The sequence below is a fragment of the Enterobacter sp. DN genome, assembly GCF_046054285.1.
GTDB classification, from domain to species: domain Bacteria; phylum Pseudomonadota; class Gammaproteobacteria; order Enterobacterales; family Enterobacteriaceae; genus Enterobacter; species Enterobacter hormaechei_C.
Map to the genome: position 1 here is coordinate 229,089 of NZ_JBJJTG010000005.1, position 55,968 is coordinate 285,056.

The 55,968-nt window shown below is 56.6% G+C and carries 56 protein-coding genes (2 of these 56 running past the window's edge); 42 read left to right on the forward strand and 14 right to left on the reverse strand.

Annotated elements, in window-relative coordinates:
• The 7 genes from purF to hisP form a co-directional block, all read left to right on the forward strand.
• A protein-coding gene (gene purF / locus ACJTMZ_RS14235; protein ID WP_006811407.1) for an amidophosphoribosyltransferase crosses the window boundary here: on the forward strand, positions 1 to 307 show its 3' end. The gene continues 1,211 nt to the left of window position 1, outside the view; 307 of the gene's 1,518 nt are visible here — the last part of the coding sequence; its start codon lies beyond the left edge, outside the window; it ends in the stop codon at positions 305 to 307.
• Positions 308 to 396: 89 nt separating this feature from the next.
• On the forward strand, positions 397 to 966 hold the full coding sequence (locus tag ACJTMZ_RS14240) for a UbiX family flavin prenyltransferase (protein WP_252010713.1): 570 nt from the start codon (positions 397 to 399) through the stop codon (positions 964 to 966).
• A gap of 290 nt (positions 967 to 1,256) precedes the next feature.
• The gene (gene argT / locus ACJTMZ_RS14245) at positions 1,257 to 2,039 is read left to right on the forward strand and encodes a lysine/arginine/ornithine ABC transporter substrate-binding protein ArgT (protein WP_252010712.1); all 783 of its coding nucleotides are present in this window, start codon (positions 1,257 to 1,259) and stop codon (positions 2,037 to 2,039) included.
• 226 nt (positions 2,040 to 2,265) lie between these two features.
• A complete protein-coding gene (hisJ, locus tag ACJTMZ_RS14250; protein ID WP_023295090.1) occupies positions 2,266 to 3,048 on the forward strand; it encodes a histidine ABC transporter substrate-binding protein HisJ in 783 nt (260 codons plus the stop codon).
• An 88-nt stretch (positions 3,049 to 3,136) separates the two neighbouring features.
• Positions 3,137 to 3,823 carry a histidine ABC transporter permease HisQ gene (locus ACJTMZ_RS14255; RefSeq protein ID WP_015572256.1) on the forward strand — a complete coding sequence of 229 codons (687 nt, stop codon included), beginning with the start codon at positions 3,137 to 3,139 and terminating at the stop codon, positions 3,821 to 3,823.
• Positions 3,820 to 4,533: an ABC transporter permease gene (locus ACJTMZ_RS14260; protein WP_003861424.1), complete on the forward strand. Its 714-nt coding sequence runs from the start codon at positions 3,820 to 3,822 to the stop codon at positions 4,531 to 4,533. The genes ACJTMZ_RS14255 and ACJTMZ_RS14260 overlap by 4 nt, the downstream gene beginning before the upstream one ends.
• Positions 4,534 to 4,542: 9 nt before the next feature.
• Positions 4,543 to 5,316 carry a histidine ABC transporter ATP-binding protein HisP gene (gene hisP, locus ACJTMZ_RS14265; RefSeq protein WP_003861426.1) on the forward strand — a complete coding sequence of 258 codons (774 nt, stop codon included), beginning with the start codon at positions 4,543 to 4,545 and terminating at the stop codon, positions 5,314 to 5,316.
• Positions 5,317 to 5,413: 97 nt separating this feature from the next.
• On the opposite strand, the gene ACJTMZ_RS14270 is transcribed toward hisP, so the two are convergent.
• From ACJTMZ_RS14270 to yfcG, 4 genes are all read right to left on the reverse strand, one after another.
• Complete coding sequence (locus ACJTMZ_RS14270) at positions 5,414 to 5,947, reverse strand: GNAT family N-acetyltransferase (protein WP_252010711.1); 534 nt, start codon at positions 5,945 to 5,947, stop codon at positions 5,414 to 5,416.
• 44 nt (positions 5,948 to 5,991) lie between these two features.
• Positions 5,992 to 6,885: a TIGR01777 family oxidoreductase gene (locus tag ACJTMZ_RS14275; RefSeq protein ID WP_252010710.1), complete on the reverse strand. Its 894-nt coding sequence runs from the start codon at positions 6,883 to 6,885 to the stop codon at positions 5,992 to 5,994.
• Between the two features lie 13 nt (positions 6,886 to 6,898).
• The gene (gene folX / locus ACJTMZ_RS14280) at positions 6,899 to 7,267 is read right to left on the reverse strand and encodes a dihydroneopterin triphosphate 2'-epimerase (RefSeq protein WP_003861432.1); all 369 of its coding nucleotides are present in this window, start codon (positions 7,265 to 7,267) and stop codon (positions 6,899 to 6,901) included.
• A 75-nt stretch (positions 7,268 to 7,342) separates the two neighbouring features.
• On the reverse strand, positions 7,343 to 7,972 hold the full coding sequence (yfcG, locus tag ACJTMZ_RS14285; protein WP_003861434.1) for a GSH-dependent disulfide bond oxidoreductase: 630 nt from the start codon (positions 7,970 to 7,972) through the stop codon (positions 7,343 to 7,345).
• Between the two features lie 140 nt (positions 7,973 to 8,112).
• Between yfcG and yfcF the strand changes: the two genes are divergently transcribed.
• The 3 genes from yfcF to yfcD are packed head-to-tail and all read left to right on the forward strand — an operon-like array spanning position 8,113 to position 9,987.
• Positions 8,113 to 8,757: a glutathione transferase gene (yfcF, locus tag ACJTMZ_RS14290; RefSeq protein ID WP_017692996.1), complete on the forward strand. Its 645-nt coding sequence runs from the start codon at positions 8,113 to 8,115 to the stop codon at positions 8,755 to 8,757.
• Between the two features lie 56 nt (positions 8,758 to 8,813).
• The gene (gene yfcE, locus ACJTMZ_RS14295; RefSeq protein ID WP_017692997.1) at positions 8,814 to 9,365 is read left to right on the forward strand and encodes a phosphodiesterase; all 552 of its coding nucleotides are present in this window, start codon (positions 8,814 to 8,816) and stop codon (positions 9,363 to 9,365) included.
• 55 nt (positions 9,366 to 9,420) lie between these two features.
• On the forward strand, positions 9,421 to 9,987 hold the full coding sequence (yfcD, locus tag ACJTMZ_RS14300; protein ID WP_006811396.1) for an NUDIX hydrolase YfcD: 567 nt from the start codon (positions 9,421 to 9,423) through the stop codon (positions 9,985 to 9,987).
• A gap of 3 nt (positions 9,988 to 9,990) precedes the next feature.
• Here the strand turns inward: yfcD and ACJTMZ_RS14305 are convergent, their stop codons facing one another.
• Positions 9,991 to 11,010 carry a LacI family DNA-binding transcriptional regulator gene (locus ACJTMZ_RS14305; RefSeq protein ID WP_017383439.1) on the reverse strand — a complete coding sequence of 340 codons (1,020 nt, stop codon included), beginning with the start codon at positions 11,008 to 11,010 and terminating at the stop codon, positions 9,991 to 9,993.
• A 236-nt stretch (positions 11,011 to 11,246) separates the two neighbouring features.
• On the opposite strand from ACJTMZ_RS14305, the gene ACJTMZ_RS14310 reads away from it, so the two are divergent.
• From ACJTMZ_RS14310 to ACJTMZ_RS14330, 5 genes are all read left to right on the forward strand, one after another.
• Entirely contained in the window at positions 11,247 to 11,690 is a 444-nt protein-coding gene (locus tag ACJTMZ_RS14310) for a PTS sugar transporter subunit IIA (RefSeq protein WP_017383438.1), read from the forward strand.
• A 79-nt stretch (positions 11,691 to 11,769) separates the two neighbouring features.
• The gene (locus ACJTMZ_RS14315; protein ID WP_003861447.1) at positions 11,770 to 12,042 is read left to right on the forward strand and encodes a PTS sugar transporter subunit IIB; all 273 of its coding nucleotides are present in this window, start codon (positions 11,770 to 11,772) and stop codon (positions 12,040 to 12,042) included.
• Between the two features lie 21 nt (positions 12,043 to 12,063).
• Entirely contained in the window at positions 12,064 to 13,455 is a 1,392-nt protein-coding gene (locus tag ACJTMZ_RS14320; RefSeq protein ID WP_017383437.1) for a PTS ascorbate transporter subunit IIC, read from the forward strand.
• Positions 13,452 to 14,282, forward strand: a complete 831-nt coding sequence (locus tag ACJTMZ_RS14325) for a transketolase (RefSeq protein WP_194301445.1) — start codon at positions 13,452 to 13,454, stop codon at positions 14,280 to 14,282. Before ACJTMZ_RS14320 ends, ACJTMZ_RS14325 begins: the two co-directional genes overlap by 4 nt.
• On the forward strand, positions 14,275 to 15,228 hold the full coding sequence (locus ACJTMZ_RS14330; protein ID WP_015572265.1) for a transketolase family protein: 954 nt from the start codon (positions 14,275 to 14,277) through the stop codon (positions 15,226 to 15,228). Before ACJTMZ_RS14325 ends, ACJTMZ_RS14330 begins: the two co-directional genes overlap by 8 nt.
• A gap of 108 nt (positions 15,229 to 15,336) precedes the next feature.
• Here the strand turns inward: ACJTMZ_RS14330 and pta are convergent, their stop codons facing one another.
• Entirely contained in the window at positions 15,337 to 17,478 is a 2,142-nt protein-coding gene (gene pta / locus ACJTMZ_RS14335) for a phosphate acetyltransferase (RefSeq protein ID WP_017383435.1), read from the reverse strand.
• A gap of 75 nt (positions 17,479 to 17,553) precedes the next feature.
• Complete coding sequence (gene ackA, locus ACJTMZ_RS14340) at positions 17,554 to 18,756, reverse strand: acetate kinase (RefSeq protein ID WP_015572267.1); 1,203 nt, start codon at positions 18,754 to 18,756, stop codon at positions 17,554 to 17,556.
• Between the two features lie 337 nt (positions 18,757 to 19,093).
• On the opposite strand from ackA, the gene yfbV reads away from it, so the two are divergent.
• From yfbV to ACJTMZ_RS14360, 4 genes are all read left to right on the forward strand, one after another.
• On the forward strand, positions 19,094 to 19,549 hold the full coding sequence (gene yfbV / locus ACJTMZ_RS14345; protein ID WP_017383434.1) for a terminus macrodomain insulation protein YfbV: 456 nt from the start codon (positions 19,094 to 19,096) through the stop codon (positions 19,547 to 19,549).
• Positions 19,550 to 19,641: 92 nt separating this feature from the next.
• A complete protein-coding gene (locus tag ACJTMZ_RS14350; protein WP_003861461.1) occupies positions 19,642 to 20,136 on the forward strand; it encodes a YfbU family protein in 495 nt (164 codons plus the stop codon).
• A gap of 11 nt (positions 20,137 to 20,147) precedes the next feature.
• A complete protein-coding gene (locus ACJTMZ_RS14355; protein WP_193042318.1) occupies positions 20,148 to 20,807 on the forward strand; it encodes a sugar phosphatase in 660 nt (219 codons plus the stop codon).
• Between the two features lie 75 nt (positions 20,808 to 20,882).
• Positions 20,883 to 22,715 carry an SLC13 family permease gene (locus ACJTMZ_RS14360; protein ID WP_017693001.1) on the forward strand — a complete coding sequence of 611 codons (1,833 nt, stop codon included), beginning with the start codon at positions 20,883 to 20,885 and terminating at the stop codon, positions 22,713 to 22,715.
• An 80-nt stretch (positions 22,716 to 22,795) separates the two neighbouring features.
• Here the strand turns inward: ACJTMZ_RS14360 and yfbR are convergent, their stop codons facing one another.
• Both yfbR and alaA read right to left on the reverse strand, forming a co-directional pair.
• Positions 22,796 to 23,395 carry a 5'-deoxynucleotidase gene (gene yfbR / locus ACJTMZ_RS14365; RefSeq protein WP_003861468.1) on the reverse strand — a complete coding sequence of 200 codons (600 nt, stop codon included), beginning with the start codon at positions 23,393 to 23,395 and terminating at the stop codon, positions 22,796 to 22,798.
• Positions 23,396 to 23,512: 117 nt separating this feature from the next.
• Complete coding sequence (gene alaA, locus ACJTMZ_RS14370; RefSeq protein WP_003861471.1) at positions 23,513 to 24,727, reverse strand: alanine transaminase AlaA; 1,215 nt, start codon at positions 24,725 to 24,727, stop codon at positions 23,513 to 23,515.
• Between the two features lie 937 nt (positions 24,728 to 25,664).
• Here alaA and lrhA point away from each other — a divergent pair.
• From lrhA to nuoN, 14 genes are all read left to right on the forward strand, one after another.
• On the forward strand, positions 25,665 to 26,603 hold the full coding sequence (gene lrhA, locus ACJTMZ_RS14375; RefSeq protein WP_017693002.1) for a transcriptional regulator LrhA: 939 nt from the start codon (positions 25,665 to 25,667) through the stop codon (positions 26,601 to 26,603).
• A 631-nt stretch (positions 26,604 to 27,234) separates the two neighbouring features.
• Positions 27,235 to 27,675 carry an NADH-quinone oxidoreductase subunit NuoA gene (gene nuoA, locus ACJTMZ_RS14380; protein ID WP_003861475.1) on the forward strand — a complete coding sequence of 147 codons (441 nt, stop codon included), beginning with the start codon at positions 27,235 to 27,237 and terminating at the stop codon, positions 27,673 to 27,675.
• A gap of 15 nt (positions 27,676 to 27,690) precedes the next feature.
• Positions 27,691 to 28,365, forward strand: a complete 675-nt coding sequence (nuoB, locus tag ACJTMZ_RS14385; protein ID WP_003861482.1) for an NADH-quinone oxidoreductase subunit NuoB — start codon at positions 27,691 to 27,693, stop codon at positions 28,363 to 28,365.
• Between the two features lie 89 nt (positions 28,366 to 28,454).
• The gene (gene nuoC / locus ACJTMZ_RS14390) at positions 28,455 to 30,257 is read left to right on the forward strand and encodes an NADH-quinone oxidoreductase subunit C/D (RefSeq protein ID WP_003861484.1); all 1,803 of its coding nucleotides are present in this window, start codon (positions 28,455 to 28,457) and stop codon (positions 30,255 to 30,257) included.
• A gap of 2 nt (positions 30,258 to 30,259) precedes the next feature.
• The gene (gene nuoE / locus ACJTMZ_RS14395) at positions 30,260 to 30,760 is read left to right on the forward strand and encodes an NADH-quinone oxidoreductase subunit NuoE (protein ID WP_006176513.1); all 501 of its coding nucleotides are present in this window, start codon (positions 30,260 to 30,262) and stop codon (positions 30,758 to 30,760) included.
• A complete protein-coding gene (nuoF, locus tag ACJTMZ_RS14400; protein WP_003861487.1) occupies positions 30,757 to 32,094 on the forward strand; it encodes an NADH-quinone oxidoreductase subunit NuoF in 1,338 nt (445 codons plus the stop codon). Before nuoE ends, nuoF begins: the two co-directional genes overlap by 4 nt.
• A 54-nt stretch (positions 32,095 to 32,148) precedes the next feature.
• On the forward strand, positions 32,149 to 34,872 hold the full coding sequence (nuoG, locus tag ACJTMZ_RS14405) for an NADH-quinone oxidoreductase subunit NuoG (RefSeq protein ID WP_252010709.1): 2,724 nt from the start codon (positions 32,149 to 32,151) through the stop codon (positions 34,870 to 34,872).
• A complete protein-coding gene (nuoH, locus tag ACJTMZ_RS14410; protein WP_003861490.1) occupies positions 34,869 to 35,846 on the forward strand; it encodes an NADH-quinone oxidoreductase subunit NuoH in 978 nt (325 codons plus the stop codon). Before nuoG ends, nuoH begins: the two co-directional genes overlap by 4 nt.
• 14 nt (positions 35,847 to 35,860) lie before the next feature.
• A complete protein-coding gene (nuoI, locus tag ACJTMZ_RS14415; RefSeq protein WP_003861491.1) occupies positions 35,861 to 36,403 on the forward strand; it encodes an NADH-quinone oxidoreductase subunit NuoI in 543 nt (180 codons plus the stop codon).
• Positions 36,404 to 36,413: 10 nt separating this feature from the next.
• Positions 36,414 to 36,968, forward strand: a complete 555-nt coding sequence (nuoJ, locus tag ACJTMZ_RS14420) for an NADH-quinone oxidoreductase subunit J (protein WP_003861493.1) — start codon at positions 36,414 to 36,416, stop codon at positions 36,966 to 36,968.
• Positions 36,965 to 37,267, forward strand: a complete 303-nt coding sequence (gene nuoK / locus ACJTMZ_RS14425; RefSeq protein ID WP_003861496.1) for an NADH-quinone oxidoreductase subunit NuoK — start codon at positions 36,965 to 36,967, stop codon at positions 37,265 to 37,267. Before nuoJ ends, nuoK begins: the two co-directional genes overlap by 4 nt.
• Complete coding sequence (gene nuoL / locus ACJTMZ_RS14430; RefSeq protein ID WP_003861497.1) at positions 37,264 to 39,105, forward strand: NADH-quinone oxidoreductase subunit L; 1,842 nt, start codon at positions 37,264 to 37,266, stop codon at positions 39,103 to 39,105. The genes nuoK and nuoL overlap by 4 nt, the downstream gene beginning before the upstream one ends.
• Before the next feature lie 76 nt (positions 39,106 to 39,181).
• Positions 39,182 to 40,711 carry an NADH-quinone oxidoreductase subunit M gene (nuoM, locus tag ACJTMZ_RS14435; RefSeq protein WP_003861498.1) on the forward strand — a complete coding sequence of 510 codons (1,530 nt, stop codon included), beginning with the start codon at positions 39,182 to 39,184 and terminating at the stop codon, positions 40,709 to 40,711.
• A 6-nt stretch (positions 40,712 to 40,717) separates the two neighbouring features.
• Positions 40,718 to 42,175, forward strand: a complete 1,458-nt coding sequence (nuoN, locus tag ACJTMZ_RS14440) for an NADH-quinone oxidoreductase subunit NuoN (protein WP_062939038.1) — start codon at positions 40,718 to 40,720, stop codon at positions 42,173 to 42,175.
• Positions 42,176 to 42,339: 164 nt separating this feature from the next.
• Here nuoN and ACJTMZ_RS14445 read toward each other — a convergent pair whose 3' ends face one another.
• Complete coding sequence (locus tag ACJTMZ_RS14445; RefSeq protein ID WP_252010708.1) at positions 42,340 to 43,344, reverse strand: chemotaxis protein CheW; 1,005 nt, start codon at positions 43,342 to 43,344, stop codon at positions 42,340 to 42,342.
• A 64-nt stretch (positions 43,345 to 43,408) separates the two neighbouring features.
• Positions 43,409 to 44,326 carry a ribonuclease BN gene (gene rbn / locus ACJTMZ_RS14450; RefSeq protein WP_015572275.1) on the reverse strand — a complete coding sequence of 306 codons (918 nt, stop codon included), beginning with the start codon at positions 44,324 to 44,326 and terminating at the stop codon, positions 43,409 to 43,411.
• Between the two features lie 71 nt (positions 44,327 to 44,397).
• On the opposite strand from rbn, the gene ACJTMZ_RS14455 reads away from it, so the two are divergent.
• The 8 genes from ACJTMZ_RS14455 to menE all read left to right on the forward strand — a co-directional run bounded on the left by ACJTMZ_RS14455 (position 44,398) and on the right by menE (position 52,309).
• Positions 44,398 to 44,862 (forward strand): GNAT family N-acetyltransferase, encoded by a 465-nt coding sequence (locus ACJTMZ_RS14455; RefSeq protein WP_017383427.1) that lies wholly within the window; start codon positions 44,398 to 44,400, stop codon positions 44,860 to 44,862.
• Positions 44,863 to 44,912: 50 nt separating this feature from the next.
• Complete coding sequence (gene elaB / locus ACJTMZ_RS14460) at positions 44,913 to 45,218, forward strand: stress response protein ElaB (RefSeq protein ID WP_017693006.1); 306 nt, start codon at positions 44,913 to 44,915, stop codon at positions 45,216 to 45,218.
• An 86-nt stretch (positions 45,219 to 45,304) separates the two neighbouring features.
• Positions 45,305 to 46,600: an isochorismate synthase MenF gene (gene menF, locus ACJTMZ_RS14465; RefSeq protein ID WP_252010707.1), complete on the forward strand. Its 1,296-nt coding sequence runs from the start codon at positions 45,305 to 45,307 to the stop codon at positions 46,598 to 46,600.
• 88 nt (positions 46,601 to 46,688) lie between these two features.
• Entirely contained in the window at positions 46,689 to 48,359 is a 1,671-nt protein-coding gene (gene menD, locus ACJTMZ_RS14470) for a 2-succinyl-5-enolpyruvyl-6-hydroxy-3-cyclohexene-1-carboxylic-acid synthase (RefSeq protein ID WP_252010706.1), read from the forward strand.
• Entirely contained in the window at positions 48,356 to 49,132 is a 777-nt protein-coding gene (gene menH, locus ACJTMZ_RS14475) for a 2-succinyl-6-hydroxy-2,4-cyclohexadiene-1-carboxylate synthase (RefSeq protein ID WP_252010705.1), read from the forward strand. The genes menD and menH overlap by 4 nt, the downstream gene beginning before the upstream one ends.
• Positions 49,129 to 49,986, forward strand: coding sequence for a 1,4-dihydroxy-2-naphthoyl-CoA synthase (gene menB, locus ACJTMZ_RS14480; protein ID WP_003859452.1), 858 nt, complete (start codon positions 49,129 to 49,131; stop codon positions 49,984 to 49,986). The genes menH and menB overlap by 4 nt, the downstream gene beginning before the upstream one ends.
• Positions 49,986 to 50,951 carry an o-succinylbenzoate synthase gene (gene menC, locus ACJTMZ_RS14485; RefSeq protein ID WP_252010704.1) on the forward strand — a complete coding sequence of 322 codons (966 nt, stop codon included), beginning with the start codon at positions 49,986 to 49,988 and terminating at the stop codon, positions 50,949 to 50,951. Before menB ends, menC begins: the two co-directional genes overlap by 1 nt.
• The gene (gene menE / locus ACJTMZ_RS14490) at positions 50,948 to 52,309 is read left to right on the forward strand and encodes an o-succinylbenzoate--CoA ligase (protein WP_252010703.1); all 1,362 of its coding nucleotides are present in this window, start codon (positions 50,948 to 50,950) and stop codon (positions 52,307 to 52,309) included. The genes menC and menE overlap by 4 nt, the downstream gene beginning before the upstream one ends.
• Here the strand turns inward: menE and ACJTMZ_RS14495 are convergent, their stop codons facing one another.
• The 3 genes from ACJTMZ_RS14495 to ACJTMZ_RS14505 are packed head-to-tail and all read right to left on the reverse strand — an operon-like array spanning position 52,310 to position 55,259.
• Positions 52,310 to 53,824: a tripartite tricarboxylate transporter permease gene (locus ACJTMZ_RS14495; protein ID WP_045141709.1), complete on the reverse strand. Its 1,515-nt coding sequence runs from the start codon at positions 53,822 to 53,824 to the stop codon at positions 52,310 to 52,312.
• 11 nt (positions 53,825 to 53,835) lie between these two features.
• Positions 53,836 to 54,267, reverse strand: coding sequence for a tripartite tricarboxylate transporter TctB family protein (locus ACJTMZ_RS14500; RefSeq protein ID WP_003859443.1), 432 nt, complete (start codon positions 54,265 to 54,267; stop codon positions 53,836 to 53,838).
• An 11-nt stretch (positions 54,268 to 54,278) separates the two neighbouring features.
• Positions 54,279 to 55,259: a tripartite tricarboxylate transporter substrate-binding protein gene (locus ACJTMZ_RS14505; protein WP_252010702.1), complete on the reverse strand. Its 981-nt coding sequence runs from the start codon at positions 55,257 to 55,259 to the stop codon at positions 54,279 to 54,281.
• A 152-nt stretch (positions 55,260 to 55,411) separates the two neighbouring features.
• On the opposite strand from ACJTMZ_RS14505, the gene tctD reads away from it, so the two are divergent.
• Positions 55,412 to 55,968, forward strand: partial view of a transcriptional regulator TctD gene (gene tctD / locus ACJTMZ_RS14510; RefSeq protein WP_193042312.1) — the 5' portion only. 118 nt of this gene lie beyond the right edge of the window; only the first 557 of its 675 coding nucleotides appear in the window; it begins with the start codon at positions 55,412 to 55,414; its stop codon lies beyond the right edge, outside the window.

Below are 55,968 nucleotides of genomic sequence, written 5' to 3' on the forward strand. Positions count from 1 at the left end.
CGTGTATGGCATTGATATGCCAACCGCTAACGAGCTGATTGCTCACGGTCGTGAAGTAGACGAAATTCGGCAGATCATCGGTGCCGACGGCCTGATTTTCCAGGATCTGAACGATCTGATCGACGCGGTGCGCGCCGAGAACCCGGATATTCAGCAGTTCGAATGCTCGGTATTCAATGGGATCTACGTAACGAAAGACGTTGACCAGCAGTATCTCGACTATCTGGATTCGCTGCGTAACGACGATGCGAAAGCCGTCCAGCTGCAAAACGATCTCGAAAGCTTAGAGATGCACAACGAAGGTTGATGCGTATGCAGGTGAGGGCGCTCGCCCTCACTTGCAACTCCCCGTAAAATCCTGCACAGTCTGCCCTGAAATCAGCAAGGGCGAAAATCATGAAACGACTCATTGTAGGGATCAGCGGTGCCAGCGGCGCGTTTTATGGCGTCCGGCTGTTACAGGTGCTGCGTGACGTTGCAGGCGTAGAAACCCATCTGGTGATGAGCCAGGCGGCGCGTCAGACCCTCTCTCTTGAAACCGATCTCTCTCTGCGCGACGTTCAGGCCCTGGCTGACGTTGTCCACGATGCCCGCGATATCGCCACCAGCATCTCTTCGGGCTCGTTTAAAACGGCCGGCATGGTTATTTTGCCCTGTTCGATTAAAACCCTTTCCGGCATTGTAAACAGCTATACCGACACGCTGGTGACGCGTGCAGCGGATGTGGTGCTGAAAGAGCGTCGTCCTCTGGTGCTCTGCGTGCGGGAAACGCCGCTGCACCTGGGACATCTGCGTTTAATGACGCAGGCAGCCGAACTGGGGGCCGTGATTATGCCGCCGGTCCCCGCGTTCTATCATCGTCCGCAAACGCTGGACGATGTCATCAACCAGACCGTTAACCGCGTACTGGATCAGTTCGATATCGACCTGCCGGAAGATCTCTTTACCCGCTGGCAGGGGGCGTGAAGCTGTGCACAAACAAGGTGCATGAAAAGACAATTTGCCCTGTTTCAGGGCAAAACTGCAACCGCGATCATATCCTCGACATTTAATTCGCTTTTTCCCTTTTTCTCTTTCCGGTTCGTTCGGCAGACCTGCTATCTTTCACCATTAAGGCAGTATCGCAACGTTTTATTAACATATTTAACGTCGTAGTTTTAACCCGACGACAATGTGGCATAAGACCTGCAAGAACAGCCTGCAACACAACACACAACATAAACCATAATAAAATCACGGTTCTTGAGGGTAAATGTATGAAGAAGACGGTTCTGGCTCTGCCTTTGCTCGTGGGCTTGAGTGCAGCAGCAAGTAGCTATGCAGCGCTTCCACAGACAGTTCGTATCGGTACAGACGCAACCTACGCGCCATTCTCCTCCAAGGATGCGAAAGGCGACTTCGTGGGGTTTGATATCGATCTGGGAAATGAGATGTGCAAACGCATGGAAGTGAAATGCACATGGGTGGGCAGTGACTTTGACGCGCTGATCCCGTCGCTGAAAGCCAAGAAAATTGATGCCATTATCTCTTCTCTCTCCATCACGGAAAAACGTCAGCAGGAGATCGCCTTCTCTGAGAAGCTCTACGCTGCCGACTCACGTCTGATTGCCGCGAAAGGCTCGCCAATCCAGCCGACCATCGACTCGTTGAAAGGCAAACATGTTGGCGTGCTTCAGGGCTCGACCCAGGAAGGTTACGCCAATGCTAACTGGCGCGAGAAGGGCGTCGATGTTGTGGCTTACCAGAACCAGGATCTGATCTACTCTGACCTGGCGGCAGGCCGTCTGGATGCCGCGTTTCAGGATGAAGTCGCCGCGAGCGAAGGCTTCCTGAAACAGCCTGCGGGTAAAGAGTACGCCTTTGCCGGCCCGTCGGTAAAAGACAAAAAATACTTTGGCGACGGTACCGGTATTGGCCTGCGTAAGGATGATACCGAGCTGAAAGCCGCCTTCGACAAAGCGTTTAATGAACTGCGTAAAGACGGTACCTACGACAAACTGGCGAAGAAATACTTCGATTTCAACGTCTACGGTGATTAATGCATGAATGAGATGCACCGAAGTGGTGCATCTTGACGGGGTTATGTTCCAGTATGGTGCAATACATGCACCATACTGGATCGCTGTGTGCATAGTTAAGCATTTAAAATGCAAAAATTCCCGTTCAAAGGCATTAATCTTTGCCTGAATGAGGGGATTAATGGCACATTAACAACACCCCGTCGTCGTAAAAATCTCGTATTAAGACAGTTTGTTGAGGACAGATATGAAAAAACTGGTGTTGTCACTTTCTCTGGTACTGGCTTTTTCCAGCGCCACCGCGGCATTCGCAGCAATTCCGCAGAAAATTCGTATTGGAACTGACCCAACCTATGCACCTTTCGAATCGAAGAATGCGAAGGGAGAACTGGTCGGTTTTGACATCGATCTGGCTAACGAGCTGTGCAAACGCATTAAAGTGCAATGTACCTACGTTGAAAACCCGCTGGATGCGCTGATCCCGTCCCTGAAAGCGAAGAAAATTGACGTGATCATGTCCTCCCTGTCCATCACAGAAAAACGTCAGCAGGAGATTGCCTTCACGGACAAACTCTATGCGGCGGACTCACGTCTGGTGGTGGCGAAATCCTCTGACATTCAGCCAACCCTTGAATCTCTGAAAGGCAAACGCGTGGGCGTGTTGCAGGGTACGACGCAGGAAACCTACGGCAACGAGCACTGGGCGCCAAAGGGGATTGAAATTGTCTCTTACCAGGGCCAGGAAAACATCTACGCAGACCTCACGGCAGGCCGTATTGACGCGGCATTCCAGGATGAAGTGGCGGCAAGCGAAGGCTTCCTGAAACAGCCTGTGGGTAAAGATTACAAGTTCGGCGGTCCGTCCATTAAGGACGAAAAACTCTTTGGCGTTGGCACCGGTATGGGCCTGCGTAAAGAAGACAACGAACTGCGTGAAGCCCTGAACAAAGCGTTCGCCGAGATGCGCGCGGACGGCACCTATGACAAGCTGGCGAAAAAGTACTTCGATTTTAATGTTTACGGCGGCTAATCGCCCCGTCTGATAACGTGCGGCCCCTCCCGTGGCGGGAGGGGAAAAGACACGGTTCCACCACTCACGAGACGACAGGGCACGCGGTATGCTGTACGGATTTTCTGGCGTTATTTTACAGGGCGCGCTTGTCACCCTTGAGCTGGCTATCAGCTCCGTGGTGCTGGCGGTGCTGATAGGCCTGGCGGGCGCGGGGGCAAAATTATCCGCCAACAGACCGCTGGCGCTGATATTTGAAGGCTATACCACGCTGATTCGCGGCGTGCCTGATCTGGTGCTGATGCTGCTGATCTTTTACGGCCTGCAAATCGCACTTAATGGCGTGACGGATGCCATCGGCATGGAGCAGATCGATATCGACCCGATGGTGGCCGGTATTATTACCCTTGGTTTTATCTACGGCGCTTATTTCACTGAGACTTTCCGCGGCGCTTACATGGCCGTGCCGAAAGGGCATATTGAAGCGGCAACCGCCTACGGTTTTACCTCCTCACAAACGTTTCGCCGGATCATGTTCCCGGCCATGATGCGCTACGCGCTGCCGGGCATCGGTAACAACTGGCAGGTTATTCTCAAGGCTACGGCGCTGGTCTCCCTGCTGGGTCTGGAAGATGTGGTGAAGGCCACGCAGCTGGCGGGTAAAAGCACCTGGGAACCGTTCTATTTTGCGGTGGTTTGCGGCGTGATCTATCTGGTCTTTACGACCGTCTCCAATGGTGTGCTGCTTCTGCTCGAACGTCGCTACTCCGTGGGTGTGAAGAGGGCTGACCTGTGATTGAGATTATTCAGGAGTACTGGAAATCCCTGCTGTGGACGGATGGTTACCGCTTTACTGGCGTGGCCATCACGCTGTGGCTGCTGATCTCCTCGGTGGTAATGGGCGGCATTCTGGCGGTGTTTCTTGCCATTGGCCGCGTGTCGAACAATAAATTTATCCAGTTCCCTATCTGGCTGTTCACCTACGTGTTTCGCGGTACGCCGCTGTACGTGCAGCTGCTGGTGTTCTATTCCGGGATGTACACGCTGGAGATCGTGAAAGGCACTGAGATGCTGAACGCGTTCTTCCGCAGCGGTCTGAACTGTACGGTGCTGGCGCTGACCCTCAATACCTGCGCCTATACCACCGAGATCTTCGCCGGGGCCATCCGTTCTGTGCCGCACGGTGAGATCGAGGCGGCGCGCGCGTATGGCTTCTCGTCCGTGAAGCTCTACCGCTGTATTATTCTGCCTTCGGCGCTGCGTATTGCGCTGCCGGCCTACAGCAACGAAGTGATTTTAATGCTGCATTCGACGGCACTGGCGTTTACCGCCACGGTACCGGATCTGTTAAAGATTGCCCGCGATATTAACTCTGCCACCTACCAGCCGTTTACGGCGTTTGGCATTGCGGCAGTGCTCTATTTGATCATTTCTTACGTCCTGATCAGTCTGTTCCGTAAGGCTGAAAAACGCTGGTTGCAGCATATAAAACCGTCGACGCACTGAGAATTTATGATGGCTGAGAACAAATTAAACGTAATTGATTTGCACAAGCGCTACGGCGAACATGAAGTGCTGAAAGGGGTGTCGCTGGAGGCTAACGCGGGCGACGTGATCAGTATTATCGGCTCATCAGGTTCGGGTAAAAGTACCTTCCTGCGCTGCATCAACTTCCTCGAAAAGCCGAGCGAAGGATCGATTGTGGTGAGCGGACAGAACATCAACATGGTCCGTGATAAAGACGGCCAGCTTAAAGTGGCGGATAAAAACCAGCTGCGCCTGCTGCGTACACGCCTGACGATGGTGTTCCAGCACTTCAACCTCTGGAGCCACATGACGGTGCTGGAGAACGTGATGGAAGCGCCGGTTCAGGTGCTCGGCTTAAGCAAGCAGGAAGCCCGCGAGCGTGCGGTCAAATACCTGGCGAAAGTGGGTATCGACGAGCGGCAGCAGATCAAATATCCGGTGCACCTGTCAGGGGGGCAGCAGCAGCGTGTTTCTATCGCCCGTGCGCTGGCGATGGAGCCGGAAGTGTTGCTGTTTGACGAACCGACTTCCGCGCTGGATCCTGAACTCGTTGGCGAAGTGCTGCGCATCATGCAAAAGCTGGCGGAAGAGGGCAAAACGATGGTGGTGGTGACGCACGAGATGGGCTTCGCCCGTAACGTTTCTAACCACGTTATCTTCCTGCATCAGGGCAAGATTGAAGAGCAGGGTCATCCGGATGAGGTGCTGGCGAACCCGCAAAGCCCGCGGTTGCAGCAGTTCCTGAAAGGCTCGTTGAAGTAGGTTTGGTCTTTCTCCCTCTCCCTGTGGGAGAGGGCCGGGGTGAGGGCATCAGGCCGCAGAGCCGCCCAATTGCCCGGTGGCGCTTCGCTTACCGGGCCTACAAAACCCGTAAACGCAGTGCCGCCCGCGCACCACACTCCAGCCGATACACCCAGTCGTCATACCGTACGCCGTTAATCTCGTACGCCTTCTCCAGCACCTGCGTGCGCACAAAACCCGCTTTCTCAAGGACCCGCACCGACCCAACGTTATCCGCCAGCACGTACGCGTTTATCGCCTTCACGCCCGTCTGGTTAAATGCATACTCACACACCGCGCGCAGCGCTTCGCTGGCAATGCCTTTTCCCTGCGCGGCAGGCACAACCGTGTAGCCAATATCCGCCTCTTCACGGTTCGCCGCACTGATTTGCAGGCCGATATCCCCGAGCGGCGTAACGTCGTTATGCAGACGGATCACAAAGACATGCTCCGCCATCAGGCGCGCGGCAAATACGCGGCGCGTCTCTTTTTCCGGCGTGATAGCGGCCATATAGCGCATGATGGCGGGGTCTTCACGCAGAGAGCGGAAGAACGCCCAGTCAGAAGGTTCGAAAGGGGTGAGGTGAAGCCGGGTTGTGGTAATGGTTGCCATAGTTACGCCATCTCATCCAGACATGGCGTATAACTCTAACATATTCACTGCACCACATCCCCCAGCGCCTCTTCCAGGTCATACCAGCGGAACGTGAACCCGGCCGCTTCCAGCCGTTTTGGCAGCGCGCGTTGCCCGCCCAGCACCAGCACCGAAGACTCACCCATCAACAGACGAATCGCCGTTGCAGGCACGCGCAGCACCGCCGGGCGATGCAGGGCATGCCCCAGGGCGTGAGCAAATTGTTCATTACGTACGGGGTAAGGGGATACCATGTTAAATGGCCCGCGCAGATCGTTATCCAGCAGCCAGAGAATGCCGTTGACCATATCGTCGATATGGATCCACGCCAGATACTGACGACCATTGCCGATGGGCCCGCCAAGCCCCATTTTAAACGGCGGCAGCATTTTACCGAGAATACCGCCCTTCGGCGCAAGTACCACGCCGGTGCGCAGCAGGCAGACGCGGGTACGATCGCTTTGCGCCGCGCAGGCGATGCGCTCCCACTGGGCGCAGAGTTTATGAGTAAACTCGTTGTGCGGCGGCTCCTCTTCGGTCACCACCACTTCACCGAGATCGCCATAGTAGCCTGTAGCAGAGCCGGAAATCAGCACCGAAGGCGGCGTCTCGCTGCTGCGAATCAGCTCAACCAGCCTTTCGGTCATGTTCCAGCGGCTGCTGCATAAACGCTGTTTTTGCTCTTCGGTCCAGCGTTTATCGGCGATAGGTTCGCCAGCAAGGTTGATGACGGCGTCAAAGCCGTTCAGATCCTGCCTTTCCGCCAGGCCTTTCCAGATCTCAACGCCGACGCCCAGCACCTGGCGCGCTTTCTCCGGGCTGCGCGTGACCACGGTAATGTCGTGATGCAACGCCTGCAAACGTGGAATGAGATGGCGACCAATCAGGCCCGTACCGCCGGTGAGCAGGATCTTCATACAACCTCCAGGTTTACGCCTGGCGCTGCCAGCTTAACGTCATGGAGACGGAGTCGGCGTAGCGCAGGGCGTGAAGTTTATCGATCTCCACTTCAGCATAAGTGACCCAGTGGTGTTCGCGTGCGATGTCGAGCACATCCTGAGTTAATTTTTCCAGTAGCGCAAAACGGTTGTTCTCAACGTACTGGATGATGCTTTTGGTGATCGTGCGATAGTTCAGCGCGTCATTGATGTCCTCGCTGGCACGCGCCTTGTCTGCCGGGTAGTGGATCACTACATTCACCACGATATCCTGGCGATTCGCGATCTCCTCCTCTTTGATACCAATGAACGTGCGTAAGCGTAAGTTTTTTATACGAATAATAGCGTCATGCTGGGACATTGCAGGTCTTCTCCGTGTCAGTATTTTCACCTCATCATACATGAGGAAAACACCTGCACCCAACGGGGCGCAGGCTCAAATCTGATGGATTTTTTGCATGGCGCGTTCGGTGGCCGGGCGCGTCCGGATGCGCTCAAACCAGTTGTTCACTGCCGGATAAGTGGCCAGATCGATCCGGTGGCGTTCATGGGTGTTAATCCACGGCCAGCAGGCGATATCTGCAATGCTGTAATGCTCACCTCCCAGCCACGGTGATTTTTCCAGCCGACGGTTCAGGACCCCGTACAGGCGCTGGGTTTCGACCTGATATCGCTCAATGGCGTAAGGGATCGTCTGCGGCGCATAGGCGGTAAAGTGGTGATTCTGCCCCAGCATTGGCCCCAGGCCGCTCGACTGCCAGAATAACCATTGCAGCGTGTGATGACGCTCGCGCAATTCACCGCTCAGGAGCTTGCCGGTTTTCTCTGCCAGATAGAGCAAAATCTCTCCAGACTCAAACAGGCTTAACGGTTTGCCCCCGTCAGAAGGCAGGTTATCAATGATGGCCGGAATTTTATTGTTGGGCGATATGGCCAGAAAAACGGGGCGGAACTGGTCGCCTTTACTGATATCCACGCGAATGATCCGGTAGTCCACTTCGGCTTCTTCGAGAAAGAGGGTGATCTTATGGCCATTAGGGGTGGGGGCATAATAGAGATCTATCATTCTCAACTCCTGTCAGTGCGAATAGTGTTGCCATAAAAAATCAGTATAGGTGCTTGTTGTAAATCGTGAGTTTTCATCAAGTGACAGCGAGGCAAAGAGATTATATGTTGAGTGAAAACCGATCAGCCGATGAGGATGTTATGAGCCAGCCTGTAATAACGTTGTGGTCCGATGCGAACTTTTTTTCTCCTTATGTCATGAGCGTTTATGTGGCGCTGGCAGAAAAGGGGCTTACTTTTAGTCTGAAAACCGTCGACCTGGACAGCGGCGAACATCTGAAGCCCCAGTGGCAGGGCTACGCGCTCACTCGCCGAGTCCCTGTGCTGGAGATCGACGGTTTTGAGTTGAGTGAATCCTCGGCGATTGACGAGTATCTTGAGGACCGCTTTGCCCCGCCAGAGTGGGAACGCATCTATCCTCACGATCTGCAAAAGCGCGCCCGCGCCCGCCAGATCCAGGCATGGCTGCGTAGCGACCTGGTGCCGATTCGCACAGAACGCTCTACGGATGTGGTGTTCGCTGGCGTCAAAAAGCCCGCCCTCAGCGAGGAAGGCTTATCCAGCGCCCGGAAGCTGATCGAAACTGCCTCATCGCTGCTGGCGCAGGGTAACCCCAACCTGTTTGGCGAGTGGTGTATTGCCGACACCGATCTGGCGCTGATGCTCAATCGCTTGATCCTCAATGGCGATGACGTCCCACAGCTGCTGGTGGATTACGCCACATTCCAGTGGCAACGCGCGTCGGTACAGCGCTATCTGGCACTCTCTGCTAAGCGCGCGGGCTGATAAGACGGGGCGCTTGAGGTATGATAAGGGCAGTCTGAATTCCTGAGGAGTAACTGATGAAACTGATGTTTGCGTCGGATATTCATGGATCGCTGCCCGCGACCGAACGCGTGCTTTCTCTGTTCGCCCAAAGCGGGGCGCAATGGCTGGTGATCCTGGGCGACGTGTTAAACCACGGCCCACGCAATGCGTTGCCGGAAGGCTACGCTCCCGCGCAGGTGGCGGAAAAACTTAATCATTTTGCCTCGCGCATTATCGCCGTTCGCGGCAACTGTGACAGCGAAGTTGACCAGATGCTGCTGCATTTTCCCATCACCGCTCCCTGGCAACAGGTGTTGATGGAAAACAGCCGTTTGTTCCTGACCCACGGGCACCTGTTCGGCCCGGATAACCTGCCGTCACTCGCCGCTGGCGATGTCCTGGTTTATGGTCATACTCATATTCCGGTGGCGGAAAAACGCGGGGCGTTTTATCACTTTAATCCCGGGTCTGTCAGCATTCCTAAAGGCGGCAACCCGGCAAGCTACGGCATGTATGAAGACGGGACATTAAGCGTTATCGCACTTAATGATCAGCAAGTTATTGCGCAGATAGCGATTAATCCGTAAGTTACACCACAACTGCAAACGCGCCGAAAGAGCGCTTAGACGAGAAGGTTTCCCGATGGTGGAGCAGAATCATTTGGCAAGTACTGAGTGGGTTGACATTGTCAGCGAAGAGAATGAAGTGATCGCGCAGGCCAGCCGCGAACAAATGCGTGCGGAGCGTCTGCGTCACCGCGCGACTTACATCGTTGTTCATGACGGCATGGGCAAGATTCTGGTCCAGCGTCGCACCGACACCAAAGATTTTCTTCCTGGTATGCTGGATGCCACAGCGGGTGGCGTCGTGCAGGCCGATGAAGTATTGCTGGATTCCGCGCGTCGTGAAGCGGAAGAAGAGTTAGGTATCGCTGGCGTGCCGTTTGCCGAGCACGGACAGTTTTATTTCGAAGATGAGCATTGTCGCGTCTGGGGCGGGCTGTTTAGCTGCGTTTCCCACGGACCTTTCGCCTTGCAGGAAGAGGAAGTGAGCGAAGTGTGCTGGATGACGCCGGAAGAGATCACCGCGCGTTGCGACGAGTTCACGCCGGATTCTCTTAAAGCACTGGCGCTGTGGATGACCCGCAACGCCAAAAACGAATCCGCTAAACCGGAAAATAAGGCAGAAAAAGAGGAAGAGGCTGAGTAAGCCTTAACAGCTTTCCCGCAGACACAGGCTGGACGCGATGGGTTTATGATCGCGCCAGTCTCCGTCATTCAGACGTTCCAGTAACGCTTTCCCGGCTTCAATCCCAATCTTGCGATGCGGTACTGCCATCGTTGTCAGCGGCGGCTGACAGACGCGGCTGACGTCGCTGTCGCCAAAGCCCACGACCGCTAAATCGTCCGGCACTTTGATGCGCCGACGCTGGCACTCATACAGCGCGCCGCAGGCCAGTTCATCTGATACGCACACCAGCGCATCCAGTTCCGGCCACGCCAGCAGGAACTCTGGCAGTTGTGCCGCGCCGGTGGAGAAGTTCGGCGGCATGGCGGCATTAATCACTCTGTTCGGCGACAGGTGGTGGCGCAGCATCGCCTTGTACCAGCCCTGCAAATGCTGCTGAAAAATCCACTGCTCCTGGTTAGCGCACAGCAGGCCGATATTCTGGTAACCGCGCTGAATCACCATTTCGGTAAGCTCATACATGGCGGCGACGTTATCAATCCCGATATTCATATCAATCGGATCGGCACGCATTGCACCCATTTCCATCACCGGGATAGAGGCGTTTTTTAGCCAGTGGCGTACGGTATCGGAGTGCTCAACGCTGAGCAGTATCGCCGCGGCGATATTCGAGGCCAGCAGCGTTTCGAGCAGTTTCTCTTCCTGTTCAAGACGATGCTGAGATTCCGCCAGCATGATCTGATATCCGGCTGGCTGGAGCACCTGCTGTAGCCCAGCGAACATCTCGGAACAGCCAGCTTCGGAAAGATTGGGAACTACCATCGCAATCGTCCATGACGACGCCGATGCCAGTGCGCTGGCGGCAAGATTGGGCATATAACCCAGCTCCTGCACCGCGGCTTCAATTTTTTCACGCAGTTTATCGGAAACCTGTTCGGGCGTGCGGAGGGCACGGGAAACAGTCATCGTGCCTACGCCGGCAAGCTGTGCGACATCCGCGAGCGTTACTTTTCCGGTACTGCGCCGTTTTCGGGTTAAAGACATACATCTTCCTGCTGACAGGACGCGATTCAGTTTCATCCTTCATTTTACGTGACAGGCAGTATACGCCTTAAATCCCTTTTTTTGCTGTGATTTCGCACCATGATAGCAATTTGATAGCGCTATCACAGTTCTGCATGTTAGTCGTTGGTAGCGCTATCTTTGTGATCGCGATCGCAGTCATTGATTGATGGGTTGAATAGAGTTTGCCCATGTCTGGTCTTTAGCGGGAGTGAAAAATGCTCAAAAAGTGGATATATGATACAACCATCATCCTACAGGATAGCGTTGAAAGCTGGCCCCAGGCGCTGGAACTGTGCGCGAAACCGCTGCTGGATTTGCAGGTCATTGCGCCGGAATATGTCACGGCTATCATCGAGCAGCACCAGACGTTAGGTCCCTACTATGTGCTGGCTCCAGGGCTGGCAATGCCACATGCGCGACCGGAAGAAGGGGCGAAAGGACTTGGCCTGTCATTATTAAAACTAAAACAGGGCGTCTCTTTTGGTGCCGGTGAGTTTGACCCCGTCGATGTGATTGTGATGCTGGCGGCACCGGACAAGCATAGCCATATCGAAATGATCTCAGCCTTAGCGGAATTATTTTCCAGCGACGAAGATATGGCTGAATTACATCGGGCGAATACGCTGGAGGAGATAAAAACCGTTATCGATCGCTTCTGATTTAATTATTTAATCCGATTCATCTCAACATTACGCGTCAGCGTGATGGGGCGTACTCTACTCAAAAAAGGGGATAACAATGAAAATCATGGCTATTTGCGGCTCCGGCCTGGGCAGCAGTTTTATGGTCGAAATGAATATTAAAAAGGTGCTCAAAAAACTGGAAATTGAGGCCGAGGTTGAACACTCCGATCTCTCCTCGGCCACGCCGGGCGCGGCGGATCTGTTTGTAATGGCGAAAGACATTGCCGCCAGCGCCAGCGTGCCGGAAAGCCAGCTGGTGGTAATCAACAATATCATCGATATCAACGAACTCGAAGCGCAGCTGCGCGCCTGGTTCGAAAGACAATAATCCTGATAAGGCGAGGTGGATATGTTTATCCTTGAAACGCTGAATTTCGTTGTTGATATTTTAAAAGTCCCTTCAGTGCTGGTCGGGTTAATTGCTCTGATTGGTCTTGTGGCGCAGAAAAAAGCCTTTTCGGATGTGGTAAAAGGCACAATTAAAACCATTCTCGGCTTTATTGTACTGGGCGGCGGCGCAACTGTGCTGGTGGGCTCTTTAAATCCGCTCGGCGGTATGTTTGAGCACGCCTTTAATATTCAGGGCATTATTCCCAACAATGAAGCTATTGTGTCGATTGCCCTGGAAAAATATGGCGCTTCCACCGCGCTCATTATGGCCTTCGGGATGGTGGCGAATATTATTGTTGCGCGCTTTACCCGCCTGAAGTACATCTTCCTCACCGGGCATCACACCTTCTACATGGCATGCATGATCGGCGTGATCCTGACGGTTGCAGGCTTCGAGGGGGTCGGGCTGGTCTTTACCGGTTCGTTGATCCTCGGCCTGATTATGGCCTTCTTCCCGGCGATTGCGCAGCGCTATATGAAGCGTATTACCGGCAACGATGAGATCGCCTTCGGTCATTTCGGCACGCTGGGCTACGTGCTGTCCGGCTGGATTGGCAGCAAGGTCGGGAAAGGCTCGCGCTCCACCGAAGAGATGAACCTGCCGAAGAACCTTAGCTTCCTGCGTGACAGTTCAATCTCCATCTCCCTGACCATGATGATTATCTACCTGATCATGGCGGTGAGCGCCGGACGTGAGTACGTGGAGGCCACCTTCAGCGGCGGCCAAAACTACCTGGTATACGCCATCATTATGGCCATCACCTTCGCGGCAGGCGTGTTCATCATCTTGCAGGGCGTGCGCCTGATTCTGGCGGAAATCGTCCCGGCCTTTACCGGCTTCTCGGAAAAACTGGTGCCCAATGCGCGGCCTGCGCTGGACTGCCCGGTGGTCTACCCGTATGCGCCAAACGCGGTGCTGATTGGCTTCCTGTTTAGCTTCCTCGGCGGGATTGTGGGCTTGTTCATCTGCGGTCAGTTTAGCTGGGTGCTGATCCTCCCGGGCGTCGTTCCGCACTTCTTCACCGGCGCAACGGCGGGCGTGTTCGGTAACGCCACCGGTGGACGCCGCGGGGCAATGATTGGCGCCTTTGCTAACGGCCTGCTGATCACCTTCCTGCCGGTCCTGCTGCTGCCTGTTCTGGGCGCAATTGGCTTTGCGAATACGACCTTCTCGGACGCTGATTTTGGTGCGGTCGGGATTGTGCTGGGCAACCTGGCGCGCTTCCTGTCGCCGCTTGCCATCACCGGACTGGTTGTTGTGTTGTTCGCGCTGCTGGTGGCCTACAACGTCTTCGCTAAAAACAAACCTGCCAGCGGTAACGCGCAGGAAAACCCCGGAGCCAAATCATGAATGAGAATGAAATAACCGACCTGGCGCGTCAGATCCGCCTTGAGACGCTGAAATCCCTTACGCAGCTGGGTTTTGGTCACTACGGCGGCAGCATGTCAGTCGTTGAAACGCTGGCCGTTCTGTACGGCGCGGTAATGAAAATTGACCCGGCCGATCCGGACTGGCCAGAGCGCGATTACTTTGTGCTGTCGAAAGGCCATGCGGGGCCGGCGCTGTACAGCACGCTGGCGATTAAGGGCTACTTCCCGATTGAAGAACTGAGCACGCTGAACCAGAACGGGACGCGTCTGCCAAGTCATCCGGATCGCCTGAAAACACGCGGCGTGGATGCCACCACCGGTTCACTGGGGCAGGGGATCTCCATCGCTGGCGGCATGGCGCTGTCGCACAAGCTGGCAGGAAGGCCAAACCGGGTGTTTTGCATCGTTGGCGACGGAGAACTGAATGAAGGGCAGTGCTGGGAAGCCTTCCAGTTTATCGCTCACCATCGACTGAATAACCTGACGGTATTCGTGGACTGGAACAAACAGCAGCTCGACGGCGAGCTGGACGAAATCATCAGCGCCTTCGACCTGGAAGGCAAATTCCGCGCCTTTGGTTTTGACGTGGTGACGGTGAAAGGGGATGACATTCCGGCGCTGCTGGAGGTGACCGCGCCGATCCCTGCGGCCGATGCGCGTCCGCGGGTGGTGATCCTCGACAGTATCAAAGGGCAAGGGGTGCCATACCTGGAACAGCTCAGCAACTCGCATCACCTGCGATTAACCGAGGAGAGCAAAGCGGCGCTTAACGAGACGATTCGCCAACTGGAGGCTTCACATGATTAAGGTTGCACCGACAGGACAGAAAGATGCCGTTGAGATGCGTAAGGTCTACGCGGGTTTTGTGGCAAAACAGATTGAGGCTGGCAGTGAGATTATCGCCCTGGAAGCCGACCTGATGAGCTCGATGGCGATGGACGGCGTGGCGCGCGATTATCCTCAGCACGTGATTAACTGCGGCATTATGGAAGCCAACGTCATCGGCACGGCGGCGGGGCTGTCGCTTACCGGACGTAAGCCGTTCGTCCATACCTTTACCGCCTTTGCCAGCCGTCGCTGCTTCGACCAGCTGTTTATGTCCCTGGACTACCAGCGCAATAACGTGAAGGTGATTGCCTCGGATGCGGGCGTGACGGCCTGCCACAACGGCGGGACGCATATGTCTTTTGAGGATATGGGCATCGTGCGCGGTCTGGCGCATTCAGTGGTGCTGGAGGTGACCGATGCGGTGATGTTCGAAGATGTGCTGCGTCAGCTTATCGACCTGGAAGGCTTTTACTGGGTAAGGACCATCCGTAAACAGGCGCCGAGCGTGTATGCCCCGGGGTCAACCTTCACCATCGGCAAGGGCAACGTGCTGCGCGAGGGAACCGATATTACCCTGATTGCTAACGGCATTATGGTGGCGGAAGCGCTGGAGGCGGCGCGCCAGCTGGAGCAGGAGGGGGTAAGCGCAGCGGTCATCGACATGTTTACCCTGAAGCCCATAGATCGGATGCTGGTGAAAAACTATGCCGAGAAAACCGGGCGTATTGTGACCTGCGAAAATCACAGCATTCACAACGGGCTGGGGTCGGCGGTGGCGGAAGTGCTGGTGGAAACCTGTCCGGTGCCTATGCGGCGGGTGGGGGTGAAGGAACGATATGGTCAGGTGGGAACGCAGGACTTCTTGCAAAAGGAGTATGGCCTGACGGCACATGACATTGTGTCGGCGGCGCGGGAGCTGCTGTAATAAAAAAGGCGACCATTTGTGGTCGCCTCTCTTGCCGGATGGCGCTTCGCTTATCCGGCCTACAAAACCGTAGGCCCGGTAAGCGCTAGCGCCACCGGGCTTTTTAGCTTACTGCTGCTGCGAAGACTGAATCGCGGTCAGCGCGATGGTGTAGACGATATCGTCAACCAGCGCACCACGTGACAGGTCGTTCACAGGTTTGCGCATGCCTTGCAGCATTGGCCCGATGGAGATCAGGTCTGCTGAACGCTGTACCGCTTTATAGGTGGTGTTACCGGTGTTCAGATCCGGGAAGATGAACACGGTAGCGCGACCTGCAACCGGCGAGTTCGGCGCTTTGGATTTCGCCACGTCAGCCATTACCGCGGCATCGTACTGGAGCGGGCCGTCGATCATCAGATCCGGACGTTTTTCCTGTGCAATGCGGGTCGCTTCACGGACTTTCTCTACGTCACTACCTGCACCAGAGGTGCCGGTGGAGTAGGAGAGCATCGCGACGCGTGGTTCGATACCGAAGGCAATCGCGGAGTCCGCAGACTGGATAGCGATTTCTGCCAGCTGCTCTGCGGTTGGGTCCGGGTTGATCGCGCAGTCGCCGTAAACGTAAACCTGTTCAGGCAGCAGCATGAAGAACACGGAGGAGACCAGAGAGCTGCCCGGTGCAGTTTTGATCAGCTGCAACGGTGGACGGATGGTATTTGCGGTGGTGTGAACCGCACCGGAAACCAGACCGTCAACTTCGTCCTGCTCCAGCATCAGCGTACCCAGCACCACGTTGTCTTCCAGCTGCTCGCGCGCAACGGCTTCGGTCATGCCTTTGTTCTTACGCAGCTCAACCAGACGGGCAACGTAGCTTTCGCGGACCACGTCAGGATCAACGATTTCGATGCCCGCGCCGAGCTCAACGCCCTGAGACGCCGCAACGCGGTTGATCTCATCCGGGTTACCCAGCAGCACACAGGTCGCGATACCGCGCTCTGCACAGATGGCTGCCGCTTTAACGGTACGTGGTTCGTCGCCTTCTGGCAGAACCACGCGTTTGCCCGCTTTACGCGCCAGCTCGGTCAGCTGGTAACGGAAGGCTGGAGGAGACAGACGACGGCTGCGCTCGGAGGTCGCCGTCAGGGATTCGATCCAGTCTGCGTTGATGTAGCCCGCAACGTATTCCTGAACTTTCTCGATACGCTCGTGGTCATCAACCGGCACTTCAAGGTTGAAGCTTTGCAGGCTCAGGGAGGTCTGCCAGGTGTTGGTGTTCACCATGAAGACTGGCAGGCCAGTGGCGAACGCACGTTCGCACAGCTTGCTTACGCGTGGGTCCATCTCGTAGGCGCCGGTCAGCAGGATCGCGCCGATCTCCACGCCGTTCATCGCGGCCAGACAGGCTGCAACCAGCACGTCCGGACGGTCTGCGGAGGTTACCAGCAGGGAACCTGCACGGAAGTGCTCCAGCATGTGTGGAATGCTACGTGCGCAGAAAGTTACGGACTTCACGCGGCGGGTGTTGATATCGCCTTCGTTGATCACGGTGGCGTTCAGGTGACGCGCCATATCGATTGCACGGGTGGCAATCAGATCGAAGCTCCATGGCACCGCGCCCAGAACAGGCAGCGGGCTGGAATCCTGCAACTTAGCCGGGTCAACTTTGATGACTTTCGCTTTGGAAGAGTCGTCAAAAATTTCGGACAGGTCAGGACGCGTACGGCCCTGCTCATCTACTGGCGCGTTCAGCTTGTTAACAATCACGCCGGTGATGCTGGTGTTTTTCGCACCGCCGAAGCTGCTGCGCGTCAGTTCGATACGCTCTTTCAGCTGCTCTGGGGTATCCGTGCCCTGAGACATCACGAAAACGATCTCTGCGTTCAGGGTTTTCGCGATTTCAAAGTTCAGAGACTGGGCAAACTGGTGTTTACGGGTCGGGACCAGGCCTTCAACCAGCACCACTTCCGCGTCCTGCGCGTTTGCATGGTAGTTGGCAATGATCTCTTCCATCAGCACGTCTTTCTGGTTGCTGGAGAGCAGAGATTCAACGTGGCTCATCTTCAGCGGTTCAGCCGCTGGCAGATTGGAGTTCTTGCGAACGATGGTGGTGGTCTGGTCTGGCGCATCGCCACCGGCACGTGGCTGGGCGATAGGCTTAAAGACGCTCAGACGAACGCCTTTGCGTTCCATAGCGCGGATCACGCCGAGGCTGACGCTGGTCAGGCCGACGCTGGTTCCGGTAGGGATCAGCATAATAGTACGGGACACGGTTTATCCTCTTTCGTTACCGCCGCGTTGGGCGGGTTACAAAACAGCACCGCCAGCATTGCTGGCGGTGTGGAATCAGGCAGTCAGGCGGTGCGCGTCTTGCGCGATGACCAGCTCTTCGTTAGTTGGGATAACGATAGCAGGGCGGGTGCCTTCTTTGTTGATGAAGCCAGACTTGCCGAAGCGGGCAGCCAGGTTACGCTCATGATCAACTTCGAAGCCCAGAACGCCCAGTTTGCCCAGGGACAGTTCACGTACCATTGCCGCGTTCTCACCGATACCGCCGGTGAAGATAACAGCATCCAGACGGCCTTCCATCAGCGCGGTGTAAGAACCGATGTACTTCGCCAGACGGTGGCAATAAACGTCCATTGCACGTTTAGCGTCAGCTTTTTCTGCGTAGTTGTCTTCAACGTAACGGCAGTCGCTGGTGACCTCGGTCAGGCCCAGCAGGCCAGACTCTTTGGTCAGCATTTTGTTGATGTCGTCAACGCTCATGCCCAGGGTGTCGTGCAGGTGGAAGATGATCGCCGGGTCGATATCACCGGAACGGGTACCCATCACCAGACCTTCCAGCGGGGTCAGACCCATAGAGGTGTCAACACACTTACCGTTGCGGATAGCGGAAACAGAACCACCGTTGCCCAGGTGGCAGGTGATAATGTTGACTTCTTCAACCGGCTTGTTCAGCACTTTTGCGGCTTCCTGAGTCACATAGAAGTGGCTGGTGCCGTGTGCGCCGTAACGACGGACGCCGTGCTCTTTGTACAGGCTGTATGGCAGGGCATAGAGGTAAGACTCTTCCGGCATGGTCTGATGGAACGCGGTATCAAACACGGCCACGTTTTTGTCTTTCAGACTCGGGAAGGATTTCAGTGCTTCAGCGATACCGATCAGGTGAGCCGGGTTATGCAGCGGTGCGAAAGACGCAGAGTCTTTGATACCCTGGATCACGGAGTCGTCGATTACCACGGAACTGGTGTATTTTTCGCCGCCGTGGACGATACGGTGACCAATTGCGGTCAGCTGAGCAGACAGTTCTGGTTTTTGTGCCAGAATAGTGTTAACGATAAAGTTCAGCGCTTCACTGTGAGCGGCGCCTGCACCTAAAGCCGCTTCTTGTTTGCTGCCGTCCATCTTCCACTTGATACGTGCTTCAGGCAGATGGAAACATTCGGCCAAACCAGAGAGGTACTCGTCACCGTTGAGCGCATCGATGATGGCGAATTTCAGTGAGGAGCTACCGCAGTTCAGAACCAGTACTAACTTACTCGACATGGAAGTACCTATTATTGATACGTGGCTAAAAAAACGTCAGTGAGTCTAAAAGCGTAACGCATGCTGACCCAGACATTTATGATTAACATCATGCCAAACAAACATTCTGGCAGGATGGAAGAAATACCTATGATTTTAAGCCATTTTGAACATTTTTCAGACAATGGCATAATATGCGATAATTTGACGAGTTAACGCTTATCGTCTACGGCCCTATCAGGCTGGCACAGGATACCCGATACGGGGTAGCGATGACAAAATATTTTGAACGTTGTCATAGCCTGTTGTGGTTTTGCACGAAAATTTTAATTTTTATATGTGAAGTTGAGGTACAGCCATGTCGACACCCGAAATCCCGTCCGTGAACTTTTTTAGTCTGTTTCGTCGGGGACAGCATTACGCAAAGACATGGCCGATGGAAAAGCGCCTCGCGCCCATGTTTATTGAAAATCGCACTATTCGCGCCACGCGCTATGCGATTCGCTTTATGCCCCCGATTGCCGTTTTTACCCTGTGCTGGCAGATAGCGTTAGGTGGACAGCTTGGCCCTGCCGTCGCGACGGCGCTTTTTGCGTTAAGCCTGCCGATGCAGGGGCTATGGTGGTTAGGCAAACGTTCCGTCACGCCACTTCCGCCTTCTGTTTTACACTGGTTTTATGAAGTGCGTGGAAAACTGGAGGAGGCGGGCCAGGCGCTGGCACCGGTTGAAGGCAAGCCAGACTATCAGGCGCTGGCGGATACCCTCAAGCGTGCGTTTAAACAGCTTGATAAAACATTCCTCGATGACTTGTGATTGATCATCGAAACGACGACCAAAAGAAGGCACAGTAACAATCAGTTACCGTGTCTTTTTTTTACAGTGCAATGCGCTACAGGAGTCGAAAGATGGAAATGACCCATGCTCAACGTCTGATTTTGTCTAACCAGTACAAGATGATGACTATGCTTGATCCCGATAACGCTGCGCGCTACAGCCGCCTGCAAACCATTGTTGAACGTGGTTTTGGCTTGCAGATGCGCGAACTGGATCGCGAATTTGGCGAACTGAAAGAGGAAACCTGCCGTATCGTTATCGACATCATGGAGATGTACCATGCGCTGCATGTGTCCTGGACCAATCTGAAGGACCAGCAGACCATTGACGAGCGCCGCGTGACGTTCCTGGGCTTTGATGCTGCGACGGAAGCGCGCTATCTGAGCTATGTACGCTTTATGGTGAATACCGAAGGGCGCTACACCCATTTTGATGCGGGTACGCACGGCTTCAACGCCCAGACCCCGATGTGGGATAAGTATCAACGTATGCTGAGCGCGTGGCACGCCTGTCCGCGTCAGTACCATTTAAGCAGCAACGAAATTCAACAAATCATTAATGCCTGACGGAGGTGTGTGTGCAGTGTAAAGGTTTTCTGTTTGATCTGGACGGTACGCTGGTGGATTCGCTACCGGTGGTGGAGCGCTCGTGGTGCCACTGGGCCGACCGGCACGGCATCGACCATCAGGACGTACTGAATTTCATCCATGGCAAACAGGCCATTACCTCATTGCGGCACTTCCTGGCGGGACGTTCTGAGGAAGAGATTCAGGCGGAGTTCCGCTATCTTGAGGAGATTGAAGCTACCGATACCGAGGGCATCACCGCGCTGCCCGGTGCGCGTGAACTGCTTGAGCACCTGAATGAAGCGCAGATCCCATGGGCTATCGTCACCTCCGGCTCGGTTCCCGTCGCGCATGCCCGTCATAAGGCGGCAGGTTTACCGACGCCGGAGGTCTTCATTACCGCTGAGCGCGTGAAACGCGGCAAGCCTGAACCGGATGCGTTTCTGCTCGGCGCAGAACTGCTTGGCCTTGCGCCAGCGGAGTGCGTGGTGGTGGAAGACGCGGCGGCAGGCGTGCTGGCCGGGCTGAACGCCGGAAGCCACGTCATTGCCGTTAACGTCCCGGCGGGTTCCCCCCGGCTGGAAGAGGCGGATTTCGTGCTTAACACCCTGACCGCCATCGACGTCTCGAAGGCGTCAGACGGAGTTGTAACCGTCTCGCTAAAAATGTAATCCCATGATATAGCCCCGCATTACCGGGGCTTTTTTATGGCAGAATTGCTTCTCCTCCACTGACAAGGACATGTTGTGAACGGTGAACTGATTTGGGTCCTGAGCCTGCTGTTAATCGCCATCATTCTTTTTGCCACGGGCAAGGTGCGCATGGATGCCGTCGCCCTGTTTGTGATTGTCGCATTCGTTCTGAGCGGTACCCTTTCCCTGCCGGAAGCCTTTTCCGGGTTTAGCGATCCCAACGTTATTTTGATTGCCGCCCTGTTTATTATTGGCGACGGGCTGGTACGCACCGGCGTGGCGACGATGATGGGGTCGTGGTTGGTTAAGGTGGCGGGCAGCAGCGAAACCAAAATGCTGATTTACCTGATGCTGACGGTCGCCGGGCTGGGCGCGTTTATGAGCTCTACGGGCGTCGTGGCCATCTTTATTCCGGTCGTGCTGAGCGTCTGCATGAGGATGCAGATCTCCCCGTCGCGGCTGATGATGCCGTTGAGCTTCGCCGGGCTCATCAGCGGCATGATGACGCTGGTCGCAACGCCGCCGAACCTCGTCGTGAACAGCGAACTGATCCGTGAGGGGCTTGAGGGGTTTAGCTTTTTCAGCGTTACGCCGATCGGGCTGGTGGTACTGGTGATGGGCATTATCTATATGCTATTGACCCGTTTCGCGCTGAAAGGGGAGAAGCAGGATAAAGCCAAAGAGGGCTGGAAGCGGCGCTCTTTCCGCGATCTGATTAAAGAGTATCGTCTGACCGGGCGTGCCCGACGTCTGGCTATCCGCCCGGGATCGCCTATGGTGGGGCAGCGGCTGGATGACCTTAAGCTACGCGAACGCTATGGCGCGAACGTCATCGGGGTTGAGCGCTGGCGTCGTTTTCGTCGGGTGATCGTTAACGTGAACGGGGTGTCAGAGTTTCGCGCGCGTGACGTCCTGCTGATTGATATGTCCACCGCGGACGTGGATCTGCGGGAGTTTTGTAGCGAGCAACTGCTGGAGCCGATGGTCCTGCGCGGCGAGTATTTCTCTGACCAGGCGCTGGATGTGGGAATGGCCGAGGTGTCGCTGATCCCGGAATCGGAGTTATTGGGCAAAACCGTGCGTGAAATCGGCTTTCGTACCCGCTATGGCCTCAACGTGGTGGGCCTGAAGCGCGATGGCGTAGCCCTTGAAGGGGCGGTGGTGGATGAGCCGATCCTGCTGGGGGATATCTTCCTCGTGGTCGGCAACTGGAAACTGATTAGCCAGCTCGGGCAGAAAGGCCGCGATTTTGTGGTGCTGAATATGCCGATTGAAGAGAACGATGCATCACCGGCGCACAGCCAGGCGCCCCATGCGATTTTTTGCCTGGTATTGATGGTCGCGCTGATGCTGACGGACGAGATCCCTAACCCGGTGGCGGCGATAATCGCCTGTCTGTTAATGGGCAAATTCCGCTGTATTGACGCCGAAAGCGCTTACAAAGCGATTCACTGGCCGAGCATCATTCTCATCGTCGGGATGATGCCCTTCGCCCTGGCGCTACAGAAAACCGGCGGGGTGGATTTGATCGTGAAAGGCTTAATGGACGCGGGAGGGGGATATGGTCCGTACCTGATGATGGTTTGCCTGTTCGTCATGTGCGCCACCATTGGTTTGTTCATCTCCAATACTGCAACGGCGGTGCTGATGGCGCCCATTGCGCTGGCGATGGCAAAATCGATGGGCGTTTCGCCGTATCCGTTTGCGATGATGGTTGCGATGGCGGCGTCCGCGGCATTTATGACGCCGGTCTCTTCCCCGGTCAATACGCTGGTGCTGGGGCCCGGGAATTATAGGTTCAGTGATTTCGTGAAGCTGGGTGTGCCGTTCACCGTGCTGGTGATGGTGGTGTGCGTGGTATTGATACCGGTCCTGTTTCCGTTCTGAGCATTTTGCCGGGTGGCGGCTACGCCTTACCCGGCCTACAACCCCGTAGGCCCTGCAAGCGCAGCGCCGCTGGGCGAAAATCAGAGTGGCGAATCCTGGCTAATCTCATCCAGCGACAAATGGAAGCTCGGCACAAACACGCGCATAAAGTAGTCCATCTCTTCGCTGCGACGAGATTCCAGCGTTTTTTCCAGACGCGTTTTTGCCAGTAAAAATTCGTTATTCCCGGCGGACAGCTCTTCCAGACACTTCAGGTAGGCGCACAGCGCGTCAGCCTGCTTAACCAGGGATTTCTCCTCTTCCGTATACTGATGCTCGTCGATCAGCGGCCCGAAGATATCGCGCAGCTCTTCAGGCACCATGTCGATCAGCTTCTGCTGGGCAATCTTCTCAATAGCCTTATATTCCTGGGCAATCTGCGAGTTGAAATATTTCACCGGCGTAGGCAGATCCCCGGTCAGCACTTCAGATGCATCGTGATACATCGCCAGCAGGGCGATACGTTCGGCATTCACCTGCCCGTTGAATTTGCGGTTTTTAATCGCGGCCAGCGCGTGCGCGACCATGGCAACCTGCAAACTGTGCTCAGACACATTTTCAGTACGCACGTTGCGCATCAGCGGCCAGCGGTTGATGAGTTTCAGGCGGGAGAGGTGGGCAAAGAAATGACTCTGACTCATAGGTTACCTTATGTCTTCACTGCGACAGACTTCATTGTGCGGGGAGGGGAGGGAAGATGCAAATTTGCGGATGTTGCAGGCCGGGTAAGCACAGCGCTACCCGGCGGAAAGTCAGCGTTACTGATGGTACCCGGAGAGGAAGCGCCCGAAGCGGCTGATGGCCATCTCGAGATCGTCTTCGCGCGGCAGGGTGACGATACGCACGTGATCCGGCCACGGCCAGTTAAACGCCGTCCCCTGAACCAGCAGCACTTTTTCCTGCAACAGGAAGTCGAGCACCATTTTCTGGTCGTCGTGAATATTGAAGCGCTTCGCGTCGATTTTCGGGAACATGTACAGCGCGCCGTTAGGCTTCACGCAGGAGACGCCCGGAATATCATTAATCAATTCCCATGCGCGGTTGCGCTGTTCATACAGGCGGCCGCCTGGAACGATAAACTCGCTGATGCTTTGATAGCCGCCGAGAGCTGTCTGGATCGCATGTTGCGCCGGTACGTTGGCGCACAGACGCATGGATGCCAGCATCTCCAGCCCTTCAATGTAGCCTTTCGCATGTTTTTTCGGACCGTTCAGTACCATCCAGCCCTGACGGAAACCGGCAACGCGGTAAGTTTTAGACAGTCCGTTAAAGGTGACCGTCAGCAGATCGGGCGCCAGCGCGGCGATAGAGTGGTGCTGCGCCGCGTCGTACAGGATCTTGTCGTAAATCTCGTCGGCAAAGATGATCAGGTTGTGCTGGCGGGCGATCTCGACGATCTCCATCAGCAGCTCTTTTGAATAGACCGCACCCGTCGGGTTATTCGGGTTAATGATCACGATACCCCGGGTGCGCGGGGTAATTTTGGCGCGAATATCATCCAGATCCGGGAACCAGTCAGAGGATTCGTCGCACAGGTAGTGCACCGCTTTACCGCTGGACAGGGACACCGCAGCCGTCCACAGCGGATAATCCGGGGCAGGAACCAGCATTTCATCGCCGCTGTTCAGGAGCGCCTGCATCGCCTGAACGATCAGCTCCGAGACACCGTTGCCAATGTAGATATCTTCAACGGTGACGTCGCGCATACCGCGAGCCTGATAGTGCTGCATGATGGCTTTACGGGCGGAATAAAGCCCTTTTGAATCGCAGTAGCCTTGTGCAGTGGGCAGGTTACGGATCACATCCACCAGGATCTCATCCGGCGCTTCAAAACCAAATGGCGCGGGGTTGCCGATGTTGAGTTTCAGAACCTTATTGCCTTCCTCTTCAAGGCGTTTTGCCTCTTTGAGTACCGGGCCACGGATGTCGTAACAGACGTTGTCGAGCTTGCTGGATTTTTCGATAGGGGACATGAACCTTTAACCTTTTCGCTATTATTGCAACTTCCTGCCGTGGAAGTGAGCACGGAACAATGTACTCCCACCGCGCTTCGTTTTGAAGGGCGCACAGAAGAAGATTTCGTCCAACCGGGCAATGCTGCGGTGATCGCTTACTCTAACGACGGAGTGATTTTGTGCCTGAATTTATCGTGACAAAGAGGGAGGTTGGGTTGTTTGTGCTAAAAATTTCATATAAAGATGCATATTATTCTGGAATAAATAAAAAGACGATTCTGGCTGATGCATTAGTCCCCCTGAGTGACCATTCGTAAAACCTGAATGCTGAGATACCGATTGCCATATTAGCAAAGCCAGGTTAAAAGTTACTCATGTGAAATTAATGTTAAGGGTTATTAATGAATGGCCTGAATCTAAATTAAACTTTATTTATTATTAACGACGAAAATGCAACTTTCGTTAATTTTAATAAAAAGAGTGTAGTTGCTTATCATTGGCGGTAAATCCTTAATATTGCAATAAGACTTATAAATATAGTGGATTTGGGTTAAGATGTGTTTCGGGAATGCAGCATAGCGATAGGCCTGTTACGTATATCGGATACTGCTTTCCTGTATTAATCGATTGTTATTGTTAAAATTATCTCTGGCTGATTGGGTAAGTCACATCTTGCTACGTTGCCAACGCTGCGATATAGATGGCAGAAAACATGTCTTACTCTTTATGGTATTAACATCGACCTGCAAACAACGAAATATCCTGGACGCAAGAGAATAAAAATAACGTCATGAAACGTGATTTCTGACTGGTGATATACCGCAGTACAATAACTATCTGTCAGGCAGTCTGCCGGGCCGGGATGCGAGGGAAACTCTTCAGAAGGAATTGCTTAACTGTTACACACAGCTTCAACCCGGGCAGCTCCGCACGAGCAACCTGAAAGTGAAAAGATATGATAAATGCAAATCGTCCGATAATGAATCTCGACCTCGATCTGCTGAGAACGTTTGTTGCGGTCGCCGATCTCAACACTTTTGCAGCAGCTGCTGCCGCCGTTTGCCGTACCCAGTCCGCCGTGAGTCAGCAAATGCAGCGGCTGGAACAACTGGTTGGTAAAGAGCTTTTTGCGCGTCATGGACGTAATAAGCTTTTAACAGAACATGGTATTCAGCTTCTGGGTTATGCCAGAAAGATACTGCGCTTTAATGATGAAGCCTGTATGTCATTAATGTTTAGCAACCTTCAGGGAGTGTTAACATTAGGGGCGTCAGATGAATCAGCAGATACCATTTTACCCTTCCTTCTCAACCGAATTAGCTCGGTTTATCCGAAGCTTGCCCTGGACGTTAGCGTTAAACGCAATGCTTTCATGGTTGAGATGCTGAAAGAAAACGAGGTTGACCTGGTGGTCACCACGCATCGACCTGGCCAGTTTGACAGCCTGACGCTGCGTACTTCTCCAACGCACTGGTACTGTGCCGCGGAGTATGTATTGCAGAAAGGTGAGCCGATACCCCTGGTCCTGCTGGACGATCCGAGTCCGTTCCGCGATATGGTGCTGGCTGCGCTCAACGAAGCCGGTATTCCATGGCGCCTGGCGTACGTGGCGTCAACCTTGCCCGCAGTGCGAGCGGCGGTGAAGGCCGGGCTTGGCGTAACGGCCCGTCCGGTGGAGATGATGAGCCCCGATCTGCGTGTGCTGGGTCAATCCGAGGGACTTCCGTCGTTGCCGGATACGGAGTACCTGCTGTGCCATAACGCCGCCAGCAACAACGAGCTGGCAAAAGTGGTATTCGAGGCAATGGAAAACTACCACAATCCATGGCAGTACGCGCCTGTTACTCCCGAAGGAGGGGATGACTCCCTGATCGTGGAAGGGGATTTTGAGTGATCATTCCCTCAAAATTCTCGTAACAAAATGTAAGTGCAAAAAAGAGCCACTCGCATGATTTTTTCCTGCGAGTGGTTTTTTTTGCTATTCATAACCGTGAACGGAGCAGGGATAAAGCAAATACCGCTTATTTATCAATGCAGAAAATGTTTTTGGTTAAGATGTAAACAATACCTGTTCTAACTTACCTCATACCCCGCCGATGTTAAAAAAACAGGAAATATGTTGCTGTTTTTTTGATTGAATTAACAAAAGCGTGTCTCAGATCAAGAAAATACTCCCATTTGGGGGGAGGAATCGTTGGCAAATCCTGTCAAAATAGGAGGGTTATTTTTTTTACTTCCAAAACGGACACGATTCAACAAGATGCATTTGACGGAAAGTCATGTACCCACCAGGGTTAAAGGGCACCAAATGTTAATGAGAATCGCACGTTGTAATTTAATGTGAAGAAACCTTTGTTAAAGTTGACAAAAGGTTATAGAAAGGAGTAAAAAACCCCATCATTTTGCTGTCTATGTCTCATTTCAGACAGTTAGTGTAAGGTTATTTTGTTCCTCCCCATGAATCGATGTGATGCCCATCTGCCAGCAAGAGCAGTGTCGTCGGTATCACTTTTGATGAGTAAGCAATGAGTATGTCAACATCCACAGAAGTCATCGCTCATCACTGGGCATTCGCAATCTTTCTTATTGTAGCCATTGGCCTGTGCTGCCTGATGTTAGTCGGCGGCTGGTTCCTGGGCGGTCGCGCCCGCGCAAGGCACAAAAACACACCTTTCGAATCAGGTATTGATTCAGTAGGTACCGCTCGCTTACGCCTGTCTGCCAAGTTCTACCTGGTAGCCATGTTCTTCGTCATTTTTGACGTGGAAGCGCTTTACCTCTTCGCGTGGTCTACCTCCATTCGCGAAAGTGGTTGGGTGGGCTTTGTCGAGGCCGCAATTTTCATTTTAGTGTTACTGGCCGGTCTGGTTTATCTGGTGCGTATTGGCGCGCTGGACTGGACACCTGTGCGTTCACGCCGTGAACACATCAACCCGGAAAACAGTATCTCTAATCGTCAGCAGTAACAGCGAGGCAATAAGATGGATTATACGCTCACCCGCATAGATCCTAACGGTGAGAATGACCGTTACCCCCTGCAAAAACAGGAGATCGTAACCGACCCCCTGGAGCAAGAAGTCAACAAAAGCGTGTACATGGGCAAGCTCGAACATGCCATGCACGACATGGTCAACTGGGGTCGTAAGAACTCCATCTGGCCATACAACTTTGGCCTTTCTTGCTGCTACGTTGAAATGGTGACGTCATTCACTGCGGTGCATGACGTTGCGCGTTTTGGGGCCGAGGTACTGCGTGCTTCTCCACGTCAGGCTGACCTGATGGTGGTGGCCGGGACCTGCTTTACCAAGATGGCACCGGTTATTCAGCGTCTTTATGACCAGATGCTGGAGCCAAAATGGGTTATCTCCATGGGCGCATGTGCAAACTCCGGCGGTATGTACGACATTTATTCCGTTGTGCAGGGCGTTGATAAGTTCATTCCGGTGGATGTGTACATCCCGGGCTGCCCGCCGCGTCCAGAGGCCTATATGCAGGCGCTGATGCTGCTCCAGGAGTCAATTGGTAAAGAACGCCGCCCGCTTTCATGGGTTGTTGGCGATCAGGGTGTCTATCGCGCGAACATGCAGTCTGAGCGCGAGCGTAAACGTGGTGAACGTATTGCCGTCACCAACCTGCGTACGCCTGACGAAATTTAATTTGCGCCTGTGGGCCTGGAGAACACCTTCGCATATCACTACTCAAATAGCGCGAAGCCAGGCTTAACAGTCACCACGGACCATTTGCAATGGTGAACAATATGACCGACTTAACCGCGCAAGAAGCCGCCTGGCAGACCCGGGATCATCTCGATGACCCCGTCATTGGCGAACTGCGCAACCGTTTTGGGCCGGATGCCTTTACTGTTCAGGCCACCCGCACCGGGGTACCCGTTGTTTGGGTGAAGCGTGAGCAATTACTGGAAGTTGTCGATTTCCTCAAGAAATTGCCAAAACCTTACGTCATGCTGTTTGACTTACACGGCATGGACGAACGTCTGAGAACGCACCGCCAGGGTCTCCCTGCTGCGGATTTTTCCGTTTTCTACCACCTGATCTCAATAGACCGCAACACGGATATCATGCTCAAGGTGGCATTGTCTGAAAACGACATGCATCTGCCGACGATCACCAAACTTTTCCCGAACGCCAACTGGTACGAGCGCGAAACCTGGGAAATGTTCGGCATGACCTTCGACGGTCACCCGCATCTGACGCGCATCATGATGCCGCAGACCTGGACCGGTCACCCGCTGCGTAAAGACTACCCGGCACGTGCGACCGAATTCGATCCGTTTGAGCTGACCAAAGCCAAGCAGGATCTGGAGATGGAAGCGCTGACCTTCAAACCGGAAGACTGGGGCATGAAGCGCGGTACCGAAAACGAGGACTTCATGTTCCTCAACCTCGGACCAAACCACCCCTCTGCGCACGGTGCATTCCGTATTATCCTTCAGCTTGACGGTGAAGAAATTGTCGACTGCGTCCCTGACATCGGCTACCACCACCGTGGTGCCGAGAAGATGGGTGAGCGTCAGTCCTGGCACAGCTACATTCCGTACACCGACCGTATCGAATACCTCGGCGGCTGCGTGAACGAAATGCCATACGTGCTGGCCGTTGAGAAGCTGGCAGGCATCACCGTCCCGGATCGCGTTAACGTGATTCGCGTAATGCTGTCTGAACTGTTCCGTATTAACAGCCACCTGCTGTACATCTCCACGTTCATTCAGGACGTTGGCGCGATGACGCCGGTCTTCTTCGCCTTTACCGACCGTCAGAAAATCTACGATCTGGTGGAAGCGATTACCGGTTTCCGTATGCACCCGGCCTGGTTCCGCATCGGCGGTGTGGCGCACGATCTGCCGCGCGGCTGGGACCGCCTGCTGCGTGAATTCCTCGACTGGATGCCGAAACGTCTGGCGTCTTACGAGAAAGCCGCGCTGCGTAACTCCATCCTGAAAGGCCGTTCCCAGGGCGTTGCTGCCTACGGCGCGAAAGAAGCGCTGGAGTGGGGAACCACAGGTGCTGGCCTGCGTGCGACCGGGATTGATTTCGACGTGCGTAAAGCCCGTCCTTACTCTGGTTACGAGAACTTCGACTTTGAAGTCCCGGTTGGCGGCGGCGTTTCCGACTGCTACACCCGCGTGATGCTGAAAGTGGAAGAGCTGCGCCAGAGCCTGCGCATCCTTGAGCAGTGCCTCAACAACATGCCGGAAGGCCCGTTCAAGGCGGATCACCCGCTGACAACGCCGCCACCGAAAGAGCGCACGCTGCAACATATCGAAACCCTGATCACCCACTTCCTGCAAGTTTCCTGGGGTCCGGTCATGCCGGCACAGGAATCCTTCCAGATGATTGAAGCGACCAAGGGTATCAACAGTTACTACCTGACCAGCGACGGCAGCACCATGAGCTACCGCACCCGCGTGCGTACGCCAAGCTTCGCGCACTTGCAGCAGATCCCGGCCGCCATTCGCGGCAGTCTGGTCTCCGACCTGATTGTGTATCTGGGTAGTATCGATTTTGTTATGTCAGATGTGGACCGCTAATTATGCACGAGAATCAACAACCACAAACCGAGGCTTTTGAGCTGAGTGAAGCAGAGCGTGCCGCCATTGAGCACGAGATGCACCACTACGAAGACCCGCGTGCGGCGTCCATTGAAGCGCTGAAAATCGTACAGAAACAGCGTGGTTGGGTGCCGGATGGGGCGATCTACGAGATCGCAAAAGTGCTGGGCATTCCGGCAAGTGACGTAGAAGGCGTAGCCACGTTCTACAGCCAGATCTTCCGTCAGCCGGTAGGCCGCCATGTGATCCGCTACTGTGACAGCGTGGTCTGCCACATCACCGGTTATCAGGGCATTCAGGCTGCGATTGAGAAGAAACTCAATATCAAGCCGGGCCAGACCACCTTCGACGGACGCTTTACTCTGCTGCCAACCTGCTGCCTGGGTAACTGCGACAAGGGGCCGACCATGATGATTGATGAGGACACTCACAGCCATCTGACGCCGGAAGCGATTCCTGACCTGCTGGAGCAGTACAAATGAAAACTGTAATTCGTACTGCTGAGACGCATCCGCTGACCTGGCGTCTGCGTGATGACAAACAGCCGGTCTGGCTCGACGAATATCAGAGCAAAAACGGCTATGCCGGCGCGCGTAAAGCCCTTGGCGGCATGGCGCCGGACGACATCGTTAACGCGGTGAAAGAGTCTGGCCTGAAAGGCCGCGGGGGCGCGGGCTTCTCCACCGGTCTGAAGTGGAGCCTGATGCCGAAAGATGAATCCATGAACATCCGTTACCTGCTGTGTAACGCCGATGAAATGGAGCCGGGTACCTATAAAGACCGCCTGCTGATGGAACAGCTGCCGCACCTGCTGGTGGAAGGCATGCTGATCTCCGCATTCGCACTGAAAGCGTACCGTGGCTACATCTTCCTGCGCGGTGAATACATCGAAGCGGCTGAAAACCTGCGTCGCGCGATTGCCGAAGCTACTGAAGCCGGTCTGCTGGGTAAAAACATCCTGGGCACCGGGTTTGACTTCGAGCTGTTCGTGCACACCGGTGCCGGGCGTTATATCTGCGGTGAAGAAACCGCACTGATTAACTCCCTGGAAGGCCGCCGCGCGAACCCGCGCTCCAAGCCACCGTTCCCGGCAAGCTCCGGCGTGTGGGGTAAACCGACCTGCGTAAATAACGTCGAAACCCTGTGTAACGTCCCGGCGATCCTCGCGAACGGCGTGGAGTGGTATCAGGGCATCTCCTCAAGCAAAGATGCCGGTACCAAGCTGATGGGCTTCTCCGGTCGCGTGAAGAACCCTGGCGTCTGGGAGCTGCCGTTCGGCACCACCGCACGTGAAATTCTTGAAGACTACGCCGGCGGCATGCGCGATGGCCTGAAATTCAAAGCCTGGCAGCCGGGTGGGGCAGGGACGGACTTCCTGACCGAAGCCCACCTCGACCTGCCAATGGAGTTCGAAAGCATTGGTAAAGCAGGCAGCCGTCTGGGTACCGCGCTGGCGATGGCCGTCGACCACGAGATCGGCATGGTATCCCTGGTGCGTAACCTGGAAGAGTTCTTCGCCCGCGAGTCCTGCGGCTGGTGCACACCGTGCCGTGATGGTCTGCCGTGGAGCGTGAAGATCCTGCGTGCTATCGAACGTGGCGAAGGCCAGCCTGGCGATATCGAGACACTTGAGCAACTGTGTCGATTCTTAGGGCCGGGTAAAACCTTCTGTGCCCACGCACCGGGCGCCGTCGAGCCGCTGCAAAGCGCGATTAAATATTTCCGCGACGAATTCGAAGCAGGCATCAAGCAGCCGTTCAGCAATACCCATTCAATTAATGGTATTCAGCCGAACCTGCTGAAAGCGCGCTGGTAAAAACAGAATTTTGATTAACGCTCGGTTTCGGCCGAGCCAACTGGAAGCATGCTAATGGCTACGATTCATGTAGACGGCAAAGAATACGAAGTCAACGGGGCGGACAACCTGCTGGAAGCTTGTCTGTCTCTTGGCCTCGATATTCCGTACTTTTGCTGGCATCCGGCGCTGGGCAGCGTCGGTGCTTGCCGCCAGTGTGCGGTGAAGCAATATCAAAACGCGGAAGACACGCGTGGTCGCCTGGTGATGTCCTGTATGACGCCAGCCGCCGAAGGCACCTTTATTTCGATTGATGACGAAGAAGCCAAACAGTTCCGTGAAAGCGTGGTGGAGTGGTTGATGACCAACCACCCGCACGACTGTCCGGTGTGTGAGGAGGGCGGTAACTGCCACCTTCAGGATATGACCGTCATGACCGGTCACAGCTTCCGTCGCTATCGCTTTACCAAGCGTACCCACCGTAACCAGGATCTGGGGCCGTTCATCTCTCACGAAATGAACCGCTGCATCGCCTGCTACCGCTGCGTGCGTTACTACAAAGATTATGCAGACGGACAGGATCTGGGCGTATATGGCGCGCATGACAACGTCTACTTCGGTCGTCCGGAAGACGGTACGCTGGAAAGCGAATTCTCCGGTAACCTGGTAGAAATCTGTCCGACCGGCGTATTCACGGATAAAACCCACTCTGAACGTTACAACCGTAAATGGGACATGCAGTTTGCGCCAAGCATCTGCCAGCAGTGCTCCCTTGGCTGTAACACCAGCCCGGGTGAACGTTACGGCGAACTGCGTCGTATCGAAAACCGTTACAACGGTACCGTTAACCACTACTTCCTCTGCGACCGCGGTCGTTTCGGCTATGGCTATGTGAACCTGAAAGACCGTCCGCGTCAGCCGGTACAGCGCCGTGGCGATGACGTCATTACCCTCAACGCCGAGCAGGCGATGCAGGGCGCGGCGGATATTCTGCGTCAGTCGAAGAAAGTGATCGGCATCGGTTCCCCGCGCGCCAGCATCGAAAGCAACTTCGCGCTGCGCGAGCTGGTTGGGGCGGAAAACTTCTATACCGGTATCGCCCAGGGCGAGCAGGAACGTCTCCAGCTGGTGCTGAAAGTGCTGCGTGAAGGCGGCATTCATACGCCTGCGCTGCGCGAAATCGAATCCTATGATGCGGTTCTGGTGCTCGGTGAAGACCTGACGCAGACTGGCGCACGTGCGGCTCTGGCGGTTCGTCAGGCGGTGAAAGGCAAAGCACGTGAAATGGCAGCGGCGCAGAAAGTGGCTGACTGGCAGATTGCGGCCATCCTTAACATCGGCCAGCGCGCGAAGCATCCTCTGTTTGTGACTAACGTTGACAACACCCGTCTGGACGATATCGCCGCGTGGACCTACTGCGCGCCGGTTGAAGATCAGGCGCGCCTCGGCTTTGCCATTGCCCACGCGCTGGACAGCAACTCGCCGGCCGTTGAACTGGATCGCGACCTGCAAAACAAGGTCGACGTGATTGTTCAGGCGCTGGCGGGGGCGAAAAAACCTCTGATCATTTCCGGTACCAACGCCGGTAGCGCTGAAATCATTCAGGCCGCAGCGAACGTTGCCAAAGCCCTGAAGGGCCGCGGCGCTGACGTCGGTGTCACCATGATTGCCCGTGCGGTGAACAGCATCGGTCTGGGTATGATTGGCGGCGGCTCGCTGGAAGACGCGTTAAGCGAACTGGAATCCGGTGCCGCTGACGCCGTTGTGGTGCTGGAAAACGACCTGCATCGCCATGCTTCTGCCGCTCGCGTTGACGCCGCGCTCTCCAGAGCGCCGCTGGTGATGGTTATCGACCATCAGCGCACCGCGATCATGGACAAAGCGCACCTCGTGCTCTCTGCGGCAAGCTTCGCAGAAAGCGACGGGACGGTGATCAACAACGAAGGCCGCGCCCAGCGTTTCTTCCAGGTTTATGACCCGGCCTACTACGACAGCAACACTCTGATGCTGGAAAGCTGGCGCTGGCTGCACTCTCTGCACAGCACCGTGCAGAGCCGTGAAGTGGACTGGACGCAGCTCGACCACGTTATCGACGCGGTTGTTGAGAAACTGCCTCAGCTGGCGGGCATTAAAGACGCCGCGCCTGACGCAAGCTTCCGCATTCGCGGCCAGAAACTGGCGCGTGAGCCGCACCGCTACAGCGGTCGTACCGCGATGCGCGCCAACATCAGCGTGCACGAACCGCGTCAGCCGCAGGACAAAGACACCATGTTTGCCTTCTCGATGGAAGGGAACAACCAGCCGTCTGCGCCGCGTTCGCAAATCCCGTTTGCATGGGCACCGGGCTGGAACTCCCCGCAGGCATGGAACAAGTTCCAGGCTGAAGTGGGCGGTCACCTGCGCCACGGCGATCCGGGCGTGCGTCTGATTGAAGCCTCCGAAACCGGTCTGGACTTCTTCACCACCGTTCCGGCGAGCTTCCAGGCGCAGGAAGGTCACTGGCGTATTGCACCGTACTACCATCTGTTCGGTAGCGACGAAATGTCCCAGCGTTCTCCGGTATTCCAGCAGCGTATGCCGCAGCCGTACATCAAGCTCAACCCGGCGGATGCCGCGAAGCTTGGCGTTAACGCGGGTGCGAACATTGCCTTTAGCTACGACGGCCAGACAATCAGCCTGCCGCTGATTATTTCTGAACGCCTGTCAGCAGGGCAGGTGGGTCTGCCGATGGGTATGCCTGGCATCGCGCCGGTCCTGGCGGGTGCGCATCTTGATAACCTTCAGGAGGCAAAAGCATGAGTTGGTTAACGCCGGATCTTATCGACATCCTGCTGAGCATTCTGAAAGCGGTTGTGATTCTGCTGGTGGTCGTCACCTGCGGCGCGTTCATGAGCTTTGGTGAACGTCGTCTGCTCGGTCTGTTCCAGAACCGTTACGGACCGAACCGCGTGGGCTGGGGTGGTTCACTCCAGCTGGTCGCGGACATGATCAAGATGTTCTTTAAAGAGGACTGGGTTCCGCGCTTCTCGGACCGCGTGATCTTTACGCTGGCGCCGATGATCGCCTTCACCTCGCTGCTGCTGGCGTTTGCTATCGTTCCGGTCAGCCCGACCTGGGTGGTGGCTGACCTGAACATCGGCATTCTGTTCTTCCTGATGATGGCAGGCCTCGCGGTTTACGCGGTGCTGTTCGCAGGCTGGTCCAGTAACAACAAATACTCGCTGCTGGGTGCGATGCGTGCTTCCGCGCAGACGCTGAGCTACGAAGTGTTCCTGGGTCTTTCCCTGATGGGTGTGGTGGCGCAGGCCGGTTCATTTAACATGACCGACATCGTCAACAACCAGGCCGACATCTGGAACGTTATCCCGCAGTTCTTTGGGTTTATTACCTTTGCCATCGCGGGCGTGGCGGTGTGTCACCGTCACCCGTTTGACCAGCCAGAAGCCGAACAGGAACTGGCCGACGGTTACCACATTGAATATTCCGGTATGAAGTTCGGTCTGTTCTTCGTGGGCGAGTACATCGGTATCGTCACCATTTCCGCGTTGATGGTAACGCTGTTCTTTGGTGGCTGGCATGGCCCGTTCTTACCGCCGTTCATCTGGTTCGCGCTGAAAACCGCGTTCTTCATGATGATGTTCATTTTGATTCGCGCAGCGTTACCGCGTCCGCGTTATGACCAGGTAATGTCCTTCGGCTGGAAAGTGTGCCTGCCGCTGACGCTCGTCAACTTGTTGGTAACGGCGGCTGTCATTCTCTGGCAGCAGCCATAAGGGGCTTTGAGATCATGACCTTAAAAGAATTATTGGTAGGTTTCGGCACCCAGGTACGCAGTATCTGGATGATCGGCCTGCATGCGTTTGCCAAACGCGAAACCCGGATGTACCCGGAAGAGCCGGTATATCTGCCGCCGCGCTACCGTGGACGTATCGTGCTGACGCGCGACCCGGACGGTTCCGAGCGTTGCGTTGCCTGTAACCTGTGTGCGGTAGCGTGTCCGGTGGGCTGTATCTCTCTGCAAAAAGCAGAGACGGTAGACGGCCGCTGGTACCCTGAGTTCTTCCGCATCAACTTCTCACGCTGCATTTTCTGCGGTCTGTGTGAAGAAGCGTGCCCAACCACGGCGATTCAGCTGACTCCAGACTTCGAGCTGGGTGAGTACAAGCGTCAGGATCTGGTGTACGAGAAAGAGGATCTGCTGATTTCCGGTCCGGGCAAATACCCGGAATATAACTTCTACCGGATGGCGGGTATGGCAATCGACGGCAAAGATAAAGGCGAAGCAGAGAACGAAGCTAAGCCTATCGACGTCAAGAGCCTGTTACCGTAAGGAGAGGGCAATGGAATTCGCTTTTTATATCTGTGGCCTTATCGCCATCCTGGCTACGCTGCGAGTGATCACGCACACCAATCCGGTGCATGCGCTGCTGTATTTAATCATTTCGCTGCTGGCTATTTCCGGGGTGTTCTTTGCGCTGGGCGCGCACTTCGCTGGTGCGCTGGAAATCATCGTCTACGCCGGGGCCATCATGGTGCTGTTTGTGTTCGTGGTGATGATGCTGAACCTGGGCGGCTCTGAAATTGAGCAGGAACGTCAGTGGTTAAAACCGCAGGTGTGGATTGGCCCGGCGATTCTGTCGGCCATAATGCTGGCGGTGATTGTTTACGCCATTCTGGGCGTCAACGACCAGGGTATCGACGGGACGCCAATCAGCGCGAAAGCCGTGGGTATCACCCTGTTTGGTCCGTACGTTCTGGCGGTTGAGCTGGCCTCAATGCTGCTGCTGGCGGGTCTGGTTGTGGCCTTCCACGTTGGCCGCGAAGAGCGTGTCGGCGAGGTGCTGAGCAACCGCACTGACGACCGCGCGAAAAGAAAAACGGAGGAACGCGCATGATCCCCTTAACACATGGACTGATCCTCGCTGCAATTTTATTCGTTCTGGGCTTAACCGGTCTGGTTATCCGCCGCAATCTGCTGTTTATGCTGATCGGTCTGGAAATCATGATCAACGCTTCCGCGCTGGCCTTTGTGGTCGCCGGCAGCTACTGGGGCCAGACCGATGGTCAGGTGATGTACATTCTCGCCATCAGCCTCGCGGCTGCTGAAGCGAGTATTGGCCTGGCGCTGTTGCTACAGCTCCATCGTCGCCGCCAGAACCTGAACATCGATTCAGTAAGTGAGTTGCGTGGATGAACATGCTTGCCTTAACCATTATTTTTCCGCTGATTGGCTTCGTGCTGCTGGCGTTTTCTCGCGGCCGCTGGTCTGAGAATCTGTCTGCTACCGTGGGCATTGGCTCTATCGGCCTGGCTGCGCTGGTCACAGCGTATGCGGGTATCGACTTCTTTAACAATGGACGTCAGGCCTACAGCGTACCGCTGTGGAACTGGATGTCGGTCGGTAACTTCAACATCGGTTTCAACCTGGTGCTGGATGGTCTGTCTCTGACCATGCTCTCCGTGGTCACCGGCGTCGGCTTCCTGATCCACATGTTCGCCTCCTGGTACATGCGCGGTGAAGAGGGATACTCCCGCTTCTTCGCCTACACCAACCTGTTTATCGCCAGCATGGTGGTTCTGGTGCTGGCCGATAACCTGCTGCTGATGTATCTGGGCTGGGAAGGCGTGGGTCTGTGTTCTTACCTGCTGATCGGTTTCTACTACACCGATCCGAAGAATGGCGCAGCGGCCATGAAAGCGTTCGTCGTGACCCGTGTGGGTGACGTGTTCCTCGCTTTCGCGCTGTTCATTCTCTACAACGAACTGGGCACGCTGAACTTCCGCGAAATGGTGGAACTGGCGCCGGCGCACTTCGAAGCAGGCAACAACATGCTGTGGTGGGCAACGCTGATGCTGCTGGGTGGCGCTGTGGGTAAATCCGCGCAGCTGCCGTTGCAGACATGGCTGGCCGACGCGATGGCGGGTCCAACCCCTGTCTCCGCGTTGATCCACGCCGCGACCATGGTCACCGCCGGTGTCTACCTGATTGCGCGTACCCATGGCCTGTTCCTGATGACCCCGGAAATTCTGCATCTGGTGGGTATTGTCGGTGCGGTTACGCTGGTGCTGGCAGGCTTTGCCGCGCTGGTGCAGACCGACATCAAGCGCGTGCTCGCGTACTCCACCATGAGCCAGATTGGTTACATGTTCCTGGCGCTGGGCGTTCAGGCGTGGGACGCGGCCATTTTCCACCTGATGACGCACGCGTTCTTTAAAGCGCTGCTGTTCCTCTCATCCGGTTCGGTGATTCTGGCCTGCCACCACGAGCAGAACATCTTCAAAATGGGCGGACTGCGTAAGTCCATCCCGCTGGTTTATGTCTGCTTCCTGGTAGGCGGCGCGGCGCTGGCGGCACTGCCGCTGATTACCGCAGGCTTCTTCAGTAAGGACGAAATCCTGGCGGGCGCCATGGCGAATGGTCATATCAATCTGATGGTTGCGGGTCTGGTCGGTGCGTTTATGACCTCCCTGTACACCTTCCGTATGATTTTCATCGTCTTCCACGGTAAAGAACAAATTCATGCTCACGCAGGGAAGGGGATTACCCACCACCTGCCGCTGATTGTGCTGCTGGTCCTGTCCACCTTCGTTGGCGCGATGATTGTGCCACCGTTGCAGGGCGTACTGCCGGCGACAACCGAGCTTGAGCACGGTCGCGTTCTGACGCTTGAAATCACCTCCGGCGTAGTGGCTATCGCGGGCATCCTGATTGCCGCATGGCTGTGGCTGGGCAAACGCACGCTGGTGACTGCCGTTGCCAACAGCGCGCCGGGCCGTCTGCTGGGCACCTGGTGGTACAACGCGTGGGGCTTCGACTGGCTGTACGACATGATCTTCGTGAAGCCGTTCCTGGGCATTGCGTGGCTGCTGAAGCGCGATCCACTGAACAGCCTGATGAATATCCCGGCGATCCTCTCTCGCTTTGCAGGTAAAGGCCTGCTGTTCAGCGAGAACGGTTATCTGCGCTGGTATGTGGCGTCCATGAGCATCGGTGCGGTTGTCGTACTGGCGCTGCTGATGGTGTTGCGTTGATCGTTAAGTGAATTTTATTCGAATTCGTTGAAAATCAGGCCCCTGCTGGGGGCCTTAAAAAGGAATGTAAATCGCCATGTTACTACCCTGGCTAATATTAATTCCCTTCATCGGCGGCTTCCTGTGCTGGCAGACTGAACGCTTTGGCGTGAAGATGCCGCGCTGGATCGCGCTGATCACCATGGGATTGACGCTCGCGCTTGGTCTGCAACTCTGGTTGCAGGGTGGCTACTCTCTGACCCAGTCCGCGGGCCTTCCGCAGTGGCAGTCTGAGTTTATCCTGCCGTGGATCCCTCGTTTCGGTATTACGATCCACCTCGCGATTGACGGCCTGTCGCTGCTGATGGTGGTGCTGACCGGTCTGCTCGGCGTTCTGGCGGTACTCTGCTCCTGGCGAGAAATCGAAAAATACCAGGGCTTCTTCCACCTGAACCTGATGTGGATCCTGGGCGGCGTTATCGGCGTGTTCCTTGCCATCGACATGTTCCTGTTCTTCTTCTTCTGGGAGATGATGCTGGTGCCGATGTACTTCCTGATCGCGCTGTGGGGCCACAAGGCATCCGATGGTAAAACGCGTATCACGGCGGCCACCAAGTTCTTCATCTACACCCAGGCGAGTGGTCTGGTGATGTTGATTGCTATCCTGGCGCTGGTATTCGTGCATTACAATGCTACCGGCGTCTGGACCTTCAACTATGAAGATCTGCTGAAGACCCCGATGTCCCACGGCGTGGAATACCTGCTGATGCTCGGCTTCTTCATCGCCTTCGCGGTGAAAATGCCGGTCGTACCGCTGCACGGCTGGCTGCCGGACGCGCACTCTCAGGCGCCAACGGCGGGTTCCGTTGACCTTGCGGGTATCTTGCTGAAAACGGCGGCCTACGGTCTGCTGCGTTTCTCCCTGCCGCTGTTCCCGAACGCCTCCGCAGAGTTCGCGCCGATTGCCATGTGGCTTGGCGTGATCGGTATCTTCTACGGTGCCTGGATGGCCTTTACGCAGTACGACATCAAACGTCTGATTGCCTACACCTCCGTTTCCCACATGGGTTTCGTGCTGATTGCCATCTACACCGGCAGCCAGCTGGCGTACCAGGGCGCGGTGATCCAGATGATTGCGCACGGTCTCTCCGCAGCCGGTCTGTTCATCCTGTGTGGTCAGCTGTACGAACGTCTGCACACCCGCGACATGCGCATGATGGGCGGCCTGTGGGGCAAAATGAAATGGCTGCCAGCGCTCTCCATGTTCTTTGCGGTTGCGACGCTGGGTATGCCGGGCACCGGTAACTTCGTCGGCGAGTTTATGATCCTGTTCGGCAGCTTCAACGTGGTACCGACGATCACCGTCATCTCCACCTTTGGTCTGGTGTTCGCTTCCGTCTACTCACTGGCGATGCTGCACCGCGCTTACTTCGGTAAAGCGAAGAGTGAAATTGCTGCACAAGAACTGCCGGGGATGTCGCTGCGTGAGCTGTTCATCATCCTGCTGCTGGTCGTACTGCTGGTGCTGCTGGGCTTCTATCCGCAGCCGATTCTGGATACCTCGCACTCCGCGATGGGTAATATCCAGCAGTGGTTTGTTAATTCTGCTTCTACTACAAGGCCGTAATTCGCCATGACAATAACTCCACAACAACTGATCGCGCTGCTACCGCTGCTGATCGTCGGATTGACGGTGGTGGTTGTGATGCTCTCCATTGCGTGGCGACGCAATCACTTCCTGAATGCGACCCTGTCCGTTCTGGGTCTGAACGCTGCGTTAGTTTCCCTCTGGTTTGTTGGCCAGGCGGGAGCGATGGACGTCACGCCGCTGATGCGCGTTGACGGTTACGCCATGCTCTACACCGGTCTGGTGCTGCTGGCGAGCCTGGCAACCTGTACCTTTGCGTACCCGTGGCTTGAAGGGTACAACGACAACAAAGAAGAGTTTTACCTGCTGGTACTGATTGCCGCACTGGGCGGCATTCTGCTGGCGAACGCGAACCACCTGGCCGCGCTGTTCCTCGGTATTGAGCTGATCTCACTCCCGCTGTTCGGCCTGATTGGTTACGCTTTCCGCCAGAAGCGCTCTCTGGAAGCGAGTATCAAGTACACGATCCTGTCTGCTGCCGCGTCGTCGTTCCTGCTGTTCGGTATCGCGCTGCTGTACGCACAGACGGGGAACCTCTCCTTCATGGCGCTCGGTAAGAGCCTTGGCGACGGCATGATGCATGAGCCGCTGCTGCTGGCGGGTCTGGGCATGATGATTGTTGGCCTTGGCTTTAAACTTTCACTGGTTCCGTTCCACCTGTGGACGCCAGACGTATACCAGGGTGCCCCTGCACCGGTCTCGACCTTCCTGGCGACGGCGAGCAAAATCGCTATCTTCGGTGTGGTCATGCGTCTGTTCCTGTACGCCCCGGTGGGTGACAGCGAAGCGGTTCGCGTGGTGCTGGGCATCATCGCGTTCGTCTCCATCATCTTCGGTAACCTGATGGCGCTGAGCCAGACCAACATCAAGCGTCTGCTGGGCTACTCCTCTATCTCCCATCTGGGTTACCTGCTGGTGGCGCTGATTGCGCTGCAAAGCGGTGAGATGTCGATGGAAACCGTGGGCGTCTATCTGGCCGGTTACCTGTTCAGCAGCCTCGGCGCGTTCGGCGTGGTGAGCCTGATGTCCAGCCCGTACCGTGGCCCGGATGCCGATTCACTGTTCTCCTACCGTGGTCTGTTCTGGCACCGTCCGATTCTGTCTGCGGTAATGACCGTGATGATGCTCTCTCTGGCGGGTATCCCGATGACGCTGGGCTTTATCGGTAAGTTCTACGTGCTGGCCGTCGGTGTGCAGGCGGGTCTGTGGTGGCTGACGGCGGGTGTCGTTATCGGCTCCGCGATTGGTCTCTACTACTACCTGCGCGTAGCGGTGAGCCTGTACCTGAGCGCGCCTCAGCAGCTCAACCGCGATGCGCCGTCTAACTGGCAGTACAGCGCGGGGGGCATTGTGGTGCTCATCTCCGCGCTGCTGGTGCTGATCTTCGGTATCTATCCGCAGCCGCTGATTGATATCGTGCAGCGCGCGATGCCGCTGATGTAAAAACAAAAAACCCGCCTCGGCGGGTTTTTTATTGTTTTCTCCCTCTCCCCGTGGGAGAGGGCCGGGGTGAGGGCACCAGCCCGCACAGAGTAAAACATGCCCAGCGGCGCTACGCTTGCAGGGCCTACGGGTTTTGTAGGTCGGGTAAGCGTAGCGCCACCCGACTAAGCCAGCTGCTTGCGGCTAATCAACGGCCCGTCAATCTTCTTCATAGACCGATCCAGCACCTCTTCAATCACCGACGACAGCTCGTTCAGCTCAAACTTCGCCACATAGCCGTCCGCCTTCACTTTGCGAATATGATCTTCGTTCGCGTTGCCGGAAAGAGACGAGTGGATCACCACCGGAATATCTTTCAGTACCGGGTCGGATTTGATTTTGCGCGTCAGCGTAAAGCCGTCCATCTCCGGCATTTCGAGGTCGGTTAATACCAGGGCAATCTTATCGGTAACGGGAACGCCCTCGGCCTGAGCCTGCGCGGCCAGCTGAGTGATTTTCTCCCACGCGTCTTTGCCGGTGATATGCAGCTGGGCCGGGATCTCCATCGCCTGCAATCCCTTCTCCAGCATTGAGCGCGCTACTTTTGAATCTTCTGCAACAATCGCGACAGAGCCTGGCTTGGTGTTGAATTTGGTGGTTTCCAGATGGGTGGCGTGCAGATCGTGGTTCGCCGGGGTGATGTCGTACAGGATCTGCTCCACGTCCAGCACCATCGCCAGATCGTTGGTATCGGTCTGCTCGTCCAGACAGGCAATGCAGGTGATGTAGCGACCGCTGACGGCGGTTTCCGCGGCGTGCACCTGCTTCCAGTCCAGACGCATGATGTTTTCCACCGATTCTACGGCAAACGCCTGCACGCTGCGGGCATATTCGGTGATCAGCAGGATGTTCAGCCCGGTGGCTGGTTTGCAGCCGGCGACGGCGGCCAGATCGATCACCGGGATCACCTGGTCACGAATGTTCACCATCCCCATCAGCGGAGACTTCATTCCCGCCGGTTTGGTGAAGGTCGGCATCGGCACAATTTCGCGCAATTTGAATACGTTGATGCCGAACAGCTCGGATTTATTTTCGTTCAGAGAGGTGCCAAGACGGAACAGCAACAGTTCAAAACGGTTGGACAGGGTCAGGTTCGCCCTGTCATCAATATCTTTCTGGAAATTATCCATTCTACCCTCAAGAGAAATGCTGGCCTTTTAATCGTTATCGGCACGCTGAGGGAAAAATGAAGGACTAAACGCTGACCTGAGCAAAATCTTCCGCCAGCTCGCATGCCGGAAATACTTCCCGGCACTCTGCCAGCAGGCTTTCAGCGCCGCGGACGTCATAGCGTGAGCTGACGTGAGTAACAATCAGTTTCCGGACGCCAGCCTCACGTGCCAGCTGCGCCGCCTGACGCGTAGAGCTGTGCCCCCGGCTGTTGGCTTTTTCTTCCATGGCCGCTTCCAGCGTCGCCTCATGCACCATCACATCTACACCTCTGGCAAGCCTGAGCGCCGAAGGGCAGGGGGCGGTATCCCCAAAAATAGCCAGTTTTTTGCCCGGCTGCGGTGGGGCGAGGTAATCCTGACCGTTGATGACGCGCCCGTCTTCCAGCGTGACGGTCTCGCCGTGCTTCAGACGCTGGAACAGCGGGCCTGGTTTCACCCCATCGGCCTGCAACGCGGCGGCGTTCAGCGCCCCGGGCTTGTCATGCTCCTCAACGCGATAGCCGTAGCATTCCACCGGATGGTTAAGCGGGTAAGCGCGCACCAGGTAATCTCCGTCATCGAACACCAGACCCTCGCCGATCTCTAACACCTCCAGCGGATAATCGGTCCACGAGCCGCTCAGGCGCAGCGTGGTTTCAACGAATTCCTGAATACCCGCGGGGCCATAAATGGTCAGCGGGTTAGCGTTACCGGCCATCGAACGGCTGCACAGCAGGCCCGGCAGGCCAAACAGATGGTCGCCGTGCAGATGGGTGATAAATATTTTATCCACTTTCCCCGGGTGGTATGAGGTATGCAGCAGCTGATGCTGCGTACCCTCACCACAGTCAAACAGCCACAGCCCACCCCGGGTAGGATGCTTAAGATCCAGCAGAATCGCCGTCACGTTTCGTGAGCGGGTTGGCACCCCGGCGGACGTACCCAGAAAAATCAGTTCCATAACGCAATCAGCCCTTTGCCGAATGGGAAGGGGTTTAGTATAACGTGATGAACCCCAGGAAGGAGAAACACATGATCCAGTGGCAAGATCTACACCACAGCGAACTGACCGTGCATTCACTCTACGCCCTGCTCAAGCTGCGCTGCGAAGTCTTTGTGGTTGAACAAACCTGCCCGTATCAGGATATCGACGGCGATGACCTGGTCGGCGAGAACCGGCACATCCTCGGCTGGCGCGATAACGAGCTGGTGGCGTATGCGAGGATTCTGAAAAGCGAAGAGGATTTTGACCCTGTCGTCATTGGCCGCGTCATTATCAGCGGCCGCGCGCGCGGTGAAAAGCTGGGCTATCAGCTGATGGAAAAAACGCTGGACGCATGCCAGAAACAGTGGCCGGACAAGGCGTTATACCTGGGCGCGCAGGCGCATTTGCAATCATTCTATGGCCATTTTGGTTTTACCCCGGTCACGGACATTTACGACGAAGACGGCATCCCACACATCGGCATGGCACGCGAAGCGAAACAGGCGCAATAGCAATACGTTGTCTATAGTTACCGGACTGGTGTACTAACATGGAGAAAAATATGTCATTTCAATCCTGGGATACCCGAGTCGACGACGACCTGACGCTGCTAAGCGAAACGCTGGAAGAAGTGCTGCGCTCTTCAGGCGATCCTGCCGATCAGAAGTACATTGAGCTCAAAGCCCGCGCCGAGCAGGCGCTGCATGACGTGAAAAACCGCGTCAGTAACGCATCCGACAATTACTACTACCGCGCCAAGCAGGCGGTTTATCGTGCCGACGATTATGTGCATGAAAAACCGTGGCAGGGCATTGGGGTCGGTGCGGCCGTAGGGCTGGTGCTGGGTCTGCTGTTAGCCCGTCGTTAAGTCGGTAAACCACTCCCTACACGTGGGTACTGCTATTTATCGTCAGTACCCCGTATAATATAAGGCTTTAACAGGGAGAGGTTCGCGTGCACTCGATTTTCCTCGCGCTGCAAAGCCTGCGTACTCAGCTTGCGCAAGCGTTGCCAGCTACACCCGGTTTACGCCATTTCGATGTCTCTTTCCCGTTAAACGACGCCTTCGATCCGCTGGCCTGGCTCGGTGTGCAGCGATGCTATCCTCAGTTTTACTGGCAACAGCGCAGCGGCGATGAAGAACTTGCCGCGCTCGGAAGCCTCGCCCATTTTGATTCTCTGGCCTCGGCCTCGCGGTTTTTGCACACCCACGACGTAGCCAATGACACCCGTATCTGCGGCCTGAACGCCTTCAACCCGGCGCAGGGCAAGCTGTTTTTACCGCGCCTTCTCTGGCGACGGTCTGGCGGGGTCGCCACGCTGCGTCTGCAACTGTGGAGCGAAACGTCGCTGCGGGAAGATGCCCGTGAGGCGCTGAATTTTGTCGATAACCTGCGCGACGCCGCGCCGATCCGCCCGTTGTCCGTGCAGATTGTGCAGGAAACCCATCATCCGGAAAAACCGGAATGGCTGGCGTTGATTCGTCAGGCGACGGATACCCTTGCTCGCGGCGATTTTGAGAAAGTGGTCCTCGCACGTGCTACAGACGTGCATTGCCAGCAGCCCGTGAACGCCATCGCGCTGATGGCTGCCAGCCGCGCGCTAAACCTCAACTGCTATCATTTTTGTATGGTCTTTGACGCCAGCAACGCGTTCCTCGGCTCGACGCCTGAACGCCTGTGGCGGCGACGCGGCACGCTGCTGCGCACTGAAGCGCTGGCAGGCACCGTCGCCAGCCATTCTGACGATAAGCAGGCCCAGTGTCTGGGCGACTGGCTGATGAATGACGACAAAAATCAGCGGGAAAATATGCTGGTGGTGGAAGATATCTGCCAGCGTCTTCAGCACCATACCCGGACGCTGGAGATCCTGCCTGCGCAGGTGCTGCGTCTGCGCAAGGTGCAGCATTTACGTCGCTGTATCTGGACCGAACTTAAACAGCCTGACGACGAACAGTGTCTGCATATTTTGCAACCAACGGCGGCGGTGGCCGGGCTGCCGCGACAGGCGGCGCGAGAATTTATTGCGAAAGTAGAGCCGTTTGACCGGGAGTGGTACGCCGGTTCGGCGGGTTATTTATCGCGCGATCAAAGCGAATTCTGCGTGGCATTACGTTCCGCCCGCGTTCACGACGCTGCGCTGCGTCTTTATGCGGGGGCGGGCATCGTCAGCGGCTCCGATCCGGAGCAGGAGTGGCAGGAGATCGAAAACAAGGCCGCCGGGCTACGTTCCCTTCTCCTAAGGGATTAATACTGATTCGTGCAATCCCGATTCATATCAAAATTCTGACTTTTTCTATTATTTATACTGTGTCGCATTCTTGATACTGGACAATCTCATGTCAGTAAGTTCTTTTAACCGACGCTGGGCGGCGGTGATCCTTGAAGCCCTGACCCGTCATGGTGTCAGGCATGTGTGTATTGCCCCGGGCTCTCGCTCCACGCCGCTCACCCTTGCTGCCGCGGAAAACCGGGCTTTTATTCACCACACCCATTTTGATGAGCGGGGTCTGGGCCATCTGGCGCTCGGGCTGGCGAAAGTCAGCAAAGCGCCCGTGGCGGTGATAGTCACCTCCGGCACGGCGGTGGCGAACCTGTATCCGGCGCTGATAGAAGCGGGATTAACCGGCGAAAAGCTGATTTTACTCACTGCCGACCGTCCCCCGGAACTTATTGACTGCGGTGCTAATCAGGCGATTCGTCAGCCTGGCATTTTTGCCTCGCATCCTTCACAGACGGTCTCGTTGCCGCGCCCCACCCAGGATATTCCCGCCAGCTGGCTGGTCTCAACCCTCGACCACGCCATGAACGCACTGCGCAGCGGCGGGCTGCACATTAACTGCCCGTTTGCCGAGCCGCTGTACGGTGAAATGAACGATACTGGCCTCGTCTGGCAACAGCAGCTGGGAGACTGGTGGGAGAGCGAAAAACCCTGGCTGCGCGAGCAGACGCATCTGGAAAGCGCAAAACAGCGCGACTGGTTCTTCTGGCGCCAGAAGCGCGGCGTGGTGATTGCCGGGCGGATGAGTGCGGCGGAAGGCAAGCTGGCGGCGGAGTGGGCACAAACGCTTGGCTGGCCGCTGATTGGTGACGTGCTTTCCCAGACGGGCCAGCCGCTGCCCTGCGCCGACCTCTGGCTGGGTAACGCGAAAGCGGTTACCGAGCTGGCGCAGGCGCAGATTGTCGTCCAGCTGGGATCGAGCCTGACGGGGAAGCGTCTGCTCCAGTGGCAGGCCACCTGTACCCCAGAAGAGTACTGGCTGGTGGATCCGCTCGAAGGACGCCTTGACCCGGCGCACCATCGCGGCCGCCGCCTGGTGAGCAACATTGACAGCTGGCTGGAATTGCATCCGGCGGAAAAACGCAAACCCTGGGCGGCGGAGATCCCGGCGCTGTCACGTCAGGCGTGGGAACTCACAAAAGCGCAGTGCGAGGCGTTCAGTGAAGCCGGGCTGGCGCACCGTATCCGCAAATATCTTCCCGAACAGGGACAACTTTTTGTCGGTAACAGCCTGGTGGTGCGCCTGATTGACGCCTTTTCGCAGCTGCCGGCGGGATATCCGGTGTACAGCAACCGGGGCGCGAGCGGCATTGACGGCCTGATCTCCACCTCCGCTGGCGTACAGCGGGCCAGCGCGAAATCCACGCTGGCGATTGTGGGGGATCTCTCAGCCCTCTACGATCTCAACGCGCTGGCGCTCCTGCGTCAGGCGTCGGCCCCGTTCGTGCTGATTGTTGTGAACAATAACGGCGGGCAGATTTTCTCGTTGCTGCCGACGCCGCAAAGCGAGCGTGAGCGCTTCTATCTGATGCCGCAAAACGTGCAGTTCGAACATGCCGCCGCCATGTTCAGCCTGAAGTACCATCGCCCGGAAAACTGGGACGCGCTGGAGACGGCGCTGAACACCGCCTGGCGGCAGCCTGGCGCGACGCTGATTGAGCTGGTGGTAAACGATGCTGACGGCGCGCAGAAGCTGCAACATCTGCTTGCGCAGGTGAGTCACCTGTGATCCTCGCAGGCCTCTCCCAGCCAGGAAAACCAGGCTACCCCTGGCTGGTTTTCCTGCACGGTTTTTCCGGCGACTGTCGCGAGTGGCAGGCTGTCGGGGCGTCGCTGCATGACTACCCCCGGCTCTACCTTGACCTGCCCGGGCACGGTGGTTCAGCGGATACGGGCGTGACGGGGTTTGCAGAGGTAAGTGAATTGCTCTCGCATACCCTTATTAGTTACAACATACTAAGATACTGGCTCGTGGGGTACTCCCTCGGCGGCCGCATTGCGATGTTCCATGCCTGTCAGCATCCTGCGGGGTTAGACGGGCTGATGGTGGAAGGTGGACACCCGGGCCTGCAAGACGCCGATGCGCGCCAGGCCCGGCTGATCTCTGACCGCCGATGGGCGTCACGGTTTCGCAGTGAGCCGCTGGAGGCCGTCTTTGCCGACTGGTATCAACAGCCGGTCTTTGCCTCACTTACGGATGATCAGCGCAGGGCGCTGATCGCGCTGCGCAGCCGGAACAACGGCCCGAGGCTGGCAGAGATGCTGGAGGCCACCTCGCTTGCCGTTCAGCCTGATTTACGTCCCGCGCTCATCGCGCGTGATTTTTCTTTTGACTATCTCTATGGCGAACGTGACGGGAAGTTTGCAGCTATCGCCGCTGAACTTAACGTCACGCGTCATGCTATCCCTCACGCCGGACACAACGCCCACCGGGACAACCCGGAAGCGGTTGCCGCGAGTCTGGCTCAGATACTGCGTTATCGAACAAAGGACACGCTATGATCTATCCTGATGAACACATGCTTTACGCGCCGGTTGAATGGCAGGACTGCTCCGAAGGCTACACCGACATTCGTTACCACAAATCCGCCGATGGTATCGCCAAAATCACCATCAACCGTCCACAGGTGCGCAACGCGTTTCGTCCGCTGACCGTAAAAGAGATGATCCAGGCGCTGGCGGATGCCCGCTACGATGACACTATCGGCGTCATCATCCTCACCGGGGAAGGGGAGAAAGCCTTCTGCTCCGGCGGCGATCAGAAAGTCCGCGGTGACTACGGCGGATACCAGGATGATGCGGGCACGCACCACCTGAACGTGCTGGATTTCCAGCGCCAGATCCGCACCTGTCCAAAACCGGTGGTCGCGATGGTGGCAGGGTATTCCATCGGCGGCGGTCACGTGCTGCACATGATGTGTGACCTGACGATCGCGGCGGAAAATGCCATTTTTGGTCAGACCGGCCCGAAAGTCGGCTCTTTCGACGGCGGCTGGGGCGCGTCCTATATGGCGCGCATTGTCGGTCAGAAAAAAGCCCGCGAAATCTGGTTCCTGTGCCGTCAGTACAACGCCCAGGAAGCGCTGGATATGGGGCTGGTTAACACCGTGGTGCCGATCGCCGATCTGGAAAAAGAGACCGTACGCTGGTGTCGCGAAATGCTGCAAAACAGCCCAATGGCGCTGCGCTGCCTGAAAGCGGCCCTCAACGCCGACTGTGACGGTCAGGCGGGCCTTCAGGAGCTGGCGGGTAACGCCACCATGCTGTTCTACATGACCGAAGAGGGTCAGGAAGGGCGCAACGCGTTCAACGAAAAACGCCAGCCGGACTTCAGCAAATACAAACGGAACCCGTAATGCGTTGCGCGCAGGTTTACCGCTGGCAGATACCGATGGACGCGGGCGTGGTGCTGCGTGAACGGCGGTTAAAAACCCGTGACGGCTTTTTCGTGCATCTCCGGCAGGGCGAGCGGGAAGGGTGGGGCGAAATCGCCCCGCTTCCGGGCTTTAGCCTGGAAACGCCGGACGAGGCGCAGGCTGTGCTGATGGCCTGGACGTACGAATGGTGTGAGGGGGCAGATCCGGCGCTGCCGGACGTTCCTTCCGCCGCGTTCGGCATCAGCTGTGCGCTGGCAGAGCTGGACGGGAGTTTACCGGACGCGGCGAACTATTGCGCCGCGCCGCTCTGTACCGGCGATCCGGATGAACTTTTCGCGCTCCTTTCCGCGATGCCTGGCGAGAAGGTGGCGAAAATAAAGGTTGGCCTGTACGAAGCAGTGCGCGACGGAATGGTGGTTAACCTGTTACTGGAAGCCATTCCCGATCTACACCTGCGCCTGGACGCCAACCGCGCCTGGACGCCGCTCAGGGCGCAACAGTTTGCGAAGTACGTCAACCCGGCGTATCGCAGCCGCATCGCGTTTCTCGAAGAGCCGTGCAAAACGCGCGACGACTCTCGCGCCTTCGCCCGGGAAACCGGCATTGCCATCGCCTGGGATGAGAGCCTGCGCGAAGCCGATTTCGCGTTTGCCGCCGAGCCGGGCGTCAGGGCCGTGGTGATTAAGCCAACGCTGACCGGCAGCCTCGACAAGGTGCGCGAGCAGGTTGCGGCGGCCCATGCCGCAGGGCTGACGGCGGTGATCAGTTCATCCATCGAATCCAGCCTCGGGCTGACGCAGCTGGCGCGCATCGCTGCATGGTTAACGCCGGACACCGTTCCCGGTCTCGATACGCTAAACCTGATGCAGGCCCAGCTGATTCGCCAGTGGCCTGGCAGCACCTTGCCGTGCCTCGACGTCGGGGCACTGGAGCCACTGCGATGAGTTTTACCGACTGGCCGTGGCGGCACTGGCGCACACGGCGTGCCGATAAACCCGCGCTGCGTTTAGACGATGTAACGCTCAGCTGGTCTCAGCTGGGCGAGCGTATCGATCGTCTCGCAGCCGGTTTTCAGTCTCAGGGCGTTACGGACGGTGACGGCGTCATGCTGCTCGCCCACAACCACCCGCAGACCCTGCTGGCCTGGCTGGCGCTGCTTCAGTGCGGCGCCCGCATTTTGCCGGTGAACCCTCAGCTTCCCCGTCCGCTGCTGGACGTCCTCCTGCCGCAGATGACGCTGCGCTTTGCGCTGGTGCTTAACGGTGAGTATGACGGTCTGCCCGGGCTGGTATTAAGAGAGGGCGAGGGGCAGGGCGGCGTCACGTGGCGGGCAGAACGGCTGGCCTCAATGACGCTCACCTCTGGCTCCACCGGCTTGCCGAAAGCGGCGGTGCACACCTGTGCCGCCCACCTTGCCAGCGCAAAAGGGGTGCTGGCGCTGATGCCTTACGGCGATAGCGACGACTGGCTGCTCTCTCTGCCGCTGTTTCACGTCTCCGGTCAGGGGATTTTGTGGCGCTGGTTGCAGGGCGGAGGCCGTCTCACCGTGCGTGAAAAACAGCCGCTGGAGCAGGCGCTACAGGGCTGTACCCACGCCTCGCTGGTGCCAACGCAGCTGTGGCGGCTGCTTAATTCACACCATCCCGTCGCGCTGAAAGCCGTGCTGCTCGGCGGGGCGGAAATCCCCGTTGCGCTGACCGAACAGGCGCGCGAGCAGGGGATCCGTACGTTCTGCGGCTACGGTCTGACCGAGTTCGCCTCCACCGTCTGCGCCAAAGAGGCCGACGGCGCGCCGGACGTGGGCAGCGCGCTGCCGGGCAGAGACGTTCAGGTGGTGAATGGTGAAGTCTGGATCCGGGCGGAAAGCATGGCGGCGGGCTACTGGCGAGACGGCGCATTATTGCCGCTGGTCAATGAGCAGGGCTGGTTTGCCACCCGCGATCGCGGCGAGTGGCATGACGGACGCCTGACCATTCTGGGCCGAATGGACAATCTCTTTTTCAGCGGTGGAGAAGGGATCCAGCCCGAAGCGCTGGAGCGCGTTATCGCCACGCATCCGCAGGTAAGCCAGGCGTTTGTCGTTCCGCTGGATGATGCCGAGTACGGGCAACGTCCGGTGGCGGTAGTGGAATGCGAGCCGGGCACGGATATCACGCTGCTGCCGGAGTGGGTTCAGGGCAGGCTGGCGCGCTTTGAGCAGCCGGTACACTGGCTGGCGCTGCCGTCAGAACTGAAAAATGGCGGGATTAAAATCTCCCGCCAGGCGTTAAAGCAGTGGGTCAATGCCCTGTTGAGGGGCTAATCAACCGATATCCGGCTGCGGTTTGTGCTGGCGTCGGCGGATCCAGCGCAGCACCGGCGGCACGACAATCACCATAATCGCCATTGCCAGCAGGATCTTCGTCACGCTGCTCTCCCACAGGATCCCCATGTTGCCATTGCTGATGGAGAGGGCGCGGCGCAGGTTCTGCTCCAGCATTTCCCCCAGCACAAACCCTAAAATCAGCGGCGACATCGGGAAGTGCATCTTGCGCAGAATGTAGCCCAGCACGCCGAGCAGCACCATCAACACCAGGTCGAAGGTGGTGCTGTGCACCGCGTACACCCCAACAGCAGAGACGGCGGCGATGGCCGGGACCAGGAACCACAGGGGAATGGTCAGCATGCGGGTGAACAGGCCGATCAGCGGGATGTTCATTACCAGCAACATCACGTTGGCGATCAGCAGGGCGGCAATTAAACCCCAGACGATATCGGGCTGCTCGGTAAACATCGCCGGACCCGGGGTGATGTTATAGAGCGTCAGCGCGCCCATCATTACCGCCGTGGTGCCGGAGCCCGGCACGCCGAGGGTCAGCATCGGGATAAACGAGCCGCAGGCCGAGGCGTTATTCGCCGCCTCCGGCGCCGCCACGCCGCGGATATCGCCTTTGCCGAAGCTGTCGCTGTTACCGCTCAGCTTTTTCTCGGTCATGTAGGTGATAGCGCTGGCGATAGTAGCCCCCGCGCCGGGCAGAATGCCGACGAAGAAACCGATCACCGACGAACGCAGGGTGGCGCCAATACACTGCGCCCCCTCTTTGGCATTAAAGAGCATACGTCCGGTTTTACGCACCAGCGTCTGCCCGCTGCTGGTATGCTCCAGCATCAGTAAGATTTCTGAGACAGAGAACAGACCAATCACCACGACGATAAACTGCACGCCGTCGGAGAGATGAACGCTGTCGAAGGTAAAACGATAAACCCCGGTGTTGGCATCCACGCCGACGGTGGCCAGACTGAGGCCAATCAACGCAGACAAAAACGACTTCAGCGGATTCTGCGCCATCATGCTGCCGAGACAGGCGATGGCGAACACCATCAGGGCAAAATACTCGGCCGGACCAAACGCCAGCGACCACTGGGCCAGCGCCGGGGCGAAGAGGATGATGCCGCCAATGGCGATCAGGGAGCCAAAGAACGAGCTGACGGCAGAAATAGAGAGCGCCACGCCGCCGCGCCCCTGCTGCGCCATCGGGTAGCCATCCAGCGCGGTCATAATGGCGGCGGCATCACCGGGCACGTTAAGCAGAATCGAGGAAATACGCCCCCCGTATTCGCAGCCGATATAGACCGTCGCCAGCAGGATCAGCGCCGATTCCGCAGGCAGGTGCAGCGCAAAGGCCAGCGGCAGTAAAATCGCCACCCCGTTGATAGGCCCAAGGCCCGGCAGCAGGCCGACGATGGTCCCGACGAAACAGCCGATCAGGGCGATCACCAGGTTTTCCGGGGTCATCGCTACCGCGAACCCCTGAGAGAGATAGATCCAGGTATCCATAGCGTGCTCCGTTAGTTAAACCATGCGCCGAGCGGCAGGGTCACGTCCAGCAGGCGGTCGAAGGCGTACCAGAGTAAAATGCCCAGTACGACCCCGGAGATCCCCGCCGCAGGCAGCGAGGCGTTAAACAGTATGCCAATCACCATCGTCAGCAGGGCGGTGGCAATCGGGAAGCCGAGCCATTCAAAGCCCCACGCGTACATCAGCAGGACAATTACCATCACCAGCAAACGTTGCAGCGTACGGCGTGGCGGCCACTCCACGGTATCCGGATGGCGCAGCAGCAGCGCCACCGAGCAGAGCAGCATCAGGCCGACAATGCCGACGGGGAAGGGGCGTGGCCCCACGGGTTCATAGCTGTATTCACTGTGGATCTGCCAGGCGACGAACATGCCGCCAATGCAGAGCAGCAGCCAAATCCCGGCAAAAATGCGATCGCTCATAGCGCCTCCGGTTATTTCGCCAGACCAAAGGCTTTCGCCTGATCGCGGTAGTCATTCACCTGTTTTTTGACATACTCGTCCAGCTGTTTGCCGTTCAGGTTGAACTCAAACAGCCCGCGCAGATCGCGTTGTTTTTTGAACTCCTCGGTTTGCTGAAGTTTTGCAAAGGTATCCACCCACCACTGGTACTCGGCGTCGGTCACTTTTGGCCCGACGAAGAAGCCGCGGATGATCGGCCAGACCAGGTTATAACCCTGCTCTTTGGCGGTTGGAACGTCTGCCAGCTGGCCCGGCAGACGGTTTTCCGAGAAGACCGCCAGCACGCGGATCTTATCCCCGCTCAGGTAGGGCACCATTTCGCTGAGATCGCCCGATACCGCCTGGACGTGATTGCCCATCAGCGCCGTCACCGGCTCGCCGCCGCCTTCAAAGGCCACGTAACGCATCTTGTGCGGATCCACTTTGGCCTGCTGCGCCAGCAGCGCGGCTTTCATCCAGTCCTGGCTGCCGATAGAGGCGCCCGCGCCAATTACCACGCTGTTCGGATCTTTTTCCATGGCGGTCAGCAGATCTTTCAGGGATTTCCACGGAGAGTCCGCGCGCACGGCGATCATGCCGTAATCGGTGCCTACGGTGGCGAGCCAGCGCACGTCATTCACGTCATAACGACCAAATTTCCCCTGCGACAGGTTTAGCAGCGAACCGCCGGAGAAGGCCACCACGGTGCCCGCTTCGGCAGGGCGCTGCGCGACGATGGCGTTATAGGCTACCGCGCCCACGCCGCCGGGCATGTAGGTGACGCGCATCGGTTTTTCAATGGCCTTCGTCTCCAGCAGGCTGACCTGAATCAGCTTGCAGGTCAGGTCGAAGCCGCCGCCGGGTTTGGCCGGGGCGATACATTCGGTACGGGATGGCGCGTCCTGCGCCTGGACGACAGAGGCACTCAACAGCAATACGCTTGCAGCAAGGGTAGAAAGTAATTGTTTTTTCATCGTTTATCCTCACGCCGGAGAACCGGGAGTACGGGTACGGGTGTATTTTTTCTGATTATGTGAACCACCTTGTAGCGGTTCCGTTGCGTGATTGTTAAAACAATAACCTTTCATTTCCCTTTCACTGCGACACCAACTTTACAGGATGTGATATGCGTCTCTTACTGGCGGAAGATAATCGTGAGCTGGCTCACTGGCTGGAAAAAGCGCTGGTACAAAACGGATTTGCCGTGGATTGCGTCAACGATGGACGGGCGGCCGATCATCTTTTGCAGGGAGAAAACTATGCCGTCGCGATCCTTGATATCGGCATGCCCGGCTTCGACGGGCTGGAGGTGGTGCATCGCCTGAGAAAGCGCGGGCAGACGCTGCCGGTGCTGTTTCTTACCGCCCGCAGCAACGTGGCAGACAGGGTGAAGGGGCTAAATGCCGGGGCGGATGACTACCTGCCGAAACCGTTCGAGCTGGAGGAGCTTGATGCCCGCCTGCGCGCGCTGCTGCGCCGCAGCGAAGGACGAACCCAGGAGCGCCAGCGGCTGGGAGAGCTGGAGTACGATGATGAAGGCTTTTTTCTGCTGCGCGATGAATCCCTTTCCCTCACGCCGCGCGAACTCTCTTTGCTGAAGGTGCTGATGCACCGCCGGACCCGTCCCGTCTCCCGGCAACAGCTTTTCGACCAGGTGTTCAGCCTGAACGACGACGTCAGCCC

What these genes read in the sequence shown, in the direction of transcription:
- yfcG (WP_003861434.1), bottom strand. Translation starts at nt 7,972, where the DNA reads ATGATAGATCTCTATTATGCCCCCACCCCTAATGGCCATAAGATCACC.
- yfbR (WP_003861468.1), bottom strand. Translation starts at nt 23,395, where the DNA reads ATGAGTCAGAGTCATTTCTTTGCCCACCTCTCCCGCCTGAAACTCATC.
- yfcF (WP_017692996.1), top strand. Translation starts at nt 8,113, where the DNA reads ATGAGCCAGCCTGTAATAACGTTGTGGTCCGATGCGAACTTTTTTTCT.
- ACJTMZ_RS14310 (WP_017383438.1), top strand. Translation starts at nt 11,247, where the DNA reads ATGCTCAAAAAGTGGATATATGATACAACCATCATCCTACAGGATAGC.
- nuoH (WP_003861490.1), top strand. Translation starts at nt 34,869, where the DNA reads ATGAGTTGGTTAACGCCGGATCTTATCGACATCCTGCTGAGCATTCTG.
- ACJTMZ_RS14455 (WP_017383427.1), top strand. Translation starts at nt 44,398, where the DNA reads ATGATCCAGTGGCAAGATCTACACCACAGCGAACTGACCGTGCATTCA.
- nuoF (WP_003861487.1), top strand. Translation starts at nt 30,757, where the DNA reads ATGAAAACTGTAATTCGTACTGCTGAGACGCATCCGCTGACCTGGCGT.
- folX (WP_003861432.1), bottom strand. Translation starts at nt 7,267, where the DNA reads ATGTCCCAGCATGACGCTATTATTCGTATAAAAAACTTACGCTTACGC.
- nuoN (WP_062939038.1), top strand. Translation starts at nt 40,718, where the DNA reads ATGACAATAACTCCACAACAACTGATCGCGCTGCTACCGCTGCTGATC.
- ACJTMZ_RS14320 (WP_017383437.1), top strand. Translation starts at nt 12,064, where the DNA reads ATGTTTATCCTTGAAACGCTGAATTTCGTTGTTGATATTTTAAAAGTC.
- hisJ (WP_023295090.1), top strand. Translation starts at nt 2,266, where the DNA reads ATGAAAAAACTGGTGTTGTCACTTTCTCTGGTACTGGCTTTTTCCAGC.
- menB (WP_003859452.1), top strand. Translation starts at nt 49,129, where the DNA reads ATGATCTATCCTGATGAACACATGCTTTACGCGCCGGTTGAATGGCAG.
- ACJTMZ_RS14500 (WP_003859443.1), bottom strand. Translation starts at nt 54,267, where the DNA reads ATGAGCGATCGCATTTTTGCCGGGATTTGGCTGCTGCTCTGCATTGGC.
- ACJTMZ_RS14270 (WP_252010711.1), bottom strand. Translation starts at nt 5,947, where the DNA reads ATGGCAACCATTACCACAACCCGGCTTCACCTCACCCCTTTCGAACCT.
- hisP (WP_003861426.1), top strand. Translation starts at nt 4,543, where the DNA reads ATGGCTGAGAACAAATTAAACGTAATTGATTTGCACAAGCGCTACGGC.
- nuoA (WP_003861475.1), top strand. Translation starts at nt 27,235, where the DNA reads ATGAGTATGTCAACATCCACAGAAGTCATCGCTCATCACTGGGCATTC.
- nuoL (WP_003861497.1), top strand. Translation starts at nt 37,264, where the DNA reads ATGAACATGCTTGCCTTAACCATTATTTTTCCGCTGATTGGCTTCGTG.
- ACJTMZ_RS14330 (WP_015572265.1), top strand. Translation starts at nt 14,275, where the DNA reads ATGATTAAGGTTGCACCGACAGGACAGAAAGATGCCGTTGAGATGCGT.
- ACJTMZ_RS14255 (WP_015572256.1), top strand. Translation starts at nt 3,137, where the DNA reads ATGCTGTACGGATTTTCTGGCGTTATTTTACAGGGCGCGCTTGTCACC.
- argT (WP_252010712.1), top strand. Translation starts at nt 1,257, where the DNA reads ATGAAGAAGACGGTTCTGGCTCTGCCTTTGCTCGTGGGCTTGAGTGCA.
- nuoB (WP_003861482.1), top strand. Translation starts at nt 27,691, where the DNA reads ATGGATTATACGCTCACCCGCATAGATCCTAACGGTGAGAATGACCGT.
- ACJTMZ_RS14505 (WP_252010702.1), bottom strand. Translation starts at nt 55,259, where the DNA reads ATGAAAAAACAATTACTTTCTACCCTTGCTGCAAGCGTATTGCTGTTG.
- rbn (WP_015572275.1), bottom strand. Translation starts at nt 44,326, where the DNA reads ATGGAACTGATTTTTCTGGGTACGTCCGCCGGGGTGCCAACCCGCTCA.
- nuoK (WP_003861496.1), top strand. Translation starts at nt 36,965, where the DNA reads ATGATCCCCTTAACACATGGACTGATCCTCGCTGCAATTTTATTCGTT.
- menC (WP_252010704.1), top strand. Translation starts at nt 49,986, where the DNA reads ATGCGTTGCGCGCAGGTTTACCGCTGGCAGATACCGATGGACGCGGGC.
- ACJTMZ_RS14495 (WP_045141709.1), bottom strand. Translation starts at nt 53,824, where the DNA reads ATGGATACCTGGATCTATCTCTCTCAGGGGTTCGCGGTAGCGATGACC.
- nuoG (WP_252010709.1), top strand. Translation starts at nt 32,149, where the DNA reads ATGGCTACGATTCATGTAGACGGCAAAGAATACGAAGTCAACGGGGCG.
- ackA (WP_015572267.1), bottom strand. Translation starts at nt 18,756, where the DNA reads ATGTCGAGTAAGTTAGTACTGGTTCTGAACTGCGGTAGCTCCTCACTG.
- nuoJ (WP_003861493.1), top strand. Translation starts at nt 36,414, where the DNA reads ATGGAATTCGCTTTTTATATCTGTGGCCTTATCGCCATCCTGGCTACG.
- nuoI (WP_003861491.1), top strand. Translation starts at nt 35,861, where the DNA reads ATGACCTTAAAAGAATTATTGGTAGGTTTCGGCACCCAGGTACGCAGT.
- ACJTMZ_RS14325 (WP_194301445.1), top strand. Translation starts at nt 13,452, where the DNA reads ATGAATGAGAATGAAATAACCGACCTGGCGCGTCAGATCCGCCTTGAG.
- alaA (WP_003861471.1), bottom strand. Translation starts at nt 24,727, where the DNA reads ATGTCCCCTATCGAAAAATCCAGCAAGCTCGACAACGTCTGTTACGAC.
- elaB (WP_017693006.1), top strand. Translation starts at nt 44,913, where the DNA reads ATGTCATTTCAATCCTGGGATACCCGAGTCGACGACGACCTGACGCTG.
- ACJTMZ_RS14350 (WP_003861461.1), top strand. Translation starts at nt 19,642, where the DNA reads ATGGAAATGACCCATGCTCAACGTCTGATTTTGTCTAACCAGTACAAG.
- yfcD (WP_006811396.1), top strand. Translation starts at nt 9,421, where the DNA reads ATGGTGGAGCAGAATCATTTGGCAAGTACTGAGTGGGTTGACATTGTC.
- yfcE (WP_017692997.1), top strand. Translation starts at nt 8,814, where the DNA reads ATGAAACTGATGTTTGCGTCGGATATTCATGGATCGCTGCCCGCGACC.
- ACJTMZ_RS14315 (WP_003861447.1), top strand. Translation starts at nt 11,770, where the DNA reads ATGAAAATCATGGCTATTTGCGGCTCCGGCCTGGGCAGCAGTTTTATG.
- lrhA (WP_017693002.1), top strand. Translation starts at nt 25,665, where the DNA reads ATGATAAATGCAAATCGTCCGATAATGAATCTCGACCTCGATCTGCTG.
- ACJTMZ_RS14445 (WP_252010708.1), bottom strand. Translation starts at nt 43,344, where the DNA reads ATGGATAATTTCCAGAAAGATATTGATGACAGGGCGAACCTGACCCTG.
- ACJTMZ_RS14305 (WP_017383439.1), bottom strand. Translation starts at nt 11,010, where the DNA reads ATGTCTTTAACCCGAAAACGGCGCAGTACCGGAAAAGTAACGCTCGCG.
- ACJTMZ_RS14240 (WP_252010713.1), top strand. Translation starts at nt 397, where the DNA reads ATGAAACGACTCATTGTAGGGATCAGCGGTGCCAGCGGCGCGTTTTAT.
- nuoC (WP_003861484.1), top strand. Translation starts at nt 28,455, where the DNA reads ATGGTGAACAATATGACCGACTTAACCGCGCAAGAAGCCGCCTGGCAG.
- yfbV (WP_017383434.1), top strand. Translation starts at nt 19,094, where the DNA reads ATGTCGACACCCGAAATCCCGTCCGTGAACTTTTTTAGTCTGTTTCGT.
- menD (WP_252010706.1), top strand. Translation starts at nt 46,689, where the DNA reads ATGTCAGTAAGTTCTTTTAACCGACGCTGGGCGGCGGTGATCCTTGAA.
- menE (WP_252010703.1), top strand. Translation starts at nt 50,948, where the DNA reads ATGAGTTTTACCGACTGGCCGTGGCGGCACTGGCGCACACGGCGTGCC.
- ACJTMZ_RS14275 (WP_252010710.1), bottom strand. Translation starts at nt 6,885, where the DNA reads ATGAAGATCCTGCTCACCGGCGGTACGGGCCTGATTGGTCGCCATCTC.
- nuoE (WP_006176513.1), top strand. Translation starts at nt 30,260, where the DNA reads ATGCACGAGAATCAACAACCACAAACCGAGGCTTTTGAGCTGAGTGAA.
- nuoM (WP_003861498.1), top strand. Translation starts at nt 39,182, where the DNA reads ATGTTACTACCCTGGCTAATATTAATTCCCTTCATCGGCGGCTTCCTG.